This is a genomic window from Thalassotalea atypica (genome assembly GCF_030295975.1).
Classification (GTDB): domain Bacteria; phylum Pseudomonadota; class Gammaproteobacteria; order Enterobacterales; family Alteromonadaceae; genus Thalassotalea_F; species Thalassotalea_F atypica.
Genome location: NZ_AP027364.1, coordinates 115344 through 173014, shown reverse-complemented (window position 1 = coordinate 173014; position 57671 = coordinate 115344). Strand labels below are relative to the sequence as shown.

At 41.4% G+C, this 57671-nt stretch carries 49 protein-coding genes, 2 rRNA genes and 1 riboswitch (2 of these 52 cut by a window edge); of the genes, 25 read left to right on the top strand and 26 right to left on the bottom strand.

Annotated features, from left to right (window positions below):
* Together acs and QUE03_RS00745 are read left to right on the top strand one after the other, a co-directional pair.
* A protein-coding gene (gene acs / locus QUE03_RS00750) for an acetate--CoA ligase (protein WP_286264111.1) crosses the window boundary here: on the top strand, nucleotides 1–15 show its end. 1884 nt of this gene lie to the left of the window's left edge; only the last 15 of its 1899 coding nucleotides appear in the window; the start codon falls outside the window, past its left edge; the stop codon is at nucleotides 13–15.
* A gap of 118 nt (nucleotides 16–133) precedes the next feature.
* Nucleotides 134–1204: a hypothetical protein gene (locus tag QUE03_RS00745; RefSeq protein ID WP_286264109.1), complete on the top strand. Its 1071-nt coding sequence runs from the start codon at nucleotides 134–136 to the stop codon at nucleotides 1202–1204.
* Nucleotides 1205–1284: 80 nt separating this feature from the next.
* On the opposite strand, the gene QUE03_RS00740 is transcribed toward QUE03_RS00745, so the two are convergent.
* Together QUE03_RS00740 and QUE03_RS00735 are read right to left on the bottom strand one after the other, a co-directional pair.
* Nucleotides 1285–2025, bottom strand: a complete 741-nt coding sequence (locus QUE03_RS00740; protein WP_286264107.1) for a substrate-binding periplasmic protein — start codon at nucleotides 2023–2025, stop codon at nucleotides 1285–1287.
* A complete protein-coding gene (locus QUE03_RS00735) occupies nucleotides 2025–4376 on the bottom strand; it encodes a Tex family protein (protein ID WP_286264105.1) in 2352 nt (783 codons plus the stop codon). The genes QUE03_RS00740 and QUE03_RS00735 overlap by 1 nt, the downstream gene beginning before the upstream one ends.
* 251 nt (nucleotides 4377–4627) lie before the next feature.
* On the opposite strand from QUE03_RS00735, the gene QUE03_RS00730 reads away from it, so the two are divergent.
* The 3 genes from QUE03_RS00730 to greB all read left to right on the top strand — a co-directional run bounded on the left by QUE03_RS00730 (nucleotide 4628) and on the right by greB (nucleotide 6715).
* The gene (locus QUE03_RS00730) at nucleotides 4628–5536 is read left to right on the top strand and encodes an aldo/keto reductase (protein ID WP_286264101.1); all 909 of its coding nucleotides are present in this window, start codon (nucleotides 4628–4630) and stop codon (nucleotides 5534–5536) included.
* Entirely contained in the window at nucleotides 5533–6147 is a 615-nt protein-coding gene (locus QUE03_RS00725) for a DUF6064 family protein (protein WP_286264098.1), read from the top strand. The genes QUE03_RS00730 and QUE03_RS00725 overlap by 4 nt, the downstream gene beginning before the upstream one ends.
* A 94-nt stretch (nucleotides 6148–6241) precedes the next feature.
* Nucleotides 6242–6715, top strand: a complete 474-nt coding sequence (gene greB / locus QUE03_RS00720) for a transcription elongation factor GreB (protein WP_286264097.1) — start codon at nucleotides 6242–6244, stop codon at nucleotides 6713–6715.
* Between the two features lie 57 nt (nucleotides 6716–6772).
* On the opposite strand, the gene dbpA is transcribed toward greB, so the two are convergent.
* Nucleotides 6773–8155, bottom strand: a complete 1383-nt coding sequence (gene dbpA, locus QUE03_RS00715; protein WP_286264095.1) for an ATP-dependent RNA helicase DbpA — start codon at nucleotides 8153–8155, stop codon at nucleotides 6773–6775.
* Between the two features lie 114 nt (nucleotides 8156–8269).
* Here dbpA and QUE03_RS00710 point away from each other — a divergent pair, with 114 nt between their 5' ends.
* The gene (locus tag QUE03_RS00710; RefSeq protein ID WP_286264093.1) at nucleotides 8270–8743 is read left to right on the top strand and encodes an NYN domain-containing protein; all 474 of its coding nucleotides are present in this window, start codon (nucleotides 8270–8272) and stop codon (nucleotides 8741–8743) included.
* Between the two features lie 22 nt (nucleotides 8744–8765).
* Here QUE03_RS00710 and QUE03_RS00705 read toward each other — a convergent pair whose 3' ends face one another.
* Complete coding sequence (locus QUE03_RS00705; RefSeq protein WP_286264091.1) at nucleotides 8766–9626, bottom strand: peptidylprolyl isomerase; 861 nt, start codon at nucleotides 9624–9626, stop codon at nucleotides 8766–8768.
* 127 nt (nucleotides 9627–9753) lie between these two features.
* Between QUE03_RS00705 and QUE03_RS00700 the strand changes: the two genes are divergently transcribed.
* From QUE03_RS00700 to rpoZ, 4 genes are all read left to right on the top strand, one after another.
* Nucleotides 9754–10464, top strand: a complete 711-nt coding sequence (locus QUE03_RS00700; RefSeq protein ID WP_286264089.1) for a DUF445 domain-containing protein — start codon at nucleotides 9754–9756, stop codon at nucleotides 10462–10464.
* A 258-nt stretch (nucleotides 10465–10722) separates the two neighbouring features.
* Nucleotides 10723–11910: an amino acid aminotransferase gene (locus tag QUE03_RS00695; protein WP_286264088.1), complete on the top strand. Its 1188-nt coding sequence runs from the start codon at nucleotides 10723–10725 to the stop codon at nucleotides 11908–11910.
* 143 nt (nucleotides 11911–12053) lie between these two features.
* Nucleotides 12054–12683, top strand: coding sequence for a guanylate kinase (gene gmk / locus QUE03_RS00690; protein WP_286264086.1), 630 nt, complete (start codon nucleotides 12054–12056; stop codon nucleotides 12681–12683).
* A gap of 55 nt (nucleotides 12684–12738) precedes the next feature.
* Nucleotides 12739–13017, top strand: a complete 279-nt coding sequence (gene rpoZ, locus QUE03_RS00685; protein ID WP_286264084.1) for a DNA-directed RNA polymerase subunit omega — start codon at nucleotides 12739–12741, stop codon at nucleotides 13015–13017.
* Nucleotides 13018–13022: 5 nt separating this feature from the next.
* On the opposite strand, the gene QUE03_RS00680 is transcribed toward rpoZ, so the two are convergent.
* Nucleotides 13023–13166, bottom strand: a complete 144-nt coding sequence (locus QUE03_RS00680; RefSeq protein WP_286264083.1) for a hypothetical protein — start codon at nucleotides 13164–13166, stop codon at nucleotides 13023–13025.
* 59 nt (nucleotides 13167–13225) lie between these two features.
* On the opposite strand from QUE03_RS00680, the gene spoT reads away from it, so the two are divergent.
* From spoT to thiE, 10 genes are all read left to right on the top strand, one after another.
* A complete protein-coding gene (spoT, locus tag QUE03_RS00675) occupies nucleotides 13226–15337 on the top strand; it encodes a bifunctional GTP diphosphokinase/guanosine-3',5'-bis pyrophosphate 3'-pyrophosphohydrolase (protein ID WP_286264081.1) in 2112 nt (703 codons plus the stop codon).
* 12 nt (nucleotides 15338–15349) lie between these two features.
* Nucleotides 15350–15742 (top strand): RidA family protein, encoded by a 393-nt coding sequence (locus tag QUE03_RS00670; protein ID WP_286267712.1) that lies wholly within the window; start codon nucleotides 15350–15352, stop codon nucleotides 15740–15742.
* 289 nt (nucleotides 15743–16031) lie between these two features.
* On the top strand, nucleotides 16032–16739 hold the full coding sequence (trmH, locus tag QUE03_RS00665) for a tRNA (guanosine(18)-2'-O)-methyltransferase TrmH (protein WP_286264079.1): 708 nt from the start codon (nucleotides 16032–16034) through the stop codon (nucleotides 16737–16739).
* 16 nt (nucleotides 16740–16755) lie between these two features.
* Entirely contained in the window at nucleotides 16756–18858 is a 2103-nt protein-coding gene (gene recG / locus QUE03_RS00660) for an ATP-dependent DNA helicase RecG (protein WP_286264077.1), read from the top strand.
* Between the two features lie 108 nt (nucleotides 18859–18966).
* Nucleotides 18967–19965, top strand: coding sequence for a 2-hydroxyacid dehydrogenase (locus tag QUE03_RS00655; RefSeq protein WP_286264075.1), 999 nt, complete (start codon nucleotides 18967–18969; stop codon nucleotides 19963–19965).
* 170 nt (nucleotides 19966–20135) lie between these two features.
* Nucleotides 20136–20237, top strand: a riboswitch (TPP riboswitch).
* Nucleotides 20238–20313: 76 nt separating this feature from the next.
* Nucleotides 20314–22200, top strand: coding sequence for a phosphomethylpyrimidine synthase ThiC (gene thiC, locus QUE03_RS00650; protein ID WP_286264073.1), 1887 nt, complete (start codon nucleotides 20314–20316; stop codon nucleotides 22198–22200).
* 19 nt (nucleotides 22201–22219) lie between these two features.
* Nucleotides 22220–23416, top strand: coding sequence for an FAD-dependent oxidoreductase (locus QUE03_RS00645; protein ID WP_286264071.1), 1197 nt, complete (start codon nucleotides 22220–22222; stop codon nucleotides 23414–23416).
* On the top strand, nucleotides 23413–23619 hold the full coding sequence (gene thiS / locus QUE03_RS00640; RefSeq protein ID WP_286264070.1) for a sulfur carrier protein ThiS: 207 nt from the start codon (nucleotides 23413–23415) through the stop codon (nucleotides 23617–23619). Before QUE03_RS00645 ends, thiS begins: the two co-directional genes overlap by 4 nt.
* Before the next feature lie 2 nt (nucleotides 23620–23621).
* Nucleotides 23622–24419 (top strand): thiazole synthase, encoded by a 798-nt coding sequence (locus QUE03_RS00635; RefSeq protein WP_434019799.1) that lies wholly within the window; start codon nucleotides 23622–23624, stop codon nucleotides 24417–24419.
* Nucleotides 24420–24431: 12 nt separating this feature from the next.
* On the top strand, nucleotides 24432–25934 hold the full coding sequence (thiE, locus tag QUE03_RS00630; RefSeq protein ID WP_286264068.1) for a thiamine phosphate synthase: 1503 nt from the start codon (nucleotides 24432–24434) through the stop codon (nucleotides 25932–25934).
* 54 nt (nucleotides 25935–25988) lie between these two features.
* Here thiE and QUE03_RS00625 read toward each other — a convergent pair whose 3' ends face one another.
* The 4 genes from QUE03_RS00625 to QUE03_RS00610 all read right to left on the bottom strand — a co-directional run bounded on the left by QUE03_RS00625 (nucleotide 25989) and on the right by QUE03_RS00610 (nucleotide 31607).
* The gene (locus QUE03_RS00625; RefSeq protein ID WP_286264067.1) at nucleotides 25989–28994 is read right to left on the bottom strand and encodes a PqiB family protein; all 3006 of its coding nucleotides are present in this window, start codon (nucleotides 28992–28994) and stop codon (nucleotides 25989–25991) included.
* On the bottom strand, nucleotides 28987–29481 hold the full coding sequence (locus tag QUE03_RS00620; protein WP_286264066.1) for a paraquat-inducible protein A: 495 nt from the start codon (nucleotides 29479–29481) through the stop codon (nucleotides 28987–28989). Before QUE03_RS00620 ends, QUE03_RS00625 begins: the two co-directional genes overlap by 8 nt.
* 118 nt (nucleotides 29482–29599) lie before the next feature.
* A complete protein-coding gene (locus tag QUE03_RS00615; RefSeq protein WP_286264065.1) occupies nucleotides 29600–30226 on the bottom strand; it encodes a paraquat-inducible protein A in 627 nt (208 codons plus the stop codon).
* Nucleotides 30227–30353: 127 nt separating this feature from the next.
* On the bottom strand, nucleotides 30354–31607 hold the full coding sequence (locus QUE03_RS00610; RefSeq protein ID WP_286264062.1) for a c-type cytochrome: 1254 nt from the start codon (nucleotides 31605–31607) through the stop codon (nucleotides 30354–30356).
* 300 nt (nucleotides 31608–31907) lie between these two features.
* Between QUE03_RS00610 and yihA the strand changes: the two genes are divergently transcribed.
* Nucleotides 31908–32558, top strand: a complete 651-nt coding sequence (gene yihA, locus QUE03_RS00605) for a ribosome biogenesis GTP-binding protein YihA/YsxC (RefSeq protein ID WP_286264058.1) — start codon at nucleotides 31908–31910, stop codon at nucleotides 32556–32558.
* A 289-nt stretch (nucleotides 32559–32847) separates the two neighbouring features.
* On the opposite strand, the gene tehB is transcribed toward yihA, so the two are convergent.
* A complete protein-coding gene (gene tehB / locus QUE03_RS00600; RefSeq protein WP_286264056.1) occupies nucleotides 32848–33414 on the bottom strand; it encodes a tellurite resistance methyltransferase TehB in 567 nt (188 codons plus the stop codon).
* Between the two features lie 95 nt (nucleotides 33415–33509).
* A complete protein-coding gene (locus QUE03_RS00595; RefSeq protein WP_286264054.1) occupies nucleotides 33510–33650 on the bottom strand; it encodes a hypothetical protein in 141 nt (46 codons plus the stop codon).
* Between the two features lie 240 nt (nucleotides 33651–33890).
* On the opposite strand from QUE03_RS00595, the gene QUE03_RS00590 reads away from it, so the two are divergent.
* Nucleotides 33891–34871, top strand: a complete 981-nt coding sequence (locus QUE03_RS00590; RefSeq protein ID WP_286264053.1) for a helix-turn-helix domain-containing protein — start codon at nucleotides 33891–33893, stop codon at nucleotides 34869–34871.
* A gap of 132 nt (nucleotides 34872–35003) precedes the next feature.
* Here the strand turns inward: QUE03_RS00590 and QUE03_RS00585 are convergent, their stop codons facing one another.
* The 3 genes from QUE03_RS00585 to QUE03_RS00575 form a co-directional block, all read right to left on the bottom strand.
* Nucleotides 35004–36200 (bottom strand): serine hydrolase domain-containing protein, encoded by a 1197-nt coding sequence (locus tag QUE03_RS00585; RefSeq protein ID WP_286264052.1) that lies wholly within the window; start codon nucleotides 36198–36200, stop codon nucleotides 35004–35006.
* A gap of 92 nt (nucleotides 36201–36292) precedes the next feature.
* Nucleotides 36293–37144, bottom strand: a complete 852-nt coding sequence (locus QUE03_RS00580; RefSeq protein ID WP_286264051.1) for a hypothetical protein — start codon at nucleotides 37142–37144, stop codon at nucleotides 36293–36295.
* Nucleotides 37145–37147: 3 nt separating this feature from the next.
* Nucleotides 37148–38029 carry an alpha/beta hydrolase gene (locus QUE03_RS00575; RefSeq protein WP_286264049.1) on the bottom strand — a complete coding sequence of 294 codons (882 nt, stop codon included), beginning with the start codon at nucleotides 38027–38029 and terminating at the stop codon, nucleotides 37148–37150.
* A 230-nt stretch (nucleotides 38030–38259) separates the two neighbouring features.
* Between QUE03_RS00575 and QUE03_RS00570 the strand changes: the two genes are divergently transcribed.
* Nucleotides 38260–40479: a winged helix-turn-helix domain-containing protein gene (locus tag QUE03_RS00570; protein WP_286264047.1), complete on the top strand. Its 2220-nt coding sequence runs from the start codon at nucleotides 38260–38262 to the stop codon at nucleotides 40477–40479.
* A 52-nt stretch (nucleotides 40480–40531) separates the two neighbouring features.
* Here the strand turns inward: QUE03_RS00570 and QUE03_RS00565 are convergent, their stop codons facing one another.
* The 9 genes from QUE03_RS00565 to QUE03_RS00525 all read right to left on the bottom strand — a co-directional run bounded on the left by QUE03_RS00565 (nucleotide 40532) and on the right by QUE03_RS00525 (nucleotide 51640).
* Nucleotides 40532–41137, bottom strand: a complete 606-nt coding sequence (locus tag QUE03_RS00565) for a cold shock and DUF1294 domain-containing protein (protein ID WP_286264044.1) — start codon at nucleotides 41135–41137, stop codon at nucleotides 40532–40534.
* A 12-nt stretch (nucleotides 41138–41149) separates the two neighbouring features.
* Entirely contained in the window at nucleotides 41150–42448 is a 1299-nt protein-coding gene (locus QUE03_RS00560; protein ID WP_286264043.1) for a sensor histidine kinase, read from the bottom strand.
* Nucleotides 42445–43782 (bottom strand): sigma-54-dependent transcriptional regulator, encoded by a 1338-nt coding sequence (locus QUE03_RS00555; protein ID WP_286264042.1) that lies wholly within the window; start codon nucleotides 43780–43782, stop codon nucleotides 42445–42447. The genes QUE03_RS00560 and QUE03_RS00555 overlap by 4 nt, the downstream gene beginning before the upstream one ends.
* Before the next feature lie 174 nt (nucleotides 43783–43956).
* Nucleotides 43957–45174, bottom strand: a complete 1218-nt coding sequence (locus QUE03_RS00550; RefSeq protein ID WP_286264041.1) for an ABC transporter permease — start codon at nucleotides 45172–45174, stop codon at nucleotides 43957–43959.
* 10 nt (nucleotides 45175–45184) lie between these two features.
* Nucleotides 45185–46501 carry an ABC transporter permease gene (locus QUE03_RS00545; protein WP_286264040.1) on the bottom strand — a complete coding sequence of 439 codons (1317 nt, stop codon included), beginning with the start codon at nucleotides 46499–46501 and terminating at the stop codon, nucleotides 45185–45187.
* Nucleotides 46502–46512: 11 nt separating this feature from the next.
* Nucleotides 46513–47229, bottom strand: coding sequence for an ABC transporter ATP-binding protein (locus tag QUE03_RS00540; protein ID WP_286264039.1), 717 nt, complete (start codon nucleotides 47227–47229; stop codon nucleotides 46513–46515).
* A 62-nt stretch (nucleotides 47230–47291) separates the two neighbouring features.
* A complete protein-coding gene (locus QUE03_RS00535; protein WP_286264038.1) occupies nucleotides 47292–48551 on the bottom strand; it encodes an efflux RND transporter periplasmic adaptor subunit in 1260 nt (419 codons plus the stop codon).
* A 269-nt stretch (nucleotides 48552–48820) separates the two neighbouring features.
* Nucleotides 48821–50608, bottom strand: coding sequence for a sensor domain-containing diguanylate cyclase (locus QUE03_RS00530; RefSeq protein WP_286264037.1), 1788 nt, complete (start codon nucleotides 50606–50608; stop codon nucleotides 48821–48823).
* A 657-nt stretch (nucleotides 50609–51265) separates the two neighbouring features.
* On the bottom strand, nucleotides 51266–51640 hold the full coding sequence (locus QUE03_RS00525) for a hypothetical protein (RefSeq protein ID WP_286264036.1): 375 nt from the start codon (nucleotides 51638–51640) through the stop codon (nucleotides 51266–51268).
* A gap of 417 nt (nucleotides 51641–52057) precedes the next feature.
* Here QUE03_RS00525 and QUE03_RS00520 point away from each other — a divergent pair, with 417 nt between their 5' ends.
* A complete protein-coding gene (locus QUE03_RS00520; protein WP_286264035.1) occupies nucleotides 52058–53083 on the top strand; it encodes a patatin-like phospholipase family protein in 1026 nt (341 codons plus the stop codon).
* A gap of 483 nt (nucleotides 53084–53566) precedes the next feature.
* Here the strand turns inward: QUE03_RS00520 and polA are convergent, their stop codons facing one another.
* A complete protein-coding gene (polA, locus tag QUE03_RS00515) occupies nucleotides 53567–56320 on the bottom strand; it encodes a DNA polymerase I (RefSeq protein ID WP_286264034.1) in 2754 nt (917 codons plus the stop codon).
* Between the two features lie 558 nt (nucleotides 56321–56878).
* Between polA and QUE03_RS00510 the strand changes: the two genes are divergently transcribed.
* Nucleotides 56879–57268 carry a GFA family protein gene (locus QUE03_RS00510; RefSeq protein WP_286264033.1) on the top strand — a complete coding sequence of 130 codons (390 nt, stop codon included), beginning with the start codon at nucleotides 56879–56881 and terminating at the stop codon, nucleotides 57266–57268.
* 113 nt (nucleotides 57269–57381) lie between these two features.
* Here QUE03_RS00510 and rrf read toward each other — a convergent pair.
* Nucleotides 57382–57496: ribosomal RNA gene (rrf, locus tag QUE03_RS00505) — 5S ribosomal RNA — on the bottom strand.
* Nucleotides 57497–57658: 162 nt separating this feature from the next.
* Nucleotides 57659–57671, bottom strand: a 23S ribosomal RNA gene (locus tag QUE03_RS00500) (it continues 2868 nt past the right edge of the window).

The following is a 57671-nucleotide window of genomic DNA, read 5'->3' as shown; positions in this document are numbered from 1 at the left end:
ACATTAGAAGAATAAACCTAAAGGCACAGGGGTCTCTCTGTGCCTATTACAACAAGCTAAATAGCCGATAGACATAATAATAAACTCGGAAACTTCTATTCCAGTCTCAAGGCTATAAATACCGGAGAGAACAATGAATAAGAACAAGCTTTTCAATAAGGCCGCATTCGTGTGCGCGCTAATCGCCACTTCTGGTGCTGCTCAAGCAGGCTATGAGATTAAGTTATCAGAGACAGACTCCATTACTTTCGGGGGCTTCATCAAGATTGATGGCCGATATGTCGATGGTAATGTCGCTTATCGTGATTTTTGGATCGGCGGTGGCACAAAGCTGCCTGAGGATCAATCTCAAACAAAGTTTTTTGCTAATGAATCGCGCTTTAATATGAAGTTTGTTCACGGCGAGGTGACCGGTTTTCTAGAGATGGATTTTTATGGCGGCGGTGGTAACCAAGTCATTTCTAATTCATCCCATCCGAGGTTACGCCACGCATTTATAAAATATAAAGGATTAACTGCTGGTCAAACATGGACAACGTTTATGAACACCAGCGCATTAGCAGAAACTGCGGACTTTGCTGGCCCTATGGTGGGTGAAGTTTTCGTACGAAACACTATGTTCAAGTATGACTACGGTAACTTATCTATTGCGCTAGAAAACCCTGAATCTTGGGGCAACGACAGTATTGATGACTCGCCTGACGCCGACTCCGCCAGTGACGATGTACCAGATATTATTGGTCGATACACCTTCAAAGGAGACTGGGGTAATGTAACCACTTCAGCATTGGTAAGACGCTTAAATTTCACCAATGGTGATACTGAAACGGCCGTTGGTTTTTCCGTAGCCGGTCGTATTAAAACCGTAGGTAAAGATGATTTTAGATTCCAGGTACATCAAGGCGAAATGGGCCGCTATGTCGGTGTTACCGCTGCTCCAGACGTATACAACGGTGAAGTAGAAGAAACAACCGCGTATATGGCTGCTTATCGTCACTTTTGGACTGAAGATATTAGATCATCCGTATTCTATGGTTACATTGAAACTGACGAATCTGATCGTGAACGTACACAAGTGGGCATTAACGTATTTAAAAATTATACGCCTAAATTATCGTTTGGTTTTGAGGTGGGACAATTTGAAATGAAAGATGTAGATGCAGATTCTTTCTACACCCAAGTTTCAGCGAAATACGTTTTATAGTCAATCAAACAAGTTCCAAGAAAACCCGTAAGGGTGGCTTTTTAGGGAGACGTCATGTCTCCCTTTTTTTTATGCGAGCGCTATCCAAACCAACGTTTGAGATCGCCTTGCTCTTTGAGTATTTCAATCCCTTTTGACACTTGTTCACAATGAATTTTTCCATAACCATGGTCAGGAAAAACAAAGAAAACATCTAATAGCGCTACAGGCCTATCTACATCGTACTCAAGTTGAGCAACCATTTTTGATTGTTTAATGGCTGCAATAGTGGAATGCACATCACCAATAATAACGTCTATACGACCTGCAAACAGTTTTTGCAAATTGACGGTGTCATTGTTGACTCGATGCAAAGCAATGTTTTCATTGTTTATGATAGCCAAACCATAGCTGTACCCTTTAACAGCCCCTACTCGTTTCCCTTCTAAATCAGAGGCATCCAGAATAGGAGGTTCACCTCGACGAGTTATTGCAATAATTTTCTTTTGCATAAAACTCACCGTTCGGCACGAAGGTAATGGGCGAAATTCTTCAAGCTCAGGAAAGTAGCTATACACTGCACCAGTCTGAAAACTCTTTTGAACTCTTACTGTTGGCATGAGTGACAAATTGAACTTAATCTGCTGAACTTGTTCCAGTTTTCTTAACATATCAATCATCACGCCCTTGGATTCACTCTCAACCAAACCCGGAATGTAATAGCTACTAATATCAATATGTTCAATATTTGTGCAATGACCTACACTAACCACTAACATTAAGATAGCGCACACAGCCCTTTTAGATTGAGCTATCAAGGTGTCATTAGCACAATAATTCATTATTTTTTAAGCTTAGCCAAGGCATCAGCAAAGGCATTTCCCATCGCAGCATTACCTGGTGCTTTATCTTTTCTAGGCTTTTGATGGTGAGGCTTGTTTGCGACTTTAGCATGATGACGTTTATCCTGAGCTGGCTTATTTTCCCCGCCTTTTCCGTGAGGGCGTTTAGCTATATTTGAAGCTTTGTCATCTAGTCGCATGGTCAAATTGATACGCTTTCTTGCGACATCAACATCAAGTACTTTCACTTTAACAATGTCGCCAGCTTTAACGATTTCTCTAGGGTCACTAATGAATTTATCGGTGATTGCAGAAATATGTACTAGTCCGTCTTGATGAACCCCTAAATCAACAAAAGCACCAAAGTTAGCAACATTGGAAATTACCCCTTCTAACATCATGCCCACTTCAAGATCGGCAATGGTTTCCACACCATCTTTAAAGGTTGCGGTTTTAAACTCTGGACGTGGATCACGTCCCGGCTTTTTAAGCTCAGTGATAATATCACTCAGTGTTATTTCACCAACATGTTCAGTGACAAAATCGGCGACATCAACTGTTGATAGTAATTCATTATTCGCCATCACATCATTTGCATTTGATTTTAATGATTGAATGATATCATCAACAACCGCATAGCTTTCTGGGTGTACACCAGTGTTATCAAGCGGGTTTTTCCCGTCACGAATTCGTAAAAATCCTGCCGCTTGTTCAAATGCTTTAGGACCTAATCGAGCCACTTTTAACAGTTCTTTACGATTATTGAATCGGCCGTGTTCGTCGCGGTATTGCACTACATTATTGGCCATTGTTTTCGACAAGCCAGCAACATGAGTCAATAGCGCCGGTGAGGCACTGTTTAAATCAACGCCTACTTTATTCACACAATCTTCTATGACATCTTCTAGTGAACGCGTTAGTTGGCTTTGATTCACATCATGCTGATATTGGCCAACGCCAATCGCTTTAGCGTCAATCTTAACAAGCTCCGCTAATGGATCTTGCAATCGACGAGCAATAGACACCGCGCCACGGATCGAGACATCTAACTCTGGGAATTCATTCGCAGCGAGTTCAGAAGCTGAATAAACCGAAGCCCCTGCTTCACTGACGGTAATTTTTCTCGGCTTTTGGGACTCAAACTGCTTAATGACTTCCGCCACCAATTTATCTGACTCACGAGAACCCGTGCCATTACCAATCGCTATCAGTTCGACCTTATGCTGTCGACATAGGTTAACCACGGTTCTCACAGATTTATCCCAGTTATTTTGCGGAGCATGAGGGAATATGGTGGCGGTTTGTAACAATTTGCCAGTACCATCTACAATGGCAATTTTACAACCTGTTCTTAAACCAGGATCTAACCCTAAGGTCACTTTCGCGCCGGCCGGTGCGGCCATTAATAAATCGCTTAAATTCTTAGCAAAAACATCAATTGCTTCAATTTCAGACTTGTCCCGTAAATTGCCAAAAAACTCTGTTTCTAAACTTTGACTTAACTTAGTTTTCCATGTGCTGGCGATCACTTTTTCAATGAACTTTGCGCCGGCTTGTGCAGATAGCCTAAAATCAAAATGTTCCATCATCAATTGTTGCGCGGACGAGTGGTACTTGCTATCTGATTGTGGATCAACATCAATACTTAAGCGTAGGAAGCCTTCATTTTTACCGCGTAACATTGCTAACATTCGATGCGACGGCACTGATTTTAGCGATTCAGAATGTTCAAAATAGTCTTTGTATTTAACTGCATCTTGCGTTTTGGCTTTGACCACCTTACTGACAATATGTGCTTGTCGGTTTAATAACTTTCTCAATTTTGACAATAAGTCAGCATCTTCACTGATACGCTCTGCCAAAATTGCCGTTACTCCATCAAGCACTGACTCAATATCAGTAAATCCAGCATCTGCATTGAAAAAATGCACAGCTTCTTGTTCAGGGTTTAATTGGACATTGGCGAACAGTTTATCTGCTAAAGGTAACATGCCAGCCTTAATTGCGATTTGCCCTTTGGTTCTGCGCTTCGGTTTGAAAGGAAGATATAAATCTTCCAAACGAGTTTTGTTGTCTGCACTGTCAATGGCTCGCTTTAACTCTGAGGTTAGTAAGCCTTGTTGCTCAATATTGGTTATTACAACTTGGCGGCGCTCCGCCAGCTCACGCAAATAATTCAGTCTCGTGGATAATTGACGAAGGTGATTATCATCTAGCCCCTGCGTCGCCTCTTTTCGATAACGTGCGATAAACGGTACAGTAGCGCCTTCATCCATTAATTTTATCGCCGCATCAATTTGGGCTGGTTTAACATTAAGTTCTTGAGCGATTTGGTGAGAAATTTGCGTCATACAGAGGAGACCTTTGAGAATCTTGGTAATAATTTTGGATAATACAATGTCCCAAAGTATATACTGTTGCGGGCCATTATTGAGTATAAATTTTTATTTTCGTAGCAAAATACTCGCTTTATTTTATTCGTGTCATGCTCCCTATGTTCATGCACCTTATAAAATCAGCCAATGGTCGCAAAATCATCTATATAATTAGAAAACTCATAACGACTCTCCTAGTCTGAAAGTTAGCACAGGAGGTTTTAACAATGAGTTATTCTAAACGACAATTTATTAAACACGTTGCTGCAGTGAGTGCACTGACGAGTATCCATCCACTCTTTTTAACCTCTGCTTCAACGACGCCTCCCAAAAATGAAGTGAACGTTTTCCCAATTGGCATGGGCACGTGGATCACGTTCAATGTTGGGCAAGATAAAGCATTGCGTTTACAACGTGCTCAAGTGTTAAAAACCTTTTTTGAACTAGGCGGGCAAATGGTCGACTCCTCGCCAATGTATGGCTCAGCAGAAGAAGTTTTAGGTTTTTGTTTTCAACAGCTAAACGGCACTAACAATTTATTTTCTGCCACTAAAACATGGACCTCTTCATTGCCCGAGGCCAAACAACAATTTGTTGATTCTCAGCAGCGCTGGCAGCTACCAAATTTCGATTTACTTCAAGTGCATAATTTAGTGGCATGGCAACAAAACCTAGCGATGCTGCGTGAACTAAAACAGCAAAAGCTTATCCGTTATATCGGTATTACCACTTCTCATGGCCGCCGACACAATGAACTTTTAAAAATTATGCAAAATCAAGAGATTGATTTTGTTCAGCTCACCTACAATATTGACGACCGTGAAGTAGAGCGACGGATTTTACCACTTGCGCATGAACGCGGTATCCGTGTCATTGCCAATAGGCCGCTTCAAGGTGGACGACTGATGGACTTAACCAACAATAAGGCCTTACCATCATGGGCAAGTAAGATCGGTTGTCATAATTGGGCGCAGTTTTTCTTACGGTTCATTATATCTCACCCCGCGGTGACTTGTGCGATTCCGGCAACTTCAAAGGTCGAACATATGGTCGAGAATATGGGCTCGGTGAACAACATTCCTCTACCAAACGCTCAAGAGAGAATTAAGATGATTAACGCGTTCAAGGCGTTATGATGACCGAATGGTTCAGTTACTCCCTCGAAGATTTTTTACTGTTTTCACCTGAGGTGTATTGGCGGCTGATCCAGCAACATAGCGTTAATTTTGGGGCAATAGCCATCGTTATTGAAGTCATCGCCATAATTGCTTTTTACTATCTCAAACATAATCACAAGCGCCAAATCGTCATTACTATACTCATCGGGGCGTGGTGCAGTGTGGGTTGGTTTTTCTTTATCAAACAATATGCTGCCATTAATACCTTCGCCCAATATCTGGGTTACGCATGCTTAATACAAAGTCTATTTCTTCTCATCAGCTTACTAAAAGAACGCACCAGTATTCAGCAAGTTTCTTTGACAATGAGTGTTGATACTTGGTCCAGATTACAAAATAACGTTACTTTGATTTGTTTGAGCTCTGTGATTATTTTTCCCGTGCTCGCCGCACTGCTCGGCTTCAACTGGGGCACCGGTGTTATAGGAATATTGCCTTTGCCCACTATCACTATTTCTCTAATTTCTGTGCTTCTGTTTAAATCAAGAATGCGATTATTCCTCCTCCCGATCCCTACTATTTTGTTGGTCATCGAGTTATTAACATTAAAGGTCTTGCTTAACGCATAGAGGATGGCCTGATTTAAGCCGAGAATTATTAGACAAAGACTGCAATGCTTTGTTGTATAATGTGTTTAAAACAACAGCTGTCCTTATTTTTTACATGAGAAAGTCTAATTACATTACCCGTGAAGGCTGGGAACGCCTCGATCAAGAGCTAAAATACCTCTGGAAAGATGAACGCCCCCGAGTAACTCGCTCTGTTTCAGAAGCGGCAGCGTTAGGCGATCGCAGTGAAAATGCCGAGTACATCTACGGGAAGAAGCGTCTACGTGAAATTGACCGTCGCGTGCGCTTTTTAATGAAACGGCTTGATGACTTACAGATTGTCTATCATGAGAAGCAACAAGAAGGAAAAGTGTTTTTCGGTGCTTGGGTGACATTACTTAATGAAGAAGACAAAGAAGTCACTTATCGCCTCGTTGGTCCTGATGAATGGGACGTAAAAAAAGGCGAAATCAGCATCGACTCACCCATGGCTCGCGCCTTATTAGGAAAAGCTGTTGACGATGAAATTGTCGTGAAAACGCCCGAAGGCGAGCGCTATTTAGAAATTATTAAGATTTGGTATAAGTAATCAATTGTTATGAGAGAGTTGTGCAGCTCACAACTCTTCACGTTCAACTATAAGGCTTTAAATCGCTCTTACCCTGAAGTTTTTGCCTTTCATTTTATCGTTAGAAATTTTCTTAATTGCCGCTTTGACTACTTTGCTTTCAACCGCAACATACGCTTTGACATCAAACACTTGGATTTTACCTACTTGATCGCCCTTAATTCCTGTTTTTCCGGTCAAGCCACCGACAATATCCCCAGGACGTAACTTATTCTTTTTACCGCCATCAATTTGTAATGTTGTCATAGTGGGTGATTTGGGTTTTTGATTAAGTACATCAATTCCCGGTAGTGGTAGCGTTTCAATATCTTGTTTTTGATAGTCTTCAATATTGGCAATGCGGCGCGAGTCTTTATTACAATAAATTGAGAACGCTTGCCCATGACTACCAGCTCTGCCGGTACGCCCGATACGGTGAACGTGCACTTCAGGGTCTGGCGTTAAATCATAATTAAACACGGCATCCAAATCATCGATATCTAGTCCGCGCGCGGCAACGTCCGTCGCCACTAAGATCAAGGCACTTTTATTGGTGAACTTAAGCAGGGTTTCGTTGCGATCACGTTGCTCTAAATCACCGTGCAATGCCAAGGCGCTAAAGCCATATTGTATTAATTGTTGAGTGACTTCTTGTACAGCGATTTTGGTATTACAAAACACGACCGCAGATTCTGGCTGATGAGAAAGTAGTAATAATCGTAGCGCATCCATGCGCTGATCATTATCTTCCACTTGATAAAAAGATTGTTTAATGGTGTTTTCAGCGGCAACTGACGCGACTTTTACGTGTTCTGGCGATTGCATTAATTTATTGGCAATGCTCTTAATTTGATCCGGAAAGGTCGCACTAAACAACAAGGTTTGACGCTTAGGCGGACAATAACCAAAGATTAAATCAAGTGCTTCTTGAAAGCCCATCTCTAACATACGATCCGCCTCATCTAGCACCAACATTTCAAGGTTATCTAGATTTAAACGGCCTTTAACTAAATGATCTTCAATGCGCCCCGGCGTACCGACGATGATGTGAGCACCGTGTTCTAACGAGCCAATTTGCGGACCAACCGGCATACCGCCACATAAGGTCAACACCTTGATGTTGTGAATGCCGCGAGCAAGTTTTCTGATTTCTTTGGCAACCTGATCAGCTAACTCTCTGGTTGGGCAAAGCACCAATGACTGCACGCGAAACCTTTTCACGTTAAGTTTCTCTAGCAAGCCTAAACCAAACGCTGCAGTTTTTCCCGAGCCTGTTTTTGCTTGTGCAATGACATCTTTGCCCGCCGTAATTAAAGGCAAACTTTCTGCCTGTACCGGTGTCATTTGTTGATAACCCAGTGATACTAAATTATCGCTAAGTTCAGGCTTTAAATTTAAGGAAGTAAAATCAAGTGAAGACAAAAGAAGATCCAAGCAGAAGAAAAATATATGATAATGCTATTGTAGCAGGAACTTAGTCTAAAACTGATACAATAAATGTGCGAATTATGTGTTTACTGTTAGGAATTGCCTCCTTTGAAAAAAATTGCTCTGTTTGTTGATGTTCAAAATATTTTCTATACCACGCGAGATACGTTCAGCCGTCAGTTTGATTATCGACAGTTTTGGCAACACTTGGCACATCAAGGCGATATTGTTTTGGCCAATGCCTACGCCATTCAGCGTAGTGATGATAAACAACATAAATTTCAAAAAGCACTCAAACACATTGGTTTTGATGTAAAACTAAAGCCATTCATTCAACGCCGCGATGGTTCAGCTAAAGGCGATTGGGATGTAGGTATCACTATAGATATCATGGAAGCAGCGGCAGACGTCGACATCATTGTTTTGTTATCAGGCGATGGTGATTTTGATCGACTGCTTACCCACGTTGCACAAAAATACGGCGTTGAAACTCACGTTTATGGGGTGCAAGCGTTGACGGCAAATTCACTGATTCACGCAGCAACGCACTATCACCCCATTGATGAATCATATACGCAATAGAGTTATGTATATGAGGTAGCAATTATACCTTCTTTTTAATTCGTGTTCGAAGCGGCACCTGACACACATCTAATACGGGTGGCGGTTTTTTGAAGAAAAACGCATGGGCGCGTTCTTTTCGCTTAACTAAACGTTCAGCAAATAAATCACTTTCCGTGTTCTCTACTTCCAGTTGCCACTGCTTTTCAGCAGGTAAGTCAGACATCATCTGCATGGTCACAATTGGCGTATAGTCTGAAGAATTAACCGGCTTATCACCCTCATCCACTTGTGTTCGTTGAATGGCCTGCACATGGTTCATGCCGTAAACAACGCGGCCAAAAACAGACATGATGCGATCTAAATAACGCGGGGCTTGGCCATTGTTGATGTAAAAGTGGCTATTGCCACTATCAGCTTCATTGCTCCTTGCCATTGCTACCGCACCAGGACAATGTGCTAACCATGCCGCTTTTTCACTGGGATTAGCTGCAATAGCAAAGCCTTCTTTAAAGCCTGTTTGCTCGGCGAATAAGTCACCTTCTTGTACCAAGGTCATTTGCCAATCATCCTTTATAGACCACTCCCCTTCCAACGCTAAAGAGGCGATGTTTTGGGCCTGAGGACTCCCCTCTGCTGGACCAGTTTGTGCGACAAAGCCATCAATAACACGGTAAAATTTATTACCGTTATATACACCACGTTTAACCAGTTGTTTAAATTGTGTCACATGATTTGGTGAAAATTGCGGCGCGAGTTCAATTACCACTTGGCCGTGAGGCAGTGTCATTAGTGCAAGGTTATTGTTATCTAATACACGCCATTGATTTGATTCATCGGCTGATAAAGGTTGGCAAGCAAGTAACGAAACGCTAATTGAAATTACGGAGAGCAGTTTTTTCATATTCTATTCATTTTTATTTTCGTTAACATCATCATACCTCAACAATATTTTAATGCTAACTATTGTCACTCATTCATAAGGATTGCTACCATAACTCTGATTTTTATTACTACCGTTGGAGTTTTTCGTGAATAAAAGTGTTATCACTAATACCTTAGCTTTAATCCTTACCTTAGCCGGACACTTTTTATCTCAACCTATCCTGTTTTCCATCGGTTTATTTGCGCTTTCAGGTGCAGTAACAAATTGGCTTGCTATACACATGTTGTTTGAGAAAGTTCCTGGGCTCTATGGCTCAGGGGTTATTCCAGCAAGATTTGAAGATTTCAAATTAGGCATTCGTCAGTTAATGATGGAGCAGTTTTTTACTAAGGAAAATATTGATCGTTTCCTCTCTGACGATAAAGGGGGAGCTACAGGTATCGATCTTGCGCCTGTGATCAAAAAAGTTGATTTAAATCCTGCGTTTGATGGCTTAGTTGAAGTGATCGAAAACTCTTCATTTGGCGGTATGTTAGCCATGGTGGGCGGCAGTGAAGCATTACAGCCTATGCGTGAGCCGTTCATCGAGAAAATGAAAATCAGTGTTGTAGAGATCACACAAACCGATGATTTTCATCAAAACCTACGAGAATCTCTGGAAGGTGATACCAATATTGCTCACATGCAAGAAAAAGTAAGCGATATTATTGAACAACGCTTAAATGAACTTACGCCACAATTAGTTAAAGAGATTATTCAAACCATGATCCGCAAGCATTTAGGTTGGTTGGTAGTTTGGGGAGGCGTTTTCGGCGGAATTATCGGCTTTATCGCAGCCATTACCGGCACAATGTGATCATAGAAGTTTTCCTGACTAACCAGAATCTAGAGCCAAATATTAATTCATATTTGGCTTTTTTACACTAGAGTGTAACTTCATTTACAGCTAGTAACTTTTCCCCCTAATTTATATCAAAATTATTTAACACTAACGCTTTAAAAACAGCGCTATTGTAGCTATGCTGGGCGCGAATTAATCAGTAATTAATCGCTAATGAGTGCTACGCATTTATTAGTTAACTTCCTGCTCAAATTAAAGAAGGTAATTGGAGTCATGTTTGGTAGCTTAAAGGCGTTGCCTGCCGATCCTATTCTAGGACTATTGGCTAAATATCGAGAAGATGCAAACCCACAAAAAATCGATTTAGGTGTGGGTGTTTATAAAAATGAAGCTGGTCACACAGCAGTACTCGATTGTGTGAAAAAAGCAGAGAAATACCGTCTCGATAATGAAGATACCAAGGTTTACATTGGCCCAACCGGCTCACCATTATTTAATGATGAAATGGCAAAGCTTATCTTCGGCAACCATAAAGTACTACAAGACAATCGCACTCGCACCGTATCAACTCCTGGCGGTACTGGTGCATTACGAGTTGCAGCAGAATTTATCAAATCATGTAAACCAGGCGCCACGATTTGGGTCAGTAATCCCACTTGGGCTAATCACACAGGTTTATTCCAAGCAGCAGGTTTAACCGTTAAAACCTACCCTTATTATGATTACGAAAATAAGTCGTTAGACTTTGATGGTATGTTAGCAGCACTGAAACAAGTCAGTGCGGACGATGCGGTTTTACTTCACGCTTGTTGTCATAACCCAAGTGGTATGGACCTAAATCAAGAACAGTGGCAACAAGTAGCTGATGTTGCTAAGTCAGTCGGCTTTCTACCGGTTGTCGATATGGCATATCAAGGTTTTGGCGATGGATTAGACGAAGACGCTTACGGCCTACGTTTAATGGCCAACAGTGTTGAAGAAATGATCGTTTGTAGTTCTTGTTCGAAGAACTTTGGCTTATACCGTGACCGTATTGGCGCAACGACTATTATTGGTAAGTCATCTGCCGCTGTAGATATTGCCTATTCAGTATTACTTTACGTAATTCGTGTAATTTATTCGATGCCGCCAGCACATGGCGCTGCATTAGTAGAAACCATCTTGAGCTCTGACGAATTACGCCACGAATGGTATAACGAATTAAGCGAAATGCGCGATCGCATTAACGGCAATCGACGATTAATTGTAGATAAGTTAAAAGAGAACGGCGTTACCCGTAACTTTGATTTCATCACTGAACAAAAAGGTATGTTCTCTTTCTTGGGTATTACCCCTGAGCAAGTACAACAACTACAAGACGAATATGCTATTTACATGGTCGGTTCAAGCCGAATGAGCATTGCAGGCATTGCAAACAGCAATGTCGATTACTTAGCGCAATCTATTGCCAAAGTACTTTAACCGTTTTTAAACGCGTTATTGAAAGAAGCCGGCTTAGTCTGGCTTTTTTTATGTTTTCAATTCGAACAATAAAGACTAAATTTAGTTAATTAGGTATAGTGCGCGCCTTAAACACAGATTAACCGATTGTCGACGAGGATATTTTGATGGCTACAGGTAACCTTTTTATACTTTCTGCGCCAAGTGGTGCAGGTAAATCGAGCCTGATTACGGCGCTATTAAAAAGTGATTCAGCAAGACCTATGCAAGTGTCTGTTTCAACAACAACCCGAGCGATGCGACCAGGTGAAGTAGACGGCCAACACTATCATTTTGTTGACAAAACAACGTTCGAAAAACAAATTAAGCAAGGTGCTTTTTACGAGTATGCAGAAGTTTTTGGCAATTACTACGGCACCTCTGAACAAGCCATTGACGATCAGTTGGCCAAAGGCATTGATGTGTTTTTGGATATCGATTGGCAAGGTGCACAACAAGTACGCATGAAAAAGCCCGGCGTTACAACGATTTTTATTGCTCCGCCATCTCAAGCGGAACTTGAAAAAAGGTTACGCGGACGAGGCCAAGACAGTGAAGACGTGATAGCAGATAGAATGGCGCAAGCTCAGTCAGAATGTTCACATTATCAAGAGTTTGACTACATCATTGTTAATGATGATTTTGAGCAAGCAACGCAAGATTTAGTGACGATTGTCAACAATCAACGCCTTAAAAGAAGCCAGCAAACAATAATACATCAAGATTTATTCAAAGATCTATTGGCTAATGATTGATCGTTTATTATAATGGTCGGCTATTTTGTAAAGTAATTTTTGTTGGAGTAGCTTAATGGCTCGCGTAACTGTTGAAGATGCAGTAGAAAAAATCGGCAATCGCTTTGACTTGGTGTTAGTTGCATCACGTCGTGCGCGTCAAATTGCCACGGGTGGAAAAGACCCTATGGTAGAAGTTGAAAATGACAAACCAACTGTATTAGCTTTACGTGAGATTGAAGCTGAGCTAATCACCTCGGACGTAATGGATGACGTAGATCGTCAAGAACAAGTACAACAAGAGTCAGCTGAACTGGCTGCTGTTGCTGCAATTGTTGGTGGTCAACAAGGCTAATCAGCCTATTGAGCAAAAACAATAAACAACGCGTGATTTACTGAATAAGTGATTACGCGTTTTTTTATGTCTGCGATATTGGCAATATCAGCAATAATGCGTATCCTAGAGCTATAACCCGTTGACTTTTTCCATGTGAATTTCATCAAATGTAAAAATTCTCTGTCAGCGAGTCGCTGTATAAGAATAATCAGGTCAGGAGCCTTGAGTGTATCTATTTGAACCGTTAAAAGAGTATGTTTCTAGTTATCTATCTAAGGTACAGATAGACTTACTGAAGAAAGCCTATGTTGTTGCTCATGATGCCCATGACGGTCAAATGCGTTCTAGCGGTGATCCGTACATTACACACCCCGTAGCTGTGGCATTGAACCTCGCCAAAATGCACCTTGATCATGAAACACTGATGGCTGCATTACTTCATGATGTAATTGAAGACACTCCTGTTACCAAAGAAGAACTAGCCGAGCTGTTCGGTAATACAGTTGCAGAGCTTGTAGAAGGCGTCAGTAAACTTGATAAATTAAAGTTTGATAACAAAGAAGAAATGCAAGCGGAAAATTTCCGCAAGATGGTACTTGCTATGGTGCAAGACATCCGAGTTATCTTAATTAAACTTGCCGACCGTACCCACAATATGCGAACGCTTGAGTCATTGCGACCTGAAAAACGTCGCCGTATTGCCCGCGAAACTTTAGAAATTTATGCGCCTATTGCCAATCGTTTAGGTATTCATGACATTAAGAATGAACTCGAAGTATTAGGCTTTGAAGCGTTATATCCAATGCGCTCAAGAGCTTTACGTTCAGCCGTCAAACAAGCACGCGGCAACCGTAAAGAAATCATTCAGAATATTCAGGGAGAGATATTCCATCGCCTTGAAGAAAGCGGCATTCAAGCGGAAGTTATTGGTCGAGAGAAACATTTATATTCAATCTACCGTAAAATGTTAAACAAAGAGCTAATGTTTAATGAAGTGATGGATATTTATGCGTTCCGCGTGATCGTCGGTGAAAAAATTGATGATTGTTATCGAGCCCTCGGCGCGGTTCATAATTTATTCAAACCAATTGAATCACGATTTAAAGATTATATTGCCATTCCTAAAACGAACGGTTATCAATCTTTACATACTTCACTAATTGGTCCTCATGGTATTCCCGTCGAAATACAAATCCGTACACATGACATGGACCAAATGGCAGACAAAGGTGTTGCCGCGCACTGGTTATATAAGCAAGATGGCGATGACAGCGGAACCACCGCACAAATGAAAGCGCGTCGTTGGATGCAGAGCTTACTCGAATTACAGCAAAGCGCCGGTAGTTCCTTCGAGTTTATTGAAAACGTAAAATCAGATTTATTTCCCGAAGAAATTTATGTTTTCACTCCTGATGGGCGCATTATTGAATTACCGATGGGTGCAACCGCGGTCGATTTCGCCTACGCAGTCCATACTGACGTCGGGAACTCTTGTGTTGGTGTTAAGGTCGATCGAAAACCTTTCCCGCTAAGTCAGCCGATAGACTCAGGCCAAACCATAGAAGTCATTACCTCGCCGGCCGCACGACCGAATGCCACATGGTTAAACTTTGTGGTGACCGCAAAAGCACGCTTACAAATTAGAACCTATTTACGCTCTCGAGAGAAAACAGAATCTCAAGCATTGGGTTTACGCCTACTCAGTCACGCATTAGGCTCAACAAAACTTGATGATATCGTACAAGAAAAAATTGATGAAGTTGTTGAAGAAACAGGTAATAAGAGCTTTGATGATCTGTTAACCAACATCGGATTGGGTAACGCACTTAGCATTGGTATTGCGCGCCGCCTAACCGATGAATTTACGGAAGACAGTGATATTGGCGATTCAGAGTCGAGCACTCGCGCAAAAATGCCAATCAAAGGCACTGAAGGCATGATGGTCACTTATAGCAAGTGCTGCCGTCCTATTCCTGGCGACAGTATTTTGGCCTATTTAAGCCCAGGCAAAGGGCTTATTGTCCATCAGCAAGGTTGTCGTAATATCAAAAGCCAAGAAACTAAATTATTCCCGGTACAATGGGATAGTGATATAGATAAGGAATTCGTTGCTAAGCTTCGTATAGATATCATTAATCATAAAGGAGCATTGGCTGCATTAACAAACGTTATTGCTAGACATGAATCTAATGTTGTGGCATTAAATTCCGGTGAAAAAGACACCGGGTTATATGTCATCGATATGGAAATTACTTGTCGTGATAGAATACATTTAGCCGACATTATGAGAAAAATTAAAGTTATGGTTGATGTTCAAAAAGTCATTCGTAACAAATAATAAAACAGGATTATTATGAAAAGTATTATCAGCACAGAAAACGCGCCAGGCGCAATCGGCACCTACAGCCAAGCAGTAAAAGTGTCTAACACTGTTTATTTGTCTGGCCAAATCCCTTTAATTCCAGAAACAATGGAAGTCATTGATGGTGGTTTTAAAGAGCAAACTGAACAAGTATTTAAGAACTTGGTCGCAGTATGCGAAGCAGCAGGTGGCTCAATCAATGATATGGTCAAAGTGAACATATTCATGACTGATTTATCTAATTTTTCGACCGTGAATGAAATCATGAGTCAATATTTTCTAGAGCCGTATCCAGCAAGAGCTGCAGTTCAAGTATCTCGTTTACCGAAAGACGTAGAAATTGAAATCGACGGTATCATGGAGATTCCAAACGTCGCCTAATCTTATATAAGTTCATATTGGCGTGATCGAAACCAACTCTGCATCGAAGTTACTCATATACACTTGTATACTGCGTTACTTCTCTTTGATTGAGTATCGTTCACACTTCATCTGAACTATAAGATGCTTGGACTTAAATTAAAAACAAAAAAATTAGCCAAATGTGTTTTTCAAAACAATTCGCATTTAGGCGAGGCGCTGGAGCAATAAATTAATGAGGGTACAATAGGTACGTGATTGAATTTCATTACTTTAGCAACACAGAAACAATGTAAATTATGAAGAAAAAATGACTCCAGAAAGACATCAACGAATCTTAGAGATGCTTAACAAACGCCAACCTGACCTAACCGTTTGTATGGAAGGCGTGCACAAAACTCACAACCTCGCAGCGGTTGTACGTACCTGCGATGCGATAGGCGTGAGCGATGTCCATGCAGTATGGAAAAATGAGCGCATGCGAGTTTCTGGCGGCAGTGCTGCAGGCAGTCAAAACTGGGTTGATGTTCATAACTACTCAAGCACAAAAGATGCGATTAAGGTATTAAAGCAGCAAAACATGCAGGTATTAGTAACAAACTTGTCAGATACAGCAGTCGACTTTAGAGAAATTGATTACACTAAACCAACGGCAATTATTTTAGGCCAAGAAAAATTTGGCGCATCTGATGTTGCTAAAGAAATGGCTGACCATGACATCGTAATTCCTATGGTTGGCATGGTGCAATCTCTTAATGTATCAGTTGCAAATGCAGTCGTTTTATATGAAGCACAGCGACAACGTGTTGCCGCTGGATTATACGAAAAAGCCACCATCAGCGAAGAAGTTCGCCAACGAATGTTATTTGAAGGCGGTCATCCTATTTTCGCTAAAGTTTGTAAAACCAAAGGTTTACCTTTCCCACATATTGATGATGACGGTCAGATCGTCGCCTGTGATGATTGGTGGAAAAAAATGCAGATGACCCAAGAATCATGGCAAGACATCGACGACTAGGCATCACCAATAAATAATGAGCAGTAGAGCAACGGAAGGACTCACCAATCTAGCGCAGTTACCTATTTCTGCGCTTAAAGGCGTTGGCCCAAGCATGGTCGAGAAGTTTGCCAAACTCAGTTTACACTCTGTTCAAGATTTACTGTTTCATTTACCCCTTCGATATGAAGACAGAACACGAATTACCGCAATTCGTGACTTAATTCCCGGTGTTTATACCAACATTATTGGACAAGTGACCAACAGCCAAGTGATACAAGGTCGACGTCGAATGCTGGTCGTTACGATAAATGATGGATCAGGCTCGCTTGATTTACGTTTCTTTCATTTTACGGCCGCTCAAAAGAACAACTTGTCCATCGGGACTGAAGTCCGTTGCTATGGTGAAATACAACGCGGCCCTCGTAGTTTTCAAATTGTACACCCCGAATATAAACAACTGGACAACGACCATGCTTTAACGCCTGTTGAAGAAACACTAACGCCTGTTTACCCGACGACTGATGGCCTAAGGCAGCTCACTTTAAGAAATATTTCTGAGCAAGCACTAAAACGATTATCCATGGGCTCTGTGCAAGAATTACTTCCTGCAGAGTTTGTTAATGAACCTTTTACCTTAGCTGAAGCGTTGGCGATTATTCATCGACCACCACCAGAAACATCAACCACACAAATTGAAGAAGGCAAACACCCTGCTCAACTCCGTTTGATTAAAGAAGAATTGTTAGCGCAAAACCTAAGCATGTTAAAGCTACGCGCCTCAACAGAGAAAGATTTCGCGGTTAGTTTTAAAGTAGATCAGCAGCTCAACAAGCAATTTTTGGACAGCTTGCCATTTTCACCCACTAACGCACAAGCAAGAGTCGTTGAAGAAATTAGAAAGGATCTGCAAAAAGAAACACCGATGATGCGCTTAGTGCAGGGAGATGTTGGCTCGGGTAAAACCCTAGTGGCTGCACTTGCGGCAATAACGGCTATTAGCCAAGGCTATCAAGTTGCTTTAATGGCGCCGACAGAAATACTGGCAGAGCAACACGCCATTAATTTTCAAAAGTGGTTTGAACCGCTTGAGTTCAATGTTGGCTGGCTTGCAGGTAAGACAAAAGCAAAAGCACGCGCCATTGCCTTAGAACAAATGGCCAATGGTAATATTCAACTCGCCGTAGGCACCCATGCGTTATTTCAAGAGCAAGTTAGCTTTAAAAATTTGGCATTAATTATTATTGATGAACAACACAGGTTTGGCGTTCATCAACGCTTGTCGTTGCGTGAAAAAGGCAATATTTCCGGTAAACACCCACACCAATTGATCATGACGGCAACACCCATTCCTCGTACATTAGCGATGACCGCTTATGCAGACTTGGATACTTCCGTTATCGACGAATTACCGCCGGGCAGAACGCCGATTAAAACCATTGCACTACCTGACACACGACGTGACGATGTTATTGAACGCATTCGTGAAGGCTGTACCAATGATAACCGCCAGGCTTATTGGGTATGTACGCTCATTGAAGAATCAGAAGTATTGCAATGCCAAGCAGCCGAAGACACCGCGACGTACCTACAAGCACAGCTTCCTGAATTAAACATCGGTTTAGTGCATGGCAGAATGAAAGCAGCTGAAAAACAGCAAGTGATGGAAGCGTTTAAATCAGCCGAATTGCATTTATTGGTTGCCACAACCGTAATTGAGGTGGGCGTTGATGTACCAAACTCCAGCTTGATGGTGATTGAAAATCCAGAGCGACTTGGGCTAGCACAGTTACATCAGCTAAGAGGCCGAGTTGGCCGTGGCGCGGTCGCATCACACTGCGTGTTAATGTACAAAACACCACTGACAAAAACTGCCACCAAGCGCCTAGCAGTGCTACGTGAAAGCAATGACGGCTTTGTTATTGCCCAAAAAGATTTAGAAATTCGTGGTCCTGGTGAGCTACTGGGCACCCGTCAAACCGGTTTAGCCGAATTAAAAATTGCTGATTTAGTGAGAGATGCAGCACTTGTACCAGAAGTACAGCAGCATGCTTACCAGCTATGGAAGAAATATCCCGAGCAAGCACTTTTGCTTATCGATCGCTGGCTAGGTAGCAAAGAAAAATATTCGAACGCCTAGGACGTTCTCATTTCCCTCTCATTTGCTCAATTAACAAACAATCACAGTTTTTTTATCCAGTTCAAATATACTTCTAGTATTGATTAATGCCGCGCCACAGGATTGAAAATGTTTAAGGTCGCCGTTTTTAGTAGTAAAAAGTACGATAAAGCTTTTTTAGAAAAATATAATGTTGATACAGATCTTGAATTTACGTTTTTTGAATCAAAGTTGTCTCGAGAAACTGTCGATCTTGCTCAGGGCTTTGATGCTATTTGTATGTTCGTTAACGATCACGCCGACAAATTCGTCCTCGATCACTTAAAAGATTTTGGCATCAAAGTGATCGCTCTACGATGTGCTGGCTTCAATAACATAGATATAGATTACGCCGCTCGTCATGGTTTCAAACTCTGCCGAGTGCCTGAGTATTCACCTGAAGCGGTGGCCGAACACACCGTTGGACTAATGCTGACTTTGAGCCGTAAATTTCATAAAGCCTATAATCGTATTCGAGAAGATAATTTTGCACTCGATGGGTTAATGGGTTTCAATTTACACCAGAAAACGGTGGGTATTGTTGGCACAGGAAACATCGGTTTAGCGACAACAAAAATCTTGACCGGTTTTGGCTGCAAGCTTATTTGTTATGATCCGAACGAAAGCGAACAGGTTAAGCAACTAGGTGCCGAGTATGTCTCACTAGATGAGCTCTTTAGGCGTTCTGATATCATTTCCTTACATTGTCCTTTGTTAAACAGCACCCACCATTTAATTAATGAAGACACTCTTCAACTGATGAAAAAAGGCGCCATGCTGATAAACACCAGTCGCGGCGGACTAATAGACAGTGTCGCCATAGTAAAAGCACTATTAAGCAGGCAATTGGGCTATTTAGGGATTGATGTTTATGAACTTGAAAGCAGCCTGTTCTTTGAAGATTTATCTGGCGAAATAATTGATGACGATGTATTTGTTCGTTTAGCGTCACTCCCCAATGTGGTTATTACGGGTCATCAAGGCTTTTTCACCGAAGAGGCTATTTCAACAATCGCTAAAACAACGGTCGGCTCATTAACAACTTTACTGTCTAACCAGCAATTAGATAACGAATTTTTACTGTGCTAATTAACCGCTGAGGTTGATAACAATATCAGCTGTAATGGGTATTTTACCAACAGAGCACTTGTTAAAATGCGTAATACAATAATAGCAAAAATAAATACTTTACCTTGCAGTTAAAATTTAAATTCAGTTACAATCCTTGCGTTATCCTTCATATCAAAAAGAAGTGATACCAGAACTTGTCGGAGTGCCCTAGGCTGAGATCGCATTTATTTGCGGGATCCGTAGAACCTGATCAGAGTAATTTCTGCGAAGGGAACAAGCTCGAGAATACCCTTATGGGGTAGTCTCGTCCTCGTTTTATCATACCTAAACTCCGCCTAAATCTATCCAAAATTTAAAGGCAGAGCAATGAGTTCAATTAATCGTCGTCAACAACGAAAAGACGCACAAAACTTTATAGAAAATTTATCCAATCAGACATTCCCGAATTCAAAAAAGGTCTATGTACAGGGAAAATTGCACGAGATCAACGTGGGTATGCGTGAAATACACCAATCGCCCAGCTTAATCGGTGGAGATGAAAAAAATCCCATTTATCAAGAAAACGAAGCAATATGCGTTTACGACACCTCGGGATTTTATACTGACGGTGAAGTAACAATTGATGTTCGACAAGGACTTCCCAAGCTTCGAGAGCAATGGATAATCGATCGACAAGACGTCACTGTACTTGATAACGCCAGCTCGCAATTTAGTCAAAAGCGATTAGCCGATGACGGCCTTGATCACATCCGTTTTGACCAGCTTCCTATCGTTAGAAAGGCGCTACCCGGTAAAAACGTCACCCAAATGCACTATGCTCGACAAGGCATTATTACCCCAGAAATGGAATACATTGCCATCCGAGAGAACTTACAACGTGATGCAGTAAAGAGTGAAATACTGACACAGCAACATCAAGGTCAGGCACACGGCGCTCAGATCCCACAACAAATTACCCCAGAATTTGTTCGTGATGAAGTCGCTCAAGGTCGTGCCATCATTCCACTAAACATCAATCACCCTGAAGCTGAGCCGATGATTATTGGCCGCAACTTTTTAATTAAGGTAAACGCCAATATCGGTAATTCTGCCGTTTCTTCTTCTATTGAGGAGGAGGTTGAAAAATTAGTGTGGTCGACAAAATGGGGCGCGGATACGGTGATGGATTTGTCCACCGGACGCTATATTCACGAAACACGAGAATGGATCATTCGCAACTCTCCCGTCCCGATTGGTACAGTTCCTATCTACCAAGCATTGGAAAAAGTGAATGGCGTAGCTGAAGACTTAACTTGGGAAATATTCAAAGACACCTTAATTGAACAAGCCGAGCAAGGGGTGGATTACTTCACTATTCATGCCGGTGTACTACTTCGTTATGTGCCGATGACGGCAAAACGGTTAACCGGCATCGTCTCTCGCGGCGGATCGATAATGGCAAAATGGTGTTTAGCGCATCACCAAGAAAATTTCTTGTACGCACATTTTGAAGACATTTGTCAGATCATGAAGGCCTACGATGTGTCGTTTTCATTAGGAGATGGTTTACGTCCCGGCTCGATTGCCGACGCCAATGACGAAGCACAGTTTGCTGAACTTCATACTTTAGGCGAGCTAACCCAAATCGCTTGGCAACACGACGTACAAGTGATGATTGAAGGCCCTGGTCATGTACCTCTGCACATGGTTAAGGCCAACATGGAAGAACAGCTTAAGCACTGCGATGAAGCGCCGTTCTACACCTTAGGGCCACTGACCACAGATATTGCTCCCGGTTACGACCATATAACTTCTGGTATCGGGGCAGCAAACATTGGTTGGTATGGCTGTGCCATGCTGTGCTATGTCACTCCCAAAGAACACTTAGGGCTACCCAATAAAGAAGATGTAAAAGAAGGGTTGATCACTTATAAATTGGCCGCCCATGCGGGTGATTTAGCCAAAGGACACCCGGGCGCACAAATCCGTGATAATGCTCTATCAAAAGCTCGTTTTGAATTTCGTTGGTATGATCAATTCAACCTAGGCTTAGACCCTGAGCGCGCCAAAGCATACCACGACGAAACATTGCCTCAAGAATCAGGCAAAGTCGCTCACTTTTGCTCTATGTGTGGTCCCAAATTCTGCTCAATGAAAATCACTCAAGAAGTGCGTGATTACGCGGAGAATCTCGAAAAATCACAGCAAGGAATGAAAGATAAGTCGGCCGAGTTTAAAGCCTCTGGCGGACAAATTTATCGCGCCGCATTGTAGTAAAAGCCAAGGAATAACCATGAAAGCTTTTACAGACAAACGCATAAATGATGCAAATCATGAGGTGACTATTGCGGTGATCGGTGCAGGCTTAATGGGCAGACTTACTGCCCTTGAGCTTCATCGCTGCGGTTATCATGTGACTTTAATTGATAAAGATAACAAAGATGGTAAAGCCAGCAGCGCCTACGCGGCGGCTGGTTTGCTGACGCCTTTAGGTGAAGCCCTACATGCCGATACCAGTATTGTTGAAATGGGGCTAGAAGCATTAACACTATGGCCTAGTATATTATCAAGCTTAGATGAGCACGTTTTCTTTCAACAAGCTGGCGCCTTAATGGTGAGTCACGAGCAAGATAAAGGTGATTATGAACGCCATCAACGGTTCTTGTTCCGTTATTTTAAGCACCACAATATTCAAGCACTTGATCGCCAGCAGTTACTTGAATTGGAGCCAGAGCTTGGCCGCAATTTTCAACGAGGACTCTATTTACCACCAGAGGGACAACTGGGCAATCGCCGACTGTTAATTGCGCTTAAAAAACAGTTAGAACGTGAGCAGGTACCTTGGCTTTCAGAATGTGAGGTCACTAATATCTTCCCGCATGGTACTTCAAACTCGCCAGATAAAACGGTGATCGAGTATCAAAAACGCTCAAGCAACAAACAGCTACCGAACAAAAAACTGGCGGTAGATTTAGCTATTGATTGTCGAGGTGTTGGTGCTTGTCTAAATCCTCGTGGGACAAAGAAAACCAATAGCGCAATGCAAATAGCAGATTTACGTGCCATACGCGGTGAGCTCTTTCAACTGTACGCCCCGCATGTACATTTGCATCGTCCCGTACGTTTAATGCACCCAAGATACCAACTATATATCGCCCCTAAACCTCGCGGTTATTTTGTCGTAGGCGCAACAGAGATTGAAAGTGATGATATGTCACCGATGACCGTACGTTCTGCAATGGAGTTGTTAAGCGCGGCTTACAGTGTGCACCCGGGTTTAGCAGAGGCGAATATTCGTCAACATGTTAGTCATTGTCGCCCTGCTTTTAGTGATAATCAGCCTAAAATAAGCAGCCAACCGGGGATTATTCAGGTTAATGGCTTGTACCGGCACGGTTTCTTAATTGCCCCCGTTATCCTTCAACAAATCAAACAAGCCGTGAATAACGCATGCTCACAGTCCAATCAACAAATGGAGCATTTTAGATGAAAGTTTTTATCAATGGCGAGTCAATAATTTTACCAACAAATAGCACCATTGAATGTGCGCTTGAAATACATTTTAAAAGCAAGAGACGGCCGACGTTTGCCCTTGCATTGAATCAAGCTTTTGTCGGTAAAACGCTCTACGCCAGCACCCAACTTAAACACGGCGATAGCATCGATATTTTGCTGCCTATCCAAGGAGGATGATAATGGCTTTAAATATTTACGGTACAGCATTGGAATCTCGATTACTCATTGGCAGTGCGTTATACCCATCACCTAAAATCATGAAACAAGCCATTTTGGCCAGTGGCTCAAAAGTGGTGACTTTATCGCTCAAGCGCCAATCTCCCCATGCAAAATCAGGACAGAAAATTTGGCAATACATACAAGAAATCATCACAATTGTCGACGGTCACTTGCTACCCAACACCGCAGGTTGTAAATCCGCCCAAGAAGCAGTGACGCTGGCGGAAATGAGTCGAGAAATATTTCAGACGAATTGGATAAAGCTGGAAGTAATAGGCGATGAATATAACTTGCAACCCGATGCGATTGAGCTGCTATCGGCAACCAAGCAGTTAATCAGCAACGGCTTTAAGGTACTGCCCTACTGTACCGATGATTTAGTGCTTTGCCAGAGATTATGGGACTTAGGCTGTGATGTCATCATGCCTTGGGCTTCACCTATCGGAACAGGCAAAGGCTTAATGAATCCTTATAATTTAGAGACTATCCGTTTTAGGCTACCTCAAGCCACACTAATACTCGATGCTGGAATTGGTAAACCATCGGATGCATGCATCGCTATGGAAATGGGTTACGACGGAGTCTTGCTAAACAGTGCTATTGCGCTCGCAGAAAATCCGACCAAAATGGCCAGCGCCTTTAAACAAGCACTACAGGCTGGTGAACAAGGGTATGTCGCTGGCGTGATGAAAGAGCGTCAAACTGCTCACCCAAGCACACCCACCCTCGATACGCCTTTTTGGCATCAATCAAATTAGCGAATCATACAAATGAATAAAGTTATTCTATGGTCAATTGCTGGTCACGACTGTTCGGGTGGCGCAGGCATTAGCGCTGATACTAAAACGGGTCATGTACTAGGTGCAGAAATGTGCTCAATAATGACTGCTAATACCAGCCAAAATTCACAACAGTTAGTTAATGTATATCCTGTTCCAGCTCTTGTATTGAAAGAGCAAGCGGAGCTTTTACTGGCAGATAAGTCACCGCACGCCATTAAGATTGGCTTAGTCGCCAGCCTAGAGCAACTACAATGGCTGGTTGGGTTTCTAAAAAAACTGCGTGAATTACAGCCTAAAGTAATTATCGTTTTTGATCCTGTAATATCAGCAAGTGTTGGCGGATTTTTGTCATTAATGACCGCCAAGCAACTGTTGCCGCTACTACCGCATATTGACGTGATCACCCCTAATCTTTATGAAGCGCAACAGCTAACAAATTCGACTAATTCATCGAAAGTTGAATTAGCTAAATCACTTAAATTATACGGTGTTAAGAACGTAATTATTACTGGCGGGCACGGCAAAGATACACTTTGTTCCGATCTCGCTTTGTCGGAAAAACAAATTAAATTTAGTTTAAGTTCATCCATGATCTCAACCCAGCATAGCCATGGCGGTGGTTGTAGTTATTCTACTGCTGTGGCGACCTTTTTAGCACAAGGGCATTTACTCAGGGACAGCTTTACCTTAGCCAAAGCATTCATTAATCAAGGCCTTAACGTCAATGTCGGCAAGAATGCTCACTATGGCGCGTTTGAGCAACGCGGTTTTCCAATTGAGCCTGCTAATTTTCCAGCAGTTACTGATGATATAAGCGAACATTATCAAAAACTTTCGCGATTCCCTTCACTAGGTTTATGTGGCAATGAAGGGAACAGTGAAAATTTGTTAGGCTTATACCCTATAGTTGACTCCATTGATTGGCTAGAGAAGCTCTTACCTTTAGGATTAAAAATCATTCAACTGCGTATTAAACACCTAAATGGACAGGCGTTGGCAACGACGATTAAACAAGCCGTTACACTGAGTGAACGGTATAACACCCGATTATTCATTAATGATCATTGGCAACTAGCAATAGAATTGGGCGCTTACGGCGTGCATCTTGGACAAGAGGATTTAGCTACCAGCGATCTGTATGCAATCGCTCAGGCTGGCCTTCGATTAGGGATCAGCACACACGGCTGTTATGAATTCTTGTTAGCACAACAGTTAAAGCCTTCTTATCTGGCCATAGGCGCGATCTTTCCTACAAAAACAAAAGATATGACAGGACAAATACAAGGCATTGAAAATTTAGAAAAAATACTAATGCTCAGAGAAAACATCCCTGTTGTGGCTATCGGCGGCATAACCCTAAATAAAGTAGCGCAGGTCTTAGCGACCGGAGTTGATAGTATTGCAATAGTTACAGCGATTACACAAGCAAACGATTATCGGCAAGCCGTTGAGGCGTTTAACCGACAAATACAAGCTCACCATCGTGCATAACATCTGCTCTGTCGGTGCTAATTATTTTCCGACAGAGCAATTGAAATGGCATTTTTATTCAATATTGATTGTAGGGGCCCACTCATGCCACTCATCAATAAATTCTTGTTGTAGCGTAAAGCTGTGGCCATTAGCGACGGGAACATAGCCATCAGCGGATTCGGGTGTAGCAAAAGCAACGCCCCCTGCCAAAATTGTTTCTACGGATTCTGAGTCAATAGTGACGCCGGAGAATAAGCCAGCTTCAACATGAACACCGCTAGTATTCCAAAATTGGCTTTGCGCTGTCACTAAGTTCTTATATTTGGGGACGATATTAAGGTAAATATTAACCTTGTCTGCGCCAGCAGACAAATCAACACCAATGACTTTACCTACTTTAACTTGTCGATACAGTACGGGGTCTCCCACCCTGACCGAGCCCAATTGCTGAGCCACCAAGGTAACATTCAACCCATAGGGTAGATAAGTTACTGCCGGTGCAATATCTTCTGCGTAAAATTGCGTTTTCTCTGCACCTGTGCCTGGTAGCGCACTGATATAGCTTTCAATAATGGCATCTAAATTTTGTGATCCCACTAAGCCTAGTTGCGGCTGTGCCAACCAATATTTGCTGCCTTCAACGGCAAATTTACGGCCTGCATCATTGAGAAAAACAAGTGCTGTAACGCCGAACTCACCATGCTCAAAGTTCAAACGTTCTACAAGCCCAATGGATTGCCCTTTATATTTAATGGCCATATTGGCTTTTAAGCCTTCAAGCTCATTAAAGTAAATTGTCACAGGTTTACCTGCAGATTCTGCCATCGCTACATTTTTGTATAACGTAAAATTGTCACCTTCTTTTACTGGTATCTGTTGGTCATCTCCCTCACCGTTATAAAAGCTGATGCCACCTTTTAAAATGGTATCCACAGATTCAGTTTTCATCACCACTTTACTTAAACTACCCGTGATTGTTACGCCACTTGCGCTATAAAAGCGTGTGAAGCCGTTAATCAAGTGGCGATATTCTTGAGCGATAGTTAAGTGAATCAAGACATTGTCATCCTGCTCATTTAACGAAATATTATCCACTTGCCCAACAACTACCCCTCGGTAACTTACCGGGCTACCAGAACTTGCAACATTACCCGACTCTGCAATTAACGATATTTGCAAACCATCAGCCGTTATCGGCTTTTGTGGAGGTTCAAGTAATGCGTTAAAACGGCTGGCAGGCTCGCCGTCTCCAACACTGACATTAAAATAATCTCCACCGAAAAGTGCGTCAGTATCGTCTAATCCTGACAGTGTTATTTGAGCTTTCGCTAACCAAAACTGACTGCCTTCACGTAAAATAAACTCAAATTCGGGTAAAATACCTACATGAATGAACACTTGCTCTTGGTAACGACTAATAGCGTGGACCGATCCAATTTTTTCTCCACCATACATAATACGCATGCCACGTTTAATGCCCTTAGTGGTTGTAGTGACTAAATCAATAGCTATTCGCTCTTTGGCAATGTTTTTGTTTTGAAGTAAGGTGTATATGTCGCCATTTTTCGGGCGCTCAGCATCATCGCGATGCCCAACATCAAAGGCAATACCGCCTTTAAGTATTGTTTGTAGCGACTGCGTTTGTACCTCAATGTTTTGAATACTGCCTGATATCCTTACACCGCTTGCATTCCAAAAGCGACTATCTGTGGTGACATAGTCTTGATAGCTAGGTTGAATAAAAATATGGACTAAGAACTGATTAGGCCCTTTGTTTTCGATTGCTTGAATCGAACCAACAACTTGTTGTTCGAAATAGATACTTGAACCCACTTTTAATGATTCAACGTGATCAGATTTCAGCACCAAATGTAAGCCAGGTTCTGAATATTTATACGCAGGTTCAACACTGTAGACCATAAATTCGTCTTTGAGGTCACCCTTTAATGACGGACGAAACTTAATTTGTGAACCAGCAATAAGTTGATTGAGGTTGGTTGCACCGCCTAAGTCAAACTCAGGAGCAGCGATAAAGAATTGCGCTTCTGTGGTTAAATAAGGAGCAATTCTAGGGTTCATTTTCACTTTAGCTCTGATTTGACGCGTCACGGGATCTATTTTTTCAAATGAATCAACCCGGCCAATCGTCAACCCTTGATAGACTACCGATGCACCGATATCGACATTGGCGTTCCAACCTAACACTAAGGTCACTTCGTGGCCCATTTGTGCATCGAGAAAATCATCAAACAACTGAAAGTTTTGTCCATTTTCGGCCTCTGTTGATTCAGCCTCGAACGATAAATTATCAAAGGCAATGCCACCAGAAATGATACTCGCTAACGACTCCGTATTAACTTTTATACCTGAGGTTACAGAGCCTGTAATTTGAACGCCACTAACGTTCCAAAAACGAGTACTTTCTTTCACTAAACTGGCATATTCTGGTTCAATAAAGACATGTATTTTGACTTCTTCTTTTTCCGCATCATATTGATGCCCTGACACGTAACCGACATTGATTTGCTTAAAGCTCACTGGCGAATTTTTCGCAACTGACCCCAATTTATTTGCGCTTAAAGTGATATGTAAGCCTGGCACTGCTTGTGATAGCTCAGGCGCTTCTTTTATTGCGACGAACTCGCGCTGAGTTACACCATCTCCTGCAACATCCGGCTGTATATTGATATAGCTGCCAGAAAGCAAGGTATCTAAACCTGATACCCCTTGAAACGAGACATCTGCAGTAACATACCAGAACAGAGTTTTATCGGTTAAGGTATTTTTTGATGCTCCTATCATTTCAATTTCAACCAATACACTTTGCAGGTCGTCTGACACAACTACATCGCTCACCGTTCCAACAGTTAGACCTTTATATCTGACTTCCGTTTTGCCGATAACAATGCCGTTTGCATTTTCAAATTGAACCGTAATAAACACACCACGATCGGCGATAGCTTTAAACACCAGCCAACCACCAAATAATAAAGCAATCATCGGTACAAGCCATACCGCTGAAATACCTCTTGCGTTTTTGACGATCAATTCCGGACTTTCTTGCAAACTCTCAGTCATTGTCATTCCCGTTATTATTTTTATCCCACAGCAAGCGAGCATCAAAGCTTTCAGCTGCAATCATTGTAAACACTACCATCAAGGCGAAATAAGTAATTCCCATTGCCGCCTCTACATTGGTCAGAAAACCAAGATTTACCACCCCTGCCATGATGGCAACAACAAACACATCCAACATTGACCAAGGACCTAAAAACTCAACCAAATGATATAGCTTACTCTTCTGAGCCATAGTGAGCGTTGAATTAAATTTCGTATTATAAATCAGTACAAACAGCCCCATTATTTTTCCAAGAGGAACGATAAAGCTGGCAATAAAAATGATCAATGCCACCGGATACATGCCAAAATCAATAAAAATAGCAATACCTTCTAAGATCGTTGATGCGTCTGGGTTACCTAAGGTATAAAACACCATCATAGGATAGATGTTGGCTGGTATGAACATCACTAAGGCAGCAATGGTCCAAGCAAATGTATATTGCAAACTATGAGGTTTGCGTATACTGAAAACCTTATTACACCGCGGACACGGTTGTTTTTCTTGTGTTATTTTTACGAGTTTATGGCAACAAGGACAACAGCCTAAGCCTTGCGATTTTGCACTAATCATCCAGTGCCTGTTCCATATGTTCCCAGAAATGATGATGATCCATGGTAACCGAAATCAAGGTAGAGCATAGTAGCAACAAAATAAGGCTCAATAAGCCTCCTTCTAATGACAAATCAGCTAACTCAACCAACTTATACATAGATACAACTATGCCGAAGAAGAACACGTGAATCATCGCCCAGCTATCGAGAATATGGTAGGAACGAAAAAATACAAAAAGCGACGGCGTGACTTTCTTTCGATAGATCGCAAAAGAGATATAAAACGCAGAAAAAAGTCGCACTAAAGGAATTGCTAAGGTAAACATAAATAAACTGAAGGCAATGACATAAAAGCCTTGGTTGATCATTAGAGCGATGCAGTCAAAAAGCGATGCATTGTTGTATATTCCCGCAGCACCAATACCAATAATAGGCAACATCAATGTAGGAATATATAACAACATCCCCGCTAATGATATTGCGAGCGTTCGCTCAATAGGATTATGTTTGCATTCGTACACAGTACTGTTGCATTGAGGACACAGTGCTTTTTGACCTGGTTTGATTGCAGGCGTAATAGAAAGTCCGTCGCAAAGGTGACATACATTAAAATTATCTATTACCTGCCGAGAACCCATTCTAGTAACCTATTGAATAAAGGTGTGTTTGAAATTTAGTGTATGCCATTGAGAATGATTATCCAATTATTTTTAGGTATAAAAAAAGCAGCATTTCTGCTGCTTTTTGTTAACAAACAAACAATTGTTACAATGAAGAAATAAACTCTGCAATATCAGCAATATCTTGGTCTGATAATTTCACAGCAATATTTTGCATCATACTGTTCATGTCGTTTTTACGAGCACCACTGCGGAACTTATCAAGCTGACCTTTGATGTAGTCAGTGTTTTGATTCGCTAGGCTTGGGAACATTGCACTGGCCATGCCGTCACCTGATGGGCTATGACATGCCGCACATGCTGTGATTCCACGACTTGCATCACCACCGAAGTATAGCTTTTTCCCTGCTTCGTTAACATTTGCTGGTTTCGCTACTTTACTCATCTTTTGGGTTGCGAAGTAAGCTGCTAAATTTTTCATGTCATCAGCAGATAACGCGGCAACCATGCCCGCCATTACTGGGTCGTTTCGAACACCCGATTTAAACTCTACCAGTTGCTTTTCAAGATAAGCTTCGTGTTGGCCTGCAATTTTCGGGTACATTGGCACTAATGCATTACCGTCATTACCGTGACACGCTGCACAAGTTGCTGCTTTCGCTTTACCTGCTGCTACATCACCAGCTACTTGCACTGGCCCTTTCGCCTTTTTCACGCTACCCGTTTTCGCAGTAACAGTGGGGTTTTTAAAGTAAGCACCCAAATCAGCAATTTCTTGCTCGGTTAGTGGCGCAGAAAAATTGTTCATTGCCGGATCTACACGATCACCTTCTTTAAAGTGTTTAAGTTGTTTTTCAATATACTCTGGGTGTTGTTTAGCAAGGTTAGGGTAAATTAATACATCACTGTTACCTTTATCACCATGACAACCAATACAAGCACCAATTGAACGAGACTCGTCACCGTTTTCATATAAGTATTTACCTGACGCTGCATCACCAACGATTGCCGCAGTTTGAGCTACAGGTGCTGGCGTTGACACTGGTGCAGCTGACTCAGTTGATGCAGCAGTAGCACCACCAATAGCTTCGCCTGCACGTGTATGTGCAGCGAAAAATGCACCTAAATCAGCCATATCTTGATCAGAAAGCGCTGCCGCCATTGGCGCCATGACAGGATCTTTACGTGTACCTTCTTTAAAGGCTTTTAATTGCTTTGCAATATAGTCTGCATGTTGACCGGCAAGGTTTGGATACATATCAATGGCACTGACACCTGTTGGACCATGACATGCTGCACAAGCTGCCGCTTTCGTTTTACCCGCTTCTGCATCGCCGGCAGCGTTTGCGTTAGCAAGCATACCTAAACCTAAAACAAGTGATACGATAACTTTTTTCATCGAACGCTCTCTGCTTATTTTTCTGCTTTGAATGATAGGCCGACTTAATCAATCGACTTTTTGTTTTGTAGACGTAACCCGACTATTTTACACGATTCTAATCTGTGTGTAAGAGTTTGTAATAAAAAAACCTGTAAAAATCAGGTGGTCAGAGTGCTCAAAATGTCAGTAAATTGACTACAAAAAATTAACAATTACGTCTCTATATCTAATCAATATCAGATTTTTTACAAACATTGACCTGTTTACCTAAAAAAATGGATATAATAGAGGCAGTAACCTACTTAATGGGACACCTTAGTGTTAGAGCAAACCGTTCATTTAAATAAAGCTAAATTTACCATTAGCGCCCCAGACATTAGACGTCTACCTGCTGATAGCGGTGTAGAGGTTGCTTTTGCTGGTCGTTCAAATGCTGGTAAGTCCAGCGCATTAAACACATTAACGCGTCAAAAAAGCTTAGCTAGAACCAGTAAAACACCTGGTCGAACGCAATTGATTAATGTTTTTGAAATTGCACCTGATCACCGCTTAGTCGATTTACCCGGTTATGGATTTGCTAAAGTCCCGTTAGAAATGAAAAAGAAATGGCAAAAAGCCCTAGGCGAGTACTTAGAAAAAAGAGAGTGCCTTAAGGGATTGGTCATCTTAATGGATATTCGTCATCCCCTTAAGGACCTAGACATGGACTTAATTCAGTGGGCGGCTGACAGCAACTTACCCGTTTTAGCATTACTGACAAAATCAGATAAGCTTTCGCAAGGCAAAGCCAGCGCTGAAGTACTAAAAGTGAAAAAGGCACTAGCGCCTCTTAACGCTGACATAAAAGTACAAGCTTTTTCATCGTTGAAAAAAACAGGAACAGCTCAAGCAGACAAAGTTATCTGTGATTGGTTTTTAAATGGTAATGCTTCGCCATATGAAGAAATAAACGACTCACCTGAGCAATAACTTCCCACTCAGCACATCAAAATTTAGGCATAAAAAAACCGGAAGTACAAAGTACTTCCGGCGGATTAGCTATGGGGAAAGCTAGAATATATAAAATTATTACAACAGGCGTTCACAAGGAACGATTGAATTATAGAGTACTTACTCAACAAAAGTAAAGTACTTACTCTAAAATAATTACAAATTTGTTTATATTTGTACTTGTGGTTAATGAGAAAAGTTAAAAGTCTGACAAATGATTATCTATTTTGTAAGTATGAATTTAGTAACGTATACACTTTAACGACGTTTAACCCGCTTTTCGTGCCAACATAGTGGCGAATTGTAGTTTAGCCCCATTATGCATCGTGCCTACATCTTCATTATACTTAATCAGCTCCCAACCTTCGTAAGCATCACGTAACTGTCCCGCTGCTAAGGTAAAAGGAAAACGAACCGGACATGGATGCTCTTCAGTGTCCATGGCACATACAATAAGGTTGTAACCGCCAGCTACTGTGCGTTTTTGCATATCAGCGATAACTGCATCCACACGAGCGGGGTCGAGAAACATTAAAGTGACGGTACAAGAAATAAACCCAAAGTCTTGTTCGAGACTCGCTTTGTTAATGTCGTATACTTGAGCCTTAATGTTATCAATTCCCTCTTGAGCCGTAATGCTTTGCAGCATATCTATGGCGCTAGGGTTATGGTCTATGGCAGCAACATTAAACTCGAGTTGACTAAGATAGACTGCATTACGCCCGTTTGAGCAGCCCATATCTAAGGCATCGCACGGCTCGATAATTTTACAAGCTTCTACGACTTCGCTATGAGCAGGGTTTAAGCCGTAGCGGCTATTAAGATCAACATTCATGGTAACAACAGTGTTTTGAAATGATGGCTCTTATCTTACTACCGTTCTGGACCTGTTTAATATGAACAGGAGTATTTAGTAAGCTATGTTTGACCTTAATCAACAATATGACTTAACAACATTGTGCCTGAGAGCATTGCTTTTTCATCAGCATTTTTCCAAGTCGGCAGTAAGCGAGGATTTTCTTGGACATCATAAGAACGCCGAATAAGGAAAATTTGTATAATATCCGCCATCAAAACGGTCCGACGAATTGAAAACCGGTAGAAAATGTTTCTGATACAGGGCGTACAATAGCTATTTCGAACCAACGATATAAATTAAAACTCGCTTGCTAGCACTAATAAAAGTATTTAAATTTAACTGCTTAGCCTAATTGCAACCGCTGGTTGACAAATTAACAACCTGACTTGCTGTTCTGCAACTGGCTAGCTTTCTATGCTGGCCACTCAACAACAGACAAAGGAAATAGCATCATGATACTAGCAGATAAGATTGTCAGATTAAGGAAGCAGTTTGGTTGGTCGCAAGAAGATTTAGCTGAAAAAGTGAACGTGTCTAGACAATCTGTATCGAAATGGGAAAGCGCTAATAGCATACCCGATTTGAACAAAATAATTATGTTGGCAGAAATTTTTGACGTATCCACAGATTTTCTTTTGAAAGATGAAAATGAAACGTTTGAATCTCAAGACCCAAGCAACGAGTCAACTACAGTTCAAATTAGCCTAGAGCAAGCATTAAATTATATTGAAAAGAAGGCGGCTATATCAGCCTTAATAACCAAGGGCGTAGTCCTTTGTGTAAGCTCAGTCATACCGCTAATTTTCTTTTTGGCCATGGCTCAATCGAATAAATTGAACCTAACCGGTGATATTGCCGCCGCACTTGGCATTGTCAGCCTCTTGGTTTTGATCTCGATCGGCATCAACTTTTTTATCAAGACCAACCAATACGAAAGCGACATTGCTGTAATTGACAATGAGCACTTTGAATTGGCCTATGGCGTACACAGCGTTTTTACAGATAAATTAGAAAAATTTAAAGCCAGCTATAATCGACAACTGTCTATAGGTATTTTCATGTTCATCATCAGTTTTGTGCCGCTGATGTTGGTGAGTATGTTTTCCGCTGACACTGAAACAAGGTTAATGATGCTGATTGTATTACTGCTGATAATCGCAGGGGGTTTATATATTGTCGTACCTGTTACAGCAAAATATGACGCCTACAACAGTATTCTAAAAGATATCAGTATGGCGACCACCAAGAGTAGACGTGCACAACGTGCTGAAAAGCTTGCTGCATTCTACTGGCCTTTGTTGATAGCAGTGTTTCTTGGTTGGAGCTTATGGACAATGGACTGGGGTGTCACCTGGATCATATGGCCTGTAGGTGCTGTATTCTTTATTGCTCTGGTTGGCTTAATGGAGCTATTGGCAAAGGAAGAACGCTGAGCCCCGAAGAGCTTTTGGTTGGTGACGAAAATCGTGAGTTTAACTAAAGCTCCTAAAGGTTATGAGTGCATTGCAACAGATGACAAAGGCATATTGACGACGGGTCATGTATGCCTCTATCAACTCACCAGTTTATTGAACAAATGCCGGTAAAACCCTTTCTGCTGTCATCTTCATGGTTCTATCGTCTCGCTCATGAGCCGTAGTTACAACAATAAGATCAAGTTCATCTATTAAGATAATGTATTGGCCACCGCCCCCTTGTGCTGAACGTGTGTAATAGTTTTTATCACCAACTTTCATATCGGCTTGCCAAAAGTAATAGCCGTATCCGGGATTAACAACATTATCCCCAACAAAAAATGTTTCATCTGCGTTAGGGTGAACAATTCTATTCGTTGCTTTAGCTATAAACGCTTTAGGCACCAATTGTTCGCCATTCCATTTACCATTATTTTTGATCAGGGTTCCCCACTTAAGCATATTTCGCGATGTCATACTTGATGAGTAAGGCGCCATGGGTAGTCCGCTGACATCGTCCTTCCATGCGTATTGAACAATCTCCATTTTATCAAGCAGCTCTTTTTTGATAAATGCTTTGGCCGTACCTGGTACTACAGCTTCCAACACTTGCATCACCAGTATTGGATCAGTGTTTGAGTAGTTGAAGCGCTGAGTTTCTGCGTTAATTGCAGGGCTGTGTTCAAGAAACGTTTGTACCTGACCTTGGCCTTTTAGTTGACCTGGGGTTTTCTTGAATTCTTTAATCTGATCTCGACTAATTTGCATGCCAGAGCTCATGGTCAGCGCTTTATGCAGCGTAATGGTGTCTGCACCGTCGATCAGTTTTGAACGATCTAAGTCGCTAAGAAAACTCACCAGAGGTTTATTTAAATCATCCATCGTTAAGTAACCAAGTTGAATGGCACGACCAACAGCTAGGCTGACATAAGATTTAGTGCTTGATGCTTGCATGTGCGGTAAATCCACACGACCGCGTAAATAATAGGACTCAAAAAGAAGCTTCCCTTGGTGCGCGATAAGCAGGCTGTCGACAAGGCCGTACTTTTTCTCCGCAATGTCTTTCGCTAACTGAATAATCATCTTCTTATTGCCACCATCAACACCTAAATGACCCACTGGAATATTGTCTTTTCGTTCCTCAGGGGTTGATTGTATATAGGCTCTTTCAAGATAAGGCATATCCCAAAACGATATTTTAGCATCAGCCTCTGAAACTTCTGGCGCAGGTTTCGCCGCTACAGTATTACTCAAACAGCTCAGCAGCGTAACAGCAAGTAAGCCTTTGAATTTTAATTTTATTTTCATAGTTATTCCTTTTTTCATCTACAATCTGTACGCGCGGATTCGGATTTGCGTACGTCATAAAGTTCGTCTAGTTTTTTTGTTTTAAAAAATGATCACTTAGGCCTAAGCGTTTCAATGATTTGCGCGTCAACCCAATGCATCCCCGCATTTTGGTCATTTATAAAGCGGTTAAAAAATAGGTATTTACCGTCAGGGGTCACTATTGCTCCACTTTCTGATGCACCAGTGTTGATTTCTTCTCCAAAGTTAATGGGGGCGCCCCATGAACCATCTGGTTGACGAAAAGAGATATATAAATCGGCACGTCCATAGCCACCATCGTCTTGCTCATCCCAGATCAAATATGACTCGTCAGGTGCAATGTAAGGATGCGCATTCCAGTCACCGAAATTAATATCTACCGCTTTGGGCTTTTCGCGCTTGCCATTGACCAGTCGAGAATAATGAATTGGTACAGACTCATTTGCTTCATCAAAATAATAAGTACCATTGGCTGATGACATAAGACGCATAATACGAAAGTCTTCAAATGGCAGCCCAAGGCTTTTAATCTCTGACCAGCCTGTATCGGTACGCTCCATATAACGCTTGCCTAAATGCATTATCTTGCCATCAGGCGTTACAATCGGGCGTCCGACTCTTGGGCCAACAAGCGACTCGTGCCATTGATTATTTTCATACTTAAATGCAATTAGTGACCACTTGGCATCACTATTGTTTCTTCGGGTAAAGTAAAATTCTTTCATGTCAGGGGTAAAAAAACCGCTATGATCACGATGTGCTGTAGTTCTTCCCCGAGGCGCGAACACTTCAGGCGTTAAGCCGGGCGGTGTTTGCCCGACATACGGGCCTTTAAGGGCTGATTGCTCATCATGCCCGTAGCTATTGCTACTCATCGTTAGCATTGAAAGCAGCGCAAGCGTAAAAATTATATTATGTTTCATGTTTTATCCTTGCTCTTTTATTAGATTTGATAACCATTTCACACTGCGAACACCCACCATAGGGAACGAATCACTATGACCCGCAGAATCAATCACTACCTGCTTTATTGATGACAGTGCTTGGTAATTTTTGTTCTTTAGCTGAGTAATGAAATCTTCAACATGCACAGCCAATTCTTTTTCCTGTTCGCCATAAGTTATGAACAAGTTGATCGCCTGCCCTTTACTTTTTAATGCCGGATTTTCTAGAGAAAAAAGCAATGGAATATCTCGCCAAAGCGACGGACTACCTAAAATGTAGTTTTTGAATGTGTCCGGATGCGTCATTAGGGCATAGGTACCAAACAAGCCGCCAAGGGAAAAGCCGAAATACGTTCGATTACTCGGATCAGTTCGATAGTTGCTTTCGATAAATTTAATGACATCATGGCGAATAAAGGCGAGGTGCTTGCCCGCTTGGCCAAATTGATATTTCGCTTGACGTTCGAGGTTGCTTGACTTACTTATTGAATAATCTCTCGCTCTACTGTCACGTATCCCTGACGTTTCATCGAGATCTTTTTGATGAGAAATTCCCACCAAAATAACGTCTTCCATCAAAAACTCAGTACCAGACAATAGTTCGATGTGCGTATCTGCATCGGTAAAATAAATTACAGGGTAGTTTTTGTCTTTGCTCTTTGTGTATCCCTGAGGCAACTTTATGTAAAGTTCGTATAGCCTATCAGCCTGAGTGTCTTTAATAGGAACGACTTGTATTCTTGGTAATGTTAAGTCTTTAGTCTCAGCTGCCTGAAGTGGTAAAAAAGGCAACAAAACGACTAAGGCTAGCATTAAACTCTTCGTCGTATTTATCACTTTATCTTTTCGTCTATAAGTATCCATCAATTAATATTCACTCTTTTGAATAATTGTGTACTGAAGTTAAACGGATCGAAGTAAAAATACTTGAAGTTACGATGATTTTTAGCTGACGTCTTGCTGACGAAGTGAAAAACTCTAAATTATCAGCAAGTTAAATAATTCTGTTTAGCTGAGGTTTAGGCTGTGCTAAGGTATTTCATTTTGTTTAAGTTCACTTTAGTGCAAGAGTTTTCATCTGAAATAGAGGGTATATGGCCGAACAGTACTGGGTAGGTGAATTTTTTATCGACTTAACTCGAAATCAAATTACACAAAAAATGCAATCTCGGACAATTCCGCCGAAAGCTTTAGCCGTATTAACGTGTCTTGCCAAAAATGCCAACAAGGTTGTCAGCCAGGACGAATTATTATCCGAGGTGTGGCCGGACACCGTTGTAACACCCAATACCTTACAAAGAAGCGTTGCCCAATTAAGAAAAGCACTAGGTGAAAATAGTCAATCGTATATTAAAACTCATGCAAAACAAGGCTATAGTCTGGAGTGCGAGGTTCGATGGCAAGATAGTGTAGATGCTGAGTCGCTACTTGAACAAGAGCCTTTATCAAAAACTACTCCCATTGGTACCAACCCCATAACGCCTGAACACTCTATAGAACATCGCACGTCAATCGTTCAACCTGAAAACACTGTCACTGCGGATAGATCTAAACTCAAGTCGGGTTTTATCGCGCTTATGGTCGGCGTAATTATTTTGGGGTTTATCGGGGTTAATTATTTCTCTGCAACAGCGCCCTATACACTATCTTTCGGAGAGTTGCGCTCATTGACAGCCACTGACAACAAGGAATTTGGCGGTATTTATTCTCCTGACGGTGAGTACATCGTTTTCCTTCGTTATTCAGAAAGACTTTGCATCGAAAGTAACGTTTGGGCAAAAAACATCAAAACTCAGCAAGAAAGCCAACTGACTCAAAACATGGGTCGCTACGGCACCCCTAGTTTTTCTCCTGATGGTAAGCATCTAATATTTGTTGAAACGGAAAACTGCGCCAGGCCAATCACACAAAAAAATTGTTATAAACTAATGAACTTGGATTTTGCTCAAGCCCTTAAATCGGCACAATCCCCTAGCACCTTGTTGGAATGTAAAAATTCAACAATCAACAAACCAACTTGGTTAAACAGCAATAACATCGCGTTGTTACAAAAAACCACCAACCGTTGGAAATTAGTCAACTACTCACTTAAGGACAACATAAGTCAGGTAATTTACTCAATCAATGATGGCAATATCATTGATTATGATTATTCAGTTACTGATGATCTTATCGCCATAATCAGCACCCACAATGACGGCCAGAATCACATCGAAATCCTCAAACCAGATGGTCAGATATTGTCCAGTTATCCAATTGATTACCCTGAAGAAGTTAACAATCAACGAAACATATACCCTAATTTTATCCCCAACAGTGAACAGCTTATTTTTAGTACCGGAAGGCAACTCTTTACCCTATCCTTTCAAGGTAAAATAACCAATACCAGTTTACCGCTAGATGAGTCAATTGGCTCGCCAGTATTTCACCCTAACGGGAAGCAAATGCTAATGATTAAGGGGCATTGGGACAGTGATATCGCAACAATACCGCTGTCACAGATACCTAAGGTGCCATTATCACAATTTCAAGAAAGCAACACGTTCGCGCTGCGACATGACACAGTACCTGATATTTCAATACTAGAACGTTCTACACTGGGCGAAGACGACGCGATTTATCAGCCCGATGGCGATTTAATCGCATTTATCTCAGGCCGGTCCGGCGAAGATCAAATTTGGATAACCGATGGTAATAGGTCAACACAACTGACTAATTTTCCAATTGATACTGATATTAGTGGTCTAGACTGGTCCACGAACGGTAAAAGCCTCTTAGTCAATGCCAATAATTTACTCACTCAAGTTGACTTAGATTCAAACCAAAAGCACTTTCCAATAAAACACGCGGTAGTTCGTCTTTATCAGTGGGACAGCGAGAACAACAGTGCTTTGCTACTAGTCCGTATCCAAGGTATCTTAAAGTTAGTCGAATTAAACCTTGCTAGTGCTGAGTACACTGTGATTACGGATAAGACAGTTAACTGGGCGCTCAAGACTGATGAAGGCCGATTAATTTATACCGATCAAATGGATCGCTTTTGGCAGCCCGGTCCTGCGGAAGATCAACTTATTGGAACATTAGAAGGTCAAGGAAGTGCTAAGCAACGATTCATCATCAAAGACAATATTATTTATGGCGTCAATGACGACTTTGAGTTGTGGTCGTACACGCTTAGTGATGGTGCGTTTGAAGTCATTGGCCAGTTACCCGACAATGTCGATGCGATAACTGACATTAATCAGACAAATTTATTAATGAGCGTGCGTATTACCGCTAAAAAAGAAGTGGCTGAACTTTATTTAAATGAATAGCATAATCCAGGTCAACGCTCCCGTGTTCATTTGGCATTGCCTTATTAGGTACTTAGCTGAACAATGCCATATAAGGCTGTCCGTTTGATGACATTAACCAAGCCAATGCGCCACAATTAACCAAAACCGTTAGCCAAAACATAACCCGGAACTTTTTTTTCTGAGATTTATGCCGAAGGTTTTGTTGTGCGATGGCTGCGCCAGGCCAGCCGCCAGCAAGCGCTAAGAAATGTAATGTACTTTCCGATGTTCGCCACGCGTTACGCCGCGCTTTTGATTTATCAATGGCATAAACAATAAACGTCAGCGTGCTAACACCAAAGTATGTCAGAGCCAAATTTATCGGGATATAATCAATGAAGAACGCAGAAATAATAAAACCTAAGAACATCACTGAAAGATAAATTGAAAACTTAATGCTGCTGTTTACCTGATGCTTTGAACTTTTTTCGCCCGAAAAAGTTGCTTCACTCGCGCAATACCTACCGTGCTTATCTTTGGTAATAGAAAAAATGATGACATCATTCATTTGTGGCTTGCGTTGGCGATTGTTAAATGCAGATTTATGAATGAATACGTGCTCGCCACCGCCATTTGGGTTGATAAAACCAAACGCTTTCTCCTTATTCCAATTGATGAGCTTTCCTTTTAAACGCACATTAAGTCATTTTTAGCTGTTCGGCAAACTGACGGTAACCCTCAGCCCACCGTTTTTGCGATTGGCTAAAACGATACGACCATCATGGGCTTCCACTATTTCGCGGCATAACGCTAAACCTAAGCCTGTACCTGATTGTTTCGTTGAATAAAAAGGTACAAGTGCATTGGTTAAGACGGCTTCAGACATGCCCATACCCCGATCGGCAATGATGATTTCTGTTTGTAATGCTTTTCGATTTACTTCAACGGATACGTTTTGCGGGCTAGAGCCAGACTCGTGGGCATTTTTAATCAGATTGATCATTAACTGCTCAAGCTGACTGGCATCAAACCACGAAGGCTCATTCGGAATTTCACCTAGAAAGCTAAACGCAACTTGCGTTTTAAGCTTGGCGATAAAAGACGCCCAATTGACCTCTTTAGGCAAAGGAGAAGGCAGCTTGGCGAAGGTTGCGTAACCGGAAATAAAACTGTTTAGATGCTCAATACGCTCGGTAATGGTTTCAAAAATAAGCATAAGGTGTTTATTTTCAAGCTCCGAGGCAATCAAACTGCCCGAATGTGAAACCGAGGAAATGGGCGCCATCGAATTATTGAGTTCATGGCTGATCACACGGATCACCTTTTTCCAAACACTGACTTCTTGACGATTAAGCTCTTTGGTTAATTGCTTAATCAAGTACAGGCGATGGTTTTGGCTATTTAAGGTAAACCGTCCTGTAGAAAGGTGCCACGTCTCTTGCTCACCCTTGTGTTCAAGACCAAACAAGCTATCACGCTGTGCGGAGATAGCATGTTGTAAAGAGGGTGCCCACTTCGCCATTTGTTGTTGAAAGTCAAAGCCTTCTAGCGCTTTTCCTTCATTAAGAAAATGCCGAGCTGCACTATTTGAATAAACAAATCGTCCGTCATTATCCACAAGAAACATCACAATGGGTGAGCTTTCTATTACTTTATCTAACAACAATTCCCGTTGATAAATGTTTTGTTTTTCTCTTCTAAGTTTGGCTGATACTTCGTTGAAAAGCTGACAAAGTTGGCTAAACTCATCATCACCTACTTCTTTGATCGATGACGAGAACTCATTATCTTGAAAATTGAGTAAGCCAATTTCCAGCGCCTTAAATCGATCGTCCATTTTTTTGTAGGCATACGAGGTTAACGCATAGCTCAAAGCTAAAGAGATCGATAACCATAAGGACAGCTGAATAATGTCAGTGCCGCCTACGCCATAAAACACCAGAGCATTAGAAATAAGGTTAACACTCAATACGATACTTACTAACTTGGTTTTCGCAGTAAATCTCATTTATTGATACCAAACTTGTCCATGCGTCGATACAGCGCTTGTCGGCTGATCCCTAATTTACGGGCTGCCTTACTGATCACGCCACTGGCTTCATTTAGCGCCGTCATAATATCTTGCTCTGATAAATCTTCTGTCTCGACCTTTTCTATCAATTGCGCTTGCTGCGGTGAAAGGCCAAAATCTTCCAGTTGCCATTCTTGCGATTTAGAAAATAACATCGCCCGTTGACAAGCATTTTCAAGCTCACGTACGTTTCCTGGCCATGTATAATTAAGCAAATGGCGCTCTGCTAGTTTCGATAACGGTTTGGACTGTTGGGTAAAGTGTTCTATTAATGGTATGACATCATCCAAGCGCTCAGCTAATGCTGGTAAGGCAAGTTGAATAACATTGAGACGATAAAATAGGTCTTCCCTAAACAATCCTTTGCCAATGTCAGCGAGTAAATCGGCATTGGTGGCACTGACCACTCTTACATCAACCTTGTGTGTGGCATGGCTGCCCAATCGTTCAAACTCTCCAGTTTGCAACACCCTTAATAGCTTCATTTGCCCAGATAGCGACAAATTGCCAATTTCATCTAAAAACAAGGTACCGCCATCGGCTGCTTCAAATCGACCAATACGTTGTTTGTCTGCGCCAGTATATGCGCCCGCTTCTGCACCAAATAATTCGGATTCCATTAAATCTTGTGGCAGTGCGCCAATGTTAACCTTAATAAATGGCCCATTATTCCGTAAAGAATTGGCTTGAATAATTTCAGCAATTTTTTCTTTACCCGCGCCATTTGGGCCGGTGATCAATACTGACGCATTTGACTCGGCCACTTGCACCGCCATATCGACCAGGCGTTGCATACTTGTGCTTTCATAAATCAAGCCACGTAAGTCTGCGGTATCGTTGATTCGTACGCGTTCTTGATGTTGTCGTCTGAGTTTTTGTGCAACCTGATTGGTTTCATTTAATTCGATTAAATTTTTAATCGTCACCAATAGCTTTTGATCATCCCATGGCTTACTTAAATAGTCCGCAGCACCACTTTTAACCAACTCGACCGCCATTTCTAAATCAGTCCATGCAGTGAGTAAAATGATCGGTAAATCTGCCTGCATTGCCCTGATTTTATAAAATGCTTCTTTACCTTCTTCACCACTAGTGGTGTCTTGGCTAAAGTTCATGTCTAAGATAACCAGTGAGATTTTTTCTTGCGCTAAAATTTCCATGCCATGCTGCGGTGAATGGCAACTGGTCACAGAGAAACGATGAATTTCCAGCAAGATAGTCAACGCTTTACACACTGAAATGTTGTCATCGATGATGAGTATTTTGTCCATTTATTTTTTCTTTTAATTCTTTAAGTTATCTTCAACGATCTCTGTTAATACATTAAGAATCAGGCATCTAACAGAATCATAAAATATGGAGTTATAAACAATAATGCCATGTTCAAGGTTCACTGAACATGGCATATATGAGTTAATTTTTCATCTTCAATCAGGTTGTAGTACTTAGGCACTGCGTGTTGCGATAGCCGGTGAAATATGTGTTGCTTTCTTTGCAGGCCAAAAAGCAGAAATTTGACTGATCAAGACAATACCCACCATGGTGAACAGCAGATAATCAAGAGACAATGACGTCGTTGAAAACTGTTTCATCAAAAAAGTGTTTAATGTAAAGGTTAACAAGGTACCTATGACAATACCAACCGCCGCAATAAGCGCACTTTCTGTCATAAAATAGCTAACAATATCCCCCTTACTCGCACCTAACGCACGGCGCGTACCAATTTGTTTTCTTCGGCGATTAACGTTGAAAATAGAAACGCCAGCAATACCAAGTGCCGTAATAAAAATCAGCACTGCAACAATGACAAGTAACATGTTGGTCATCAACCTATCACGTTGGTAGCTTCGCTTTTTCATTTTTGCCATGGTTCTTGGCTCACCTACTACACGATTTTTTTCTAGCCCGAGTAACACATCTTCCATTTCGAGTGCGATGCTATCAAGTGCACTCTGTTCGGCTCTGACCACAAGCGTCATTGAGTTCCATGAGTTAACCACTGGAAAAAACACGTTTTTCTCTACAATATCTGAATGTACCCACGAGCCTTGCATTTGTGCCACAACACCGATTATTTCAATCGGCTCAGCGGTGTCAGTAGGACCTGTATAAATATACTTTCCAATCGCATTTTCATCGGCAAAAAGTTCCTTTGCTAATGCCGAGGTGACAATGGCCGCTTTCGGCATTTGTACTTCATTTCTCAAATGCAGAACATCATCCGCATTAAAATCTCTACCTTGTGATACTGTTTGTCCTAAGGTGGATAATGTGTGGTGATCGCCAGTGTAAACCCCTGTATAAGCCACTTTAGCGCCTTCAATTTCTCGCTTATCACGAACCCCCCAAGAATCACCACTGCCAGATAATGGCACTTGGTTTATTGACGTAGCACTGATCACACCTGGCATTTCCCTAAGTCGTCTTGCATCTAAGGAAATTTGGTCGATCGGATCTACTCTGTCATCGAAGAAGAATGAGTTAACTGAGAATATTTCTTCCACTGGTAAACCGGTATCACGTTGCATCATCGCAATGCGCTCAGAAATAATAAAGGTGGCATTACTGACAATCGCTAAGGTAAGTGCAATTTGAATAATGATCAGTGACACACTGCCCTTGTTACGCATCATTGCACTGAGTATTGGCATAATTTGAAACATAGTAGTGTCCTTATTGAGTTTTTAAATGCACTGATGGCAAGGTGGTACATACTCGCCAAGCAGGGTATAAACCGGCAATAGTGGTTGCCAAAATGGCAATAATAGGCGCAGCAAACAACATGGTCATGTCCATGGTAGCCACAACATTGAAGCCATTAAATTGACTTCTAAGCAGGTATAGTCCGATGTTGGCCATCACTAAACCTAAGAGGCCACCAATAAAGCCCAACAGCCCAACTTCAATTAAATGCTGCATAAATACTTGTCCTTTGCTGGCTCCCAGTGCTCTTCGGACGCCAACTTCAGGCGCACTTCGTAAGAATTTCGCCAACAATAAACCAATGGTATTGACGAGACACACTGCTAGGAACATAAAGCTAACGCCAACAAGCACGTTGGAGTCATCACCAACCACATTATTTAAATCAAGCCATTGCTGCACATTCGAAAGCTTTGCGCCCGCATCATCGCGATTAAAGCGACCCAGTTTTTTCTGCTCACTAATGTAGCCTGCTAGGTATTGTTCAAAAGCTTCTTTTTCTTCCGTTGAATCAAGTTGCGCCCAAAACTGCAACCACATGACTTCTGACTGAAGTTTGTCTTGATGGTTATTAACAATTTCATCTTTCCAGCCGTTATTGTTACCCCAGCTACCAATTTCCATGATGGGTGATAATGCTATCGGGACAAAAAATTGTTCAATGTCTTGAAAAGGTCCGTTATTAACGTCGTAAAACTTGGGTGCGGGGTTCCATGACTTCGTAATCCCTACGACGGTAAACAAGGTGTTATCCAAATAAATTTGTTTGTTGGTATTGTCACCGCCACCAAAAATTTTAATGTTCATTTCTTCGCTGATCACCACAACATTAGCGCCGTCTTGATCTGCTTTTTCTGACCAAGTCGAGCCATACAAAAAAGGCATATCAAACATAGTAAAAAAGTGGCGAGTAGTTAAACGGGCTGCTTTTAAGAATGGCTTGCTGGTTTGTGTCTCATTGCGTACAGCAAAACCACTTTTGTACATGGCGGCCAATGTCATCTTAGGATTGTCACGCACAATGTTAGTCGCATCTTGATAGGTCAATTGGTACGGATAACGCCCGTCTGCATACCAACCATCTACGGCGCGATCTACCGTCATCAATTGCAAACTAAACAACTGATCGTTCTTATGTGCAATCGGATTATTATCCGTCATGTGGTTTAACGTTAATGCGGTCATTGAAATACCAATGCCACAGGCAATAGCTATGACCATTAATGCAGACGTGACTTTAGTTTTCAGCAAACTTTTCATCGCGATTTGTAGGTAATAAATAAACACAATCTAGCCCCCTATGCTGATACGGCATCATTAATGGCCGTCGCTGACGATCCCTGATACATTTTAAAATCACAGACTTGCCCGTCCACGATCTGAATATTACGATGTGCACGGCGCGCCAGCTCGGGGTCATGAGTAACCATAACAATTGTGGTACCTGACTTATTAATACCCTCAAGAATGTCCATAACTTGTCTTGCCATTAAGCTGTCTAAATTACCTGTTGGCTCATCGGCAAGTAATAGTTTCGGCTCTCCCGCCAGAGCACGAGCTATGGCAACACGTTGCTGCTGACCACCAGATAGCTGCGAAGGAAGGTGTTTCATACGAGCCACTAAGCCGACTTGCTCGAGGGCTTGTTCAATGCGGCGTTTTCGCTCACTTCGGCTGAAACCTCTATAACGCAGTGGTACATCAACATTCTCGTATAAATTGAGATCTGAAATCAGATTAAATCCTTGGAAGATAAAGCCTATTTTTTCATTCCTTAGTTGTGACAACTGTTTATCATTCATCCCTACAATGTTTTGACCGTCTAATAAATATTCGCCACTAGAAATATTCTCAAGCAGACCTGCGATATTTAAGAACGTAGTTTTGCCTGAGCCTGAAGGACCAGTAACAGAAACAAACTCTCCTTCTTTTACAGATAAATCCAGTGCGCGAAGTGCATGGGTTTCAACCAACTCTGTGCGATAAACTTTATTAATTCCTGACATTTTAAGCATATTATTTCCCTTATCCCTTAATCGTTAACTGTGTATATTTTTAATCGTTTGAATGTAATACCTTAGTGAAGAACAATGCGCTCTTTACCTTTGAATACTGATAGGTTTGAAATGACCAATGTGTCTCCCACATTAACGCCAGCTAGTATTTCAACGTAACCCGTACTGGTAGAGCCGCTTTCTAAGTCAACTCGTTGTGCGATACTGTCGTTAACCACATAAGCCACTTTGCCCGCACCGCTGCCATAAAACTGACCGCGTTTAATCATCACGACATCTTCTTTTTGCTCAAGCAGAATACGTGCATTAACCCGCTGGTTTTGACGTAATTTGGCGCCATTCTTATCTCTGATTTTTACTTGTGCCGTGACTTGGTTGTTGTTAACTTCAGGAGAGATAGCCGATAACACGCCTATTAATGGGTGTCCACCAATCGTTAAGTCAACGTTCATGCCTATACCAAGCTCTGCGGCATAACTCTCTGAGATTTGTAGTTGTGCTTCATAAGCCGTTAAATCAACCACTTTCATCAACTCTTGGTTACGCTGCACTTGGTTTTTTTGCTCTGTTAGCCAGTTACCGACAACGCCTTTAACCGGTGATTTAACGGAGAGACCACCTACTTTGCGTTCAAGCTCTAAAAGCACTACTTGCTGCTGTTTAAATTCAAGCTTTTTATTTTCTACTTCGAAAGCTAATGAACGCTTAGCAAGCTCCACGTCCTGCTCAGCGTGTTTTGCAATAAGACGTGATTTTGCTAATTCATCTTGTGCTTCTTCATAATCAATTTGACTAATCAATTGTTTTTTAATGGAAATTTCAGCGCGACGAAACTCACGTTCAGCTGCTTCTAGGTTTACCTTCGCTAAATCCATTTGTTGTTGTAAACGCAAAGATGAACGACTCGCGCTTAACTCCACGCGGCTGATTTCTGCTTTGAGTTGCTCAACAATAGCCAACTGTTGTTGCTTTTGCGATAACAACTGTGGGCTGTCTATTACCGCAACAACTTGGTCTTGCTCGACGCTATCACCTGGTTTTACCAATAAAGTCACTAACCCTACCTCTGGGCTATACAGTATTGGAGCATTGGCGGCAACCACTCGACCTGTCGCTGCAATGTCTCGGATGAAATCACCTCGTTCAACAGTAGCCAGTTTGACCGATTTAAGTTCAACACTATGATCAACCGATGCCCAACCCGCGAAACTTTGCCATGCAAGCCCTATAACAATTGCGCCTGCAACAATTAAGCCTGCTGGCTTTATCCACTTGGGATTGTGATTGGTGATTTGCCTGTCTTGTAAACTTGTATCTCGCATTGTCATTACTAAATGTCCTTTGATGCCTATAAAGGCCCCATGATTCTTTAAATGTCCGTTCAATATGGATTGTTTTGCACCTAACATGCCAAAATCAAAAATGCATGTATAACAATTAGTTAGGTAACAATATGTTCTTGAGGAGGTTGTCCGCGGACAGCAAATACTGTCCAGCGGACAGTTATCGGACACTTTTTACAGGCAGTTTCCGGACAGGTAATTATTTACAATAAAAAATGGAAAGATTTGATATAGATATTTATTAAGCACTAATTCACTTGCACTTGATTTTTACCGCTTTGCTTAGCGACATACAAAGCACGGTCAGCTTGATTGATCATCGGCTCAAGGGTCTCCATACACAATGCTTGATCAATAAATTTACTATTAACTGTGCCAGCAACACCGAAACTGGCGGTAATCGAAATTGGAACTCTTATCACATTCAACGTTAGTGATGATATTGCCTCTCTGATCCGCTCTGCATGGACTATTGCTTGAGATTGAGCTGTTTCAGGTAAGAAAACAATAAATTCCTCTCCCCCCCAACGTGCTGATACATCTCCTTTACGACAAGCCTTACTGATGCATTGTGCTACCTCTTTGAGGACAGTATCACCAATATCATGGCCATATTGATCATTAAAACGCTTAAAATAGTCGATATCGATCAGCACAATAGATGCTTCACGTTTTTCACGCACTAAATTTTGCCAAATGGGTTGTGATAGATCTTGAAATCCGCGTCGGTTATTGAGCTGAGTTAAGGTATCTGTTCGAGCGTAAGTTTCTGCAATCAGCTTATCGAGCTGCGCCATACGAAATTGTCGTGCCAATATGATTGCAAGCAAAATTGCTTCAACCGCCATGCCGACTTCAATCGCTTTAAATGTGTAGTCATTATATGGAACGAAAAATCCAGCAACCGCCAGCGTGGATACCGTTATACAAATTGCTGCAGTCACTGAAGACAATAAAAAAATCACAGCAAGTGGTTTTTGCTCTGTAAACGCCTTGACACCCATCGCAACAAATAACACCACGAAACACGTGTTTAATAGAAACGCCAACAACATTGAAAAAAAGAGCTGATTGAGCACGAAGCCAATCAACATACCCATAGGGATAATCACTGTTGTACGTAATACAAATCGATCTAACCTAGGAGCATAGTCTTTCGTTTTCAGCAAAGCACGCGCGAAGTGCAAACCCGCCACGCTATAGGTGATCATCAAGAAGATATCTAACCAATCTTGAAAATAAGGGCCGTAATCTTCGATGATAATGGTGTGTAGTTGTCCCGTATAAGACAAGCTATTTAGCACAAAGCCAATAAGGTAGACGCTGTATAATCCATACTCTTTTTGACGAATAAAAACATACAGCACCAAATTATAGAGGGCAAGCGCCAGCATGATGCCGTAAAGCATACCGTATTGATAGCCATTGTTAATGTCCCTTTGGACGGCTTTTTCTATTGAACTAAATTGGATTGGGATCGCCATAGGTCCTTTAGTTTCGATACGAATAAACACGTCAGTTGTGCCCGAAGAATACGGATGTTCAAACGCATAAAAGCGGTAAGGCATCGGTCGTTTCGCAAATGGAAAAGCATCACCTCCTTGGATGTGTTGAACCACTTGTCCGTCTTTTACTAACCATGTATCAACATAGTCAAGCCAAGGAGTTTCAATCGACAGGCGGTAATTTTGTGCTTCTACCTCAAGGTTATGAATCGTAAATTTCATCCATACAGGTGCAACATCAAGGCCTAGAGAAATAGAATTAGCGTTACCTTGTCGAACCGTTGAAGCTTTAAAAATTTGGTGCGCTTGCTCAAACGACAAGCTGCCGCTTTGATCTTGAAAGTATTGGGTATATTTACCTAAGGTTCCGTCATTAAATTGTGGCACTACAACGCGCTCTCCTGCTGTACTGATGCGCATAGATAACAACAGTAACACCACACTATAGCCCACATAAACGGTCCATTGACGAGCGCATACAGCAAAAAAGCTTGCGAGTTTTCTGTCAATGTGGCCGAAAAGTAAAAACATAAAAGATGACAAGGCTAATTTATTGTTGTTTTAATAATAACACTGTATGTCCACTTCATCTAAGAAATGGCTGAAAATATCAATTCAATTTAATCATGTTAGAAGTACAGGAAGATAGCGTGTCGTTCATCTCAACGTTGCTCAAGCGCTATTCATTAATTGCAACTATTTTCAAATATTGCGTCATAGAAAATGGTGCTTTGCTATGATTTGTTCGAGATAGGCGTACGGTGCTGAATGGCTTTAACAGCCTTTTCGATAATGTCGTATTCTGGCCCTATCGCTGCCGAGATCGATTACGCCATTATTGTCCATGTCAATATCAACTGAATCTGGCCGGTTGGCTACTGGAAATGTAACGTAACTCGCCATTTTTTGACATTAAGAAAATCAGATCATTTGCTGCCTTAGTAGTCACCCGAAATTGAGTCAATACTGCGAATTTCGCATCCTTAGAAAGATCAATAAACTTCGGCAATGCCGTCGCCGACAAAAAACCTAAGATAACGACAATAAGCTCTATGCAGGTGAAACCTTTATTATTTTTTAATTACAGCACACGAGTGGTTAATTGAATCAAACTATACCAGTTCTACCTATATTTCGGCTTTGCTACACTTTTTTAGTGGGTTAGAACCGTAGCGCTAACCCACTAGGTTAGATGTCTTTGAGTACTTTTAGCTCTGTTTGATCGATTTCTTGCACATATTTTGCTACCGGTTTTCCATTAGTGATTGTGTATAAAATCACTCGTCGTTGTGTTATTTGAATGCCATCACTTCCGGACACAATATAAACCCCACCTGGGTATTTTCCTGAGGTCGAATACCAGTTATCTTTGTTTTCGTTGAGCCAATTCGCCAAGGTAGCATAGGCTTCGTCTTTTGCATTTAAATGAATTGGTGTCTCTTTATCTGTACTGACAAATAAAGTTAAGTCTGGTTCAAGCTGAATAGTTACCGATTCACTGCAACCAGATAATACAATCATTGACAAAATAACGATTGAAACTCTATAAAACACTTTCTTCATGGAATATCCTCTGACATTTTTTCATTGCAAACAGGTTAAATTATTAGGAGTTGTACAACATTAAGTCAAATCAATAATTGTCTATTTAAATATAGCGAAGTGAGTTTAGGTAGCTACTTTAACACTCGTCTCATTGGTAGTAATACACGTCATTACTTTTAACAAACCGCTTGCGTAAATGTATCTGTCTACGATGAGAATATCTGGCTAGGGTTCATTGGTAATTAAGCTATTAGTGACTATGCTCATAGCTGTACATCAACGATAAAAGGAAGTGTCGATAGAGTTGCTTTCTTTTTCGCTCTACGGTAACGCTAGTTCATTCAATGCTCATTACGTGAACCGGTCGGTATCGCGGTATGAGCTAATGTTGAATGTGTACCCCCAGTTATGTTTGATAATAGAAGGAATCTAATCATGTCAAAACTCATTTTATCTTTAGACGGCGGTGGTATTCGCGGCGCAGCGACCACCCAATTTCTAGCTCATGTCGAAGAAGAACTACAGAAAAAAGGAACCACGTTACGAGCGTGCGTCGATTTTTATGCCGGGACCAGTACTGGCAGTATTATCGCTCTTGCATTAGCTACCACCGATATGTCGATGAAGCAAATCAATAACTTGTACAACTATGACACCGCACAAAAAATATTTACTGAAAATAAAGGGTGGTTTGAAATCGATGGCGTCAACGCGCCTAAATATGAAGCTAAAGAGAAAACACAAGTCCTCAAAGCTAATTTCAAAGACGCTAAAATTGAGCATGCTATAAAAGCCGGTAAACAGGTATTAGCGGTCACCTATGCCATTGAAAAACGTCGCCCCATGATCATCAAGTCGACAAAGGCTGATTATTTGTCTTTGCATTCCTACCAGGTAGCGGATGCTTCTAGTGCCGCGCCGACTTACTTCCCAACTAAAGAAGTCGATTTACCACCTGACAACGATGAGGCGTGGCTTATTGATGGAGGTGTTATCGCCAACAACCCCACCATGTGCGCAATAGCAGAAGCAAGGCGACACTGGAAGAATGAATCCATAAGTGATTTACGTGTGCTGTCGATTGGCACCGGTTTTATGACACGAAAAATCAATGGACCGGAATCGAAGAAATGGGGAGCATTGCAATGGATGACTAAAGGCAAAATTTTAGACATTCTCAGTGATGAACGCGTTGTTGCTTATCAAGGCATCACAATGATGGATCGGGGAACGTATATCCGTGTAAATGCCAAATTGAAGGAACAACCGGGATTACCTACCCCACCAGATGATGCAATGGACGATGTCAGTAAAACCAACATTCGCCGTTTAAAATTACTCGGTGATTTTTGGTTTGATCAATATGGTAAAGCCGTTGTTGAATTGCTTGTTGGCGAATATCAAGGTCCATCGCTTGATAGAATTGACCCAAAAACGGGCAAACCGATAGAACATAAGTAATTATTAAAGCTATCTAGATATGATTATAAGAAGGACTAACCGCTGGGCTAGTTCTTTTTGTTTAAATGCATACCATGAAATTTTGGGTATTGATCAACAAAGTGGCGAATGAGTAATCGCTATGATAGTAGTCTGCTGGAAATTTAGATCAATGTAATTGTAATAAGGCGTTCTACGCCTATTCTTCGTCAATGGCGCAAACCCTGAATTTGTAATTTTATTTCAGAAATAAAAAAACCGATGATAAAAATATCATCGGCGTATTAGCTATGAGGAAAGCTAGAATTACAATTATTACAACAAGCGTTCACGTGAGGAACAAGTAAATTATAGAGTAAGCACTCTACTCATGTAAAGAATAAATGCACATTTTATGTAATTTATTTTCATATTTTGTAGTTAAATGAGATTTATTGCCGTTTTTGTTATTAAAAAAGCTCCTACTGGAGCTTTTTAGGAAATATTATTACAAGTGCTAAATCATTAGTGTGCTTGTTCCCAATTATCACCAACACCTGCCTCAGCAATTAATGGAACATTTAAGTCCACTGCGTTATTCATAATCTCAACAAGTTGCTTTGTTATTTCATCTACATGATCTTGATGGATCTCAAAGATAAGTTCATCGTGTACTTGCATGGTCATTTTTACATGATCATTCGATTGCTGACTAATCCAACTATCGACCGCTAGCATAGCTTTTTTGATGATGTCTGCCGCCGTCCCCTGCATCGGTGCGTTAATCGCCGCTCTTTCTGCTGCCTTCTTTCTCGCTTGGTTTCTTGCCTTAATATCTGGCAAATATAATCGACGTCCGTATAAGGTTTCGACATAACCTTGTTCATTCGCTTTTTCTCGAGTTTCTTCCATATAGGTTAAAACACCTGGGTAGCGTTCGAAGTACTTATCCATATATGCTTGTGCTTGGTTTCGCCCTACGCCAATTTGCTTAGACAAGCCAAACGCCGACATACCGTAAATCAAACCAAAATTAATCGCTTTCGCACTGCGACGTTGATCACTCGTTACCTCATCAACGGTTACCCCAAATATTTCTGCTGCTGTTGCACTATGTACATCTTTACCTTCCGAAAATGCCGACACTAAGCCAGGATCATTGGATAAGTGTGCCATAATACGTAATTCAATTTGCGAGTAATCAATAGCAACTATTTTATATTGTTCTGGTGCAATAAATGCGTTTCTAATTTTTCGACCCTCTTCACTTCTGATCGGGATATTTTGCAAGTTCGGATCGGTTGATGAAAGTCGGCCAGTCGCTGCGACAGCTTGGTGATAAGAAGTATGCACTCGCCCCGTTTTCGGCTGCACCAATAGAGGTAATTTATCTGTGTAAGTTGACTTTAGCTTACTCAAACCACGATGCTCTAATATAACTTTTGGCAATGGATAATCTAAAGCCAATTCTTGAAGTACTTCTTCCGCAGTAGAAGGTGCCCCTTTCGGTGTTTTCTTGATGACTGGAATTTTCAACTCTTCAAACAATATCTCTTGCAGTTGCTTTGGTGAACTCAAATTAAAACTTTTACCCGCGATATTGTGTGCTTCTATTTCGAGCTCCGCCAAGCGGCTTCCAATCAGCTGACTTTGCTCCGCAAGCATATCGCTGTCGATCAGTACACCACCTTGTTCCATACGACTTAACACTGGCATAAGTGGTAACTCAATGTCTTCATAAACAGATAATTGAGCCGACGACTTTTTTAACTTCCCATAGATCGCTTCATGAAGTCGCAAAGTAATATCTGCGTCTTCTGCTGCGTAATGCCCTGCTTTCTCAATTTCTATTTGGTTAAAGGTTAATTGTTTTTTTCCCTTACCAGCAATATCGTCAAATTTTACCGTCTTATAGCCTAAATATTTGTCTGCTAACGCATCCATATTGTGACGCGTAGCAACACTATTCAAACAGTACGATTCCAACATGGTATCAAACGCGACACCTCGCAATTTAATATCGTAATGGCTTAACACGTTGGCGTCATATTTAAGGTGTTGTCCGACTTTAGCTAAGGTTTCGTCTTCAAGTAATGGTTTCAATGCTGAGAGGACAAAATCTCTAGACAGTTGCGTTGGAGCGCCTAGATAATCATGAGCTACTGGCACGTAAGCAGCTTTTCCTGTTTCAACGGCAAAAGAAAGACCTACCAATTCTGCTTGCATATAATCAACACTAGTTGTTTCGGTATCAAACGAGAAATATTCTGCTTTCTTAAGCTTATCAAGCCATTTATCAAAGGATGCTTGGTCTAACACTACATCATACTCTACGTCGACGTCGTCGAATGTTACTTCCTCTACGCTATCAGAGTCCTGCTCTTTATGTGAAGACTGTTCAGATCCTGTCTCGTCTTTGTTGATATCCGCAAGTAAGCGTCTTAGTTCAAACTTACTATAGAGCTCTATTAATTTGTCTTTATTTGGCTTAGTCGGTAAAAGCTCTTGTACTTGTTGCTCTAATTTTACATCAAGCTTTATCGTGGCTAGGTCATAAGATAGTGGTAAGTGATCAAGAGCTGCTCTTAAATGCTCCCCTATCTTACCTTTAACACTGTCAGCATTTGCCATGACCTGTTCAATAGTGCCATGTTCTAGTAACCATTTAACCGCTGTTTTTGGTCCACACTTATTCACGCCGGGTATATTGTCAACTTTGTCTCCCATTAGTGCCAAATAATCAATAATCTGATCTGGTCTTACACCAAACTTTTCAATTACACCGGCTTCATCCATTTCAACGTTCGTCATTGTATTGATCAAACGCACGTTAGCTGAAACCAACTGGGCCATATCTTTATCACCAGTTGAAATTACCGTTTCTATTCCGGCATCACATGCTTGTTTGGCTAAAGTGCCAATAACATCATCCGCCTCAACACCTTCAATCACAAGTAATGGCAAACCCATTGCCTCTATAATTTCATGTAATGGCGCGATCTGCGTTCGCAGATCATCAGGCATTGGAGGACGATTGGCTTTGTACTCTGGGTACATGTCATTTCTAAACGTTTTACCCTTTGCATCAAAAACAACAACGACATTACCACCTGGATAATCTTTTTCCAGACTTTTGATCATGTTTAAAACGCCGGTAATAGCGCCTGTTGGCTGGCCATCGGCTGTTGAAAGCGCCTGTAAGTATGGGACGTGATATGCACGAAATAAATAGGAAGAACCATCCACTAAGATAAGTGGACTGAGGTTGGAATTTGACATGCGGCTAAGTAACTCAATAAAAATTTCGCTAAGAATGCCATAATCAACCAATCCTCGCTAGCTAAAGCCAAGTATTTAGCTGAAATTAATAGACTTCCTGTGGATATCTTTGTTAATAAACAGCGTAAACCTCCGGAATGACACTTAAGTTCAAACCAGATAAATATACTAACTGCTTAATTATATTGGGTTACGGAGAGATTGAATCTCTTTCAAACACAATTATTATTCTTGTTATATTTTGTGAATAAAAATATTTGTTGCTTGTAATATTACGTTCAAAAAAAGAACGCTTTTAATAAATAAGCTGTAAGAGATTACCAGAATAAATCGTCAATACCAGAGAATTATTAATCTTTTTTACTGTAATGAATTCATTTAAAATAACAAAAAATCATAAGACACAGCTATAAAGGCTTTGCACTGAATATCAGATAATTTCTCCATTTATAGATTTGCAAAAATTTAAATAGCTGCTTCCTCTCTTTTAGACGAAAATTCGCCTATTAGAAATTAGCTGAGTATAGTGAATGCAAAAATTAGCAGGAATAGACTGATATGAAATATACAGGTGGTTGTCACTGTAAAGCTGTTAGGTTTGAAGTTGAAGCCGATGAAGTTATAGAAGTTGAAGATTGTAACTGTTCTGTCTGTAGTAAATCCGGTCATTTGCATTTGATCGTGCCTAAAACGTGCTTTTCTCTCCTTACCGATGAACAAGAACTTTACACCTATACATTTAATAGTTGTATAGCTCAACACTACTTTTGCAAAACTTGCGGAATAAAATCCTTCTATATTCCTCGTTCAAACCCTGACGGGGTAGACGTTAATGTTAGGTGCCTCGACTATCCACCAAAAGAGATAAAAATAGTAAATTTTGACGGTAAAAACTGGGAAAAGAATGCCCATACGCTGGTACATAAAAGTAAACAAAAAGAGGACTAATTAATCACACTGAGCTCTCTGATTGTTCCTAGTTATTAGCAGAGTATTTTGTAGTACTAAACGCCAGACGTAAAAAAGCCCGTCACATTCGTAACGGGCTTTTCATAATAGAAGCTTGACAATGTCCTACTCTCACATGGGAACTCCCACACTACCATCGGCGCTATTGCATTTCACTTCTGAGTTCGGCATGGGATCAGGTGGTTCTACAACGCTATTGTCGTCAAGCAAAAAAACTACAATCTTGAAAGCTGATGACGTGCACGAATGCACTAATACCGCAATGACATGGATGTCAGTGAGCGATGTAAATACTTATCTAAATCTAATCAGTAACACGAGTACGTGACTTTTATTCATGTCAGACACACAAAACCACTTGGGTGTTGTATGGTTAAGCCTC

Coding starts and splice junctions, on each gene's coding strand:
- QUE03_RS00510 (WP_286264033.1), top strand. CDS start 56,879: ATGAAATATACAGGTGGTTGTCACTGTAAAGCTGTTAGGTTTGAAGTT.
- tehB (WP_286264056.1), bottom strand. CDS start 33,414: ATGAATGTTGATCTTAATAGCCGCTACGGCTTAAACCCTGCTCATAGC.
- trmH (WP_286264079.1), top strand. CDS start 16,032: ATGACTCCAGAAAGACATCAACGAATCTTAGAGATGCTTAACAAACGC.
- QUE03_RS00560 (WP_286264043.1), bottom strand. CDS start 42,448: ATGAGATTTACTGCGAAAACCAAGTTAGTAAGTATCGTATTGAGTGTT.
- QUE03_RS00525 (WP_286264036.1), bottom strand. CDS start 51,640: ATGAAGAAAGTGTTTTATAGAGTTTCAATCGTTATTTTGTCAATGATT.
- greB (WP_286264097.1), top strand. CDS start 6,242: ATGAGAAAGTCTAATTACATTACCCGTGAAGGCTGGGAACGCCTCGAT.
- QUE03_RS00590 (WP_286264053.1), top strand. CDS start 33,891: ATGATACTAGCAGATAAGATTGTCAGATTAAGGAAGCAGTTTGGTTGG.
- QUE03_RS00625 (WP_286264067.1), bottom strand. CDS start 28,994: ATGACTGAGAGTTTGCAAGAAAGTCCGGAATTGATCGTCAAAAACGCA.
- QUE03_RS00645 (WP_286264071.1), top strand. CDS start 22,220: ATGAAAGCTTTTACAGACAAACGCATAAATGATGCAAATCATGAGGTG.
- QUE03_RS00615 (WP_286264065.1), bottom strand. CDS start 30,226: ATGGGTTCTCGGCAGGTAATAGATAATTTTAATGTATGTCACCTTTGC.
- QUE03_RS00580 (WP_286264051.1), bottom strand. CDS start 37,144: ATGAAACATAATATAATTTTTACGCTTGCGCTGCTTTCAATGCTAACG.
- QUE03_RS00740 (WP_286264107.1), bottom strand. CDS start 2,025: ATGAATTATTGTGCTAATGACACCTTGATAGCTCAATCTAAAAGGGCT.
- QUE03_RS00610 (WP_286264062.1), bottom strand. CDS start 31,607: ATGAAAAAAGTTATCGTATCACTTGTTTTAGGTTTAGGTATGCTTGCT.
- QUE03_RS00595 (WP_286264054.1), bottom strand. CDS start 33,650: ATGGCGGATATTATACAAATTTTCCTTATTCGGCGTTCTTATGATGTC.
- QUE03_RS00635 (WP_434019799.1), top strand. CDS start 23,622: ATGGCTTTAAATATTTACGGTACAGCATTGGAATCTCGATTACTCATT.
- QUE03_RS00535 (WP_286264038.1), bottom strand. CDS start 48,551: ATGCGAGATACAAGTTTACAAGACAGGCAAATCACCAATCACAATCCC.
- QUE03_RS00695 (WP_286264088.1), top strand. CDS start 10,723: ATGTTTGGTAGCTTAAAGGCGTTGCCTGCCGATCCTATTCTAGGACTA.
- recG (WP_286264077.1), top strand. CDS start 16,756: ATGAGCAGTAGAGCAACGGAAGGACTCACCAATCTAGCGCAGTTACCT.
- QUE03_RS00585 (WP_286264052.1), bottom strand. CDS start 36,200: ATGAAAATAAAATTAAAATTCAAAGGCTTACTTGCTGTTACGCTGCTG.
- QUE03_RS00530 (WP_286264037.1), bottom strand. CDS start 50,608: ATGTTTTTACTTTTCGGCCACATTGACAGAAAACTCGCAAGCTTTTTT.
- thiC (WP_286264073.1), top strand. CDS start 20,314: ATGAGTTCAATTAATCGTCGTCAACAACGAAAAGACGCACAAAACTTT.
- QUE03_RS00575 (WP_286264049.1), bottom strand. CDS start 38,029: ATGGATACTTATAGACGAAAAGATAAAGTGATAAATACGACGAAGAGT.
- QUE03_RS00735 (WP_286264105.1), bottom strand. CDS start 4,376: ATGACGCAAATTTCTCACCAAATCGCTCAAGAACTTAATGTTAAACCA.
- QUE03_RS00550 (WP_286264041.1), bottom strand. CDS start 45,174: ATGTTTCAAATTATGCCAATACTCAGTGCAATGATGCGTAACAAGGGC.
- QUE03_RS00705 (WP_286264091.1), bottom strand. CDS start 9,626: ATGAAAAAACTGCTCTCCGTAATTTCAATTAGCGTTTCGTTACTTGCT.
- QUE03_RS00555 (WP_286264042.1), bottom strand. CDS start 43,782: ATGGACAAAATACTCATCATCGATGACAACATTTCAGTGTGTAAAGCG.
- QUE03_RS00520 (WP_286264035.1), top strand. CDS start 52,058: ATGTCAAAACTCATTTTATCTTTAGACGGCGGTGGTATTCGCGGCGCA.
- QUE03_RS00730 (WP_286264101.1), top strand. CDS start 4,628: ATGAGTTATTCTAAACGACAATTTATTAAACACGTTGCTGCAGTGAGT.
- QUE03_RS00745 (WP_286264109.1), top strand. CDS start 134: ATGAATAAGAACAAGCTTTTCAATAAGGCCGCATTCGTGTGCGCGCTA.
- QUE03_RS00655 (WP_286264075.1), top strand. CDS start 18,967: ATGTTTAAGGTCGCCGTTTTTAGTAGTAAAAAGTACGATAAAGCTTTT.
- rpoZ (WP_286264084.1), top strand. CDS start 12,739: ATGGCTCGCGTAACTGTTGAAGATGCAGTAGAAAAAATCGGCAATCGC.
- QUE03_RS00725 (WP_286264098.1), top strand. CDS start 5,533: ATGATGACCGAATGGTTCAGTTACTCCCTCGAAGATTTTTTACTGTTT.
- thiS (WP_286264070.1), top strand. CDS start 23,413: ATGAAAGTTTTTATCAATGGCGAGTCAATAATTTTACCAACAAATAGC.
- polA (WP_286264034.1), bottom strand. CDS start 56,320: ATGTCAAATTCCAACCTCAGTCCACTTATCTTAGTGGATGGTTCTTCC.
- QUE03_RS00540 (WP_286264039.1), bottom strand. CDS start 47,229: ATGCTTAAAATGTCAGGAATTAATAAAGTTTATCGCACAGAGTTGGTT.
- QUE03_RS00570 (WP_286264047.1), top strand. CDS start 38,260: ATGGCCGAACAGTACTGGGTAGGTGAATTTTTTATCGACTTAACTCGA.
- thiE (WP_286264068.1), top strand. CDS start 24,432: ATGAATAAAGTTATTCTATGGTCAATTGCTGGTCACGACTGTTCGGGT.